Source organism: Armatimonadota bacterium (genome assembly GCA_022563855.1).
In the GTDB taxonomy this organism is placed as follows: Bacteria; Armatimonadota; Fimbriimonadia; order Fimbriimonadales; family Fimbriimonadaceae; genus JADFMN01.
Map to the genome: position 1 here is coordinate 114,917 of JADFMN010000005.1, position 57,671 is coordinate 172,587.

At 60.5% G+C, this 57,671-nt stretch carries 48 protein-coding genes, 2 tRNA genes and 1 pseudogene (2 of these 51 running past the window's edge); 26 read left to right on the forward strand and 25 right to left on the reverse strand.

The features are described 5' to 3' along the window. Positions 1–946: the 5' portion of an FHA domain-containing protein gene (locus IH944_08135; GenBank protein ID MCH7904521.1), read on the reverse strand. 410 nt of this gene lie to the left of the window's left edge; the window shows 946 of its 1,356 coding nt (coding positions 1–946); the start codon lies at positions 944–946; its stop codon lies beyond the left edge, outside the window. 234 nt (positions 947–1,180) lie between these two features. Between IH944_08135 and IH944_08140 the strand changes: the two genes are divergently transcribed. Genes IH944_08140 through IH944_08150 form a run of 3 tightly spaced genes read left to right on the forward strand, consistent with a single transcriptional unit; the run spans position 1,181 to position 3,138 of the window. After that, positions 1,181–2,338 carry an exo-alpha-sialidase gene (locus IH944_08140; protein ID MCH7904522.1) on the forward strand — a complete coding sequence of 386 codons (1,158 nt, stop codon included), beginning with the start codon at positions 1,181–1,183 and terminating at the stop codon, positions 2,336–2,338. Further along, a complete protein-coding gene (locus IH944_08145; GenBank protein ID MCH7904523.1) occupies positions 2,339–2,803 on the forward strand; it encodes a four helix bundle protein in 465 nt (154 codons plus the stop codon). It begins immediately after the preceding gene. Then, the gene (locus IH944_08150; protein MCH7904524.1) at positions 2,803–3,138 is read left to right on the forward strand and encodes a MoaD/ThiS family protein; all 336 of its coding nucleotides are present in this window, start codon (positions 2,803–2,805) and stop codon (positions 3,136–3,138) included. The genes IH944_08145 and IH944_08150 overlap by 1 nt, the downstream gene beginning before the upstream one ends. A gap of 150 nt (positions 3,139–3,288) precedes the next feature. Here the strand turns inward: IH944_08150 and IH944_08155 are convergent, their stop codons facing one another. Both IH944_08155 and IH944_08160 read right to left on the reverse strand, forming a co-directional pair. Beyond that, positions 3,289–3,951, reverse strand: a complete 663-nt coding sequence (locus IH944_08155; protein MCH7904525.1) for a PEP-CTERM sorting domain-containing protein — start codon at positions 3,949–3,951, stop codon at positions 3,289–3,291. Positions 3,952–4,046: 95 nt separating this feature from the next. Further along, positions 4,047–4,724, reverse strand: a complete 678-nt coding sequence (locus IH944_08160; protein MCH7904526.1) for a PEP-CTERM sorting domain-containing protein — start codon at positions 4,722–4,724, stop codon at positions 4,047–4,049. Between the two features lie 277 nt (positions 4,725–5,001). Between IH944_08160 and IH944_08165 the strand changes: the two genes are divergently transcribed. Then, positions 5,002–7,209, forward strand: a complete 2,208-nt coding sequence (locus tag IH944_08165; protein MCH7904527.1) for a PD40 domain-containing protein — start codon at positions 5,002–5,004, stop codon at positions 7,207–7,209. A 211-nt stretch (positions 7,210–7,420) separates the two neighbouring features. Then, positions 7,421–9,649, forward strand: coding sequence for a PD40 domain-containing protein (locus IH944_08170; protein MCH7904528.1), 2,229 nt, complete (start codon positions 7,421–7,423; stop codon positions 9,647–9,649). 353 nt (positions 9,650–10,002) lie between these two features. Here the strand turns inward: IH944_08170 and moeB are convergent, their stop codons facing one another. Continuing rightward, entirely contained in the window at positions 10,003–11,097 is a 1,095-nt protein-coding gene (gene moeB, locus IH944_08175) for a molybdopterin-synthase adenylyltransferase MoeB (GenBank protein ID MCH7904529.1), read from the reverse strand. Between the two features lie 221 nt (positions 11,098–11,318). On the opposite strand from moeB, the gene IH944_08180 reads away from it, so the two are divergent. Continuing rightward, positions 11,319–12,578: a hypothetical protein gene (locus IH944_08180; protein MCH7904530.1), complete on the forward strand. Its 1,260-nt coding sequence runs from the start codon at positions 11,319–11,321 to the stop codon at positions 12,576–12,578. A gap of 600 nt (positions 12,579–13,178) precedes the next feature. On the opposite strand, the pseudogene IH944_08185 reads toward IH944_08180, so the two are convergent. Next, positions 13,179–14,183 (reverse strand): annotated as a pseudogene (locus tag IH944_08185) (excinuclease ABC subunit UvrA). Positions 14,184–14,262: 79 nt separating this feature from the next. Here IH944_08185 and IH944_08190 point away from each other — a divergent pair. Then, positions 14,263–14,790 carry a hypothetical protein gene (locus IH944_08190; protein MCH7904531.1) on the forward strand — a complete coding sequence of 176 codons (528 nt, stop codon included), beginning with the start codon at positions 14,263–14,265 and terminating at the stop codon, positions 14,788–14,790. 112 nt (positions 14,791–14,902) lie between these two features. Here the strand turns inward: IH944_08190 and uvrA are convergent, their stop codons facing one another. Then, positions 14,903–16,915, reverse strand: coding sequence for an excinuclease ABC subunit UvrA (gene uvrA / locus IH944_08195; protein MCH7904532.1), 2,013 nt, complete (start codon positions 16,913–16,915; stop codon positions 14,903–14,905). A 103-nt stretch (positions 16,916–17,018) separates the two neighbouring features. Here uvrA and IH944_08200 point away from each other — a divergent pair, with 103 nt between their 5' ends. Continuing rightward, on the forward strand, positions 17,019–17,300 hold the full coding sequence (locus tag IH944_08200; GenBank protein ID MCH7904533.1) for a hypothetical protein: 282 nt from the start codon (positions 17,019–17,021) through the stop codon (positions 17,298–17,300). Positions 17,301–17,356: 56 nt separating this feature from the next. Here the strand turns inward: IH944_08200 and IH944_08205 are convergent. Next, positions 17,357–17,433, reverse strand: a tRNA-His gene (locus IH944_08205). A gap of 73 nt (positions 17,434–17,506) precedes the next feature. Between IH944_08205 and IH944_08210 the strand changes: the two genes are divergently transcribed. The 3 genes from IH944_08210 to IH944_08220 all read left to right on the forward strand — a co-directional run bounded on the left by IH944_08210 (position 17,507) and on the right by IH944_08220 (position 20,204). Next, positions 17,507–18,112 (forward strand): ribonuclease HII, encoded by a 606-nt coding sequence (locus IH944_08210; GenBank protein ID MCH7904534.1) that lies wholly within the window; start codon positions 17,507–17,509, stop codon positions 18,110–18,112. Then, the gene (locus IH944_08215) at positions 18,091–18,435 is read left to right on the forward strand and encodes a YraN family protein (GenBank protein MCH7904535.1); all 345 of its coding nucleotides are present in this window, start codon (positions 18,091–18,093) and stop codon (positions 18,433–18,435) included. Before IH944_08210 ends, IH944_08215 begins: the two co-directional genes overlap by 22 nt. Before the next feature lie 299 nt (positions 18,436–18,734). Then, complete coding sequence (locus IH944_08220) at positions 18,735–20,204, forward strand: glycosyltransferase family 39 protein (protein ID MCH7904536.1); 1,470 nt, start codon at positions 18,735–18,737, stop codon at positions 20,202–20,204. Positions 20,205–20,206: 2 nt separating this feature from the next. On the opposite strand, the gene IH944_08225 is transcribed toward IH944_08220, so the two are convergent. The 5 genes from IH944_08225 to IH944_08245 form a co-directional block, all read right to left on the reverse strand. Further along, a complete protein-coding gene (locus IH944_08225) occupies positions 20,207–20,803 on the reverse strand; it encodes a hypothetical protein (GenBank protein MCH7904537.1) in 597 nt (198 codons plus the stop codon). 179 nt (positions 20,804–20,982) lie between these two features. Then, positions 20,983–21,651, reverse strand: coding sequence for a hypothetical protein (locus IH944_08230; protein MCH7904538.1), 669 nt, complete (start codon positions 21,649–21,651; stop codon positions 20,983–20,985). Positions 21,652–21,720: 69 nt separating this feature from the next. Beyond that, complete coding sequence (locus IH944_08235; protein MCH7904539.1) at positions 21,721–22,359, reverse strand: helix-hairpin-helix domain-containing protein; 639 nt, start codon at positions 22,357–22,359, stop codon at positions 21,721–21,723. Between the two features lie 132 nt (positions 22,360–22,491). Beyond that, on the reverse strand, positions 22,492–23,412 hold the full coding sequence (locus IH944_08240) for a PD40 domain-containing protein (protein ID MCH7904540.1): 921 nt from the start codon (positions 23,410–23,412) through the stop codon (positions 22,492–22,494). Positions 23,413–23,539: 127 nt separating this feature from the next. After that, on the reverse strand, positions 23,540–24,622 hold the full coding sequence (locus tag IH944_08245) for a PD40 domain-containing protein (GenBank protein ID MCH7904541.1): 1,083 nt from the start codon (positions 24,620–24,622) through the stop codon (positions 23,540–23,542). A gap of 292 nt (positions 24,623–24,914) precedes the next feature. Between IH944_08245 and IH944_08250 the strand changes: the two genes are divergently transcribed. Continuing rightward, positions 24,915–25,238: a hypothetical protein gene (locus IH944_08250; GenBank protein MCH7904542.1), complete on the forward strand. Its 324-nt coding sequence runs from the start codon at positions 24,915–24,917 to the stop codon at positions 25,236–25,238. A 33-nt stretch (positions 25,239–25,271) separates the two neighbouring features. Here IH944_08250 and IH944_08255 read toward each other — a convergent pair whose 3' ends face one another. Beyond that, on the reverse strand, positions 25,272–25,679 hold the full coding sequence (locus IH944_08255) for a hypothetical protein (protein MCH7904543.1): 408 nt from the start codon (positions 25,677–25,679) through the stop codon (positions 25,272–25,274). A gap of 57 nt (positions 25,680–25,736) precedes the next feature. On the opposite strand from IH944_08255, the gene IH944_08260 reads away from it, so the two are divergent. Beyond that, complete coding sequence (locus tag IH944_08260) at positions 25,737–26,135, forward strand: hypothetical protein (GenBank protein ID MCH7904544.1); 399 nt, start codon at positions 25,737–25,739, stop codon at positions 26,133–26,135. On the opposite strand, the gene IH944_08265 is transcribed toward IH944_08260, so the two are convergent. Beyond that, complete coding sequence (locus tag IH944_08265; GenBank protein ID MCH7904545.1) at positions 26,132–27,076, reverse strand: hypothetical protein; 945 nt, start codon at positions 27,074–27,076, stop codon at positions 26,132–26,134. The genes IH944_08260 and IH944_08265 overlap by 4 nt on opposite strands. Before the next feature lie 40 nt (positions 27,077–27,116). Here IH944_08265 and xylB point away from each other — a divergent pair, with 40 nt between their 5' ends. From xylB to IH944_08305, 8 genes are all read left to right on the forward strand, one after another. After that, the gene (xylB, locus tag IH944_08270; GenBank protein ID MCH7904546.1) at positions 27,117–28,577 is read left to right on the forward strand and encodes a xylulokinase; all 1,461 of its coding nucleotides are present in this window, start codon (positions 27,117–27,119) and stop codon (positions 28,575–28,577) included. A gap of 62 nt (positions 28,578–28,639) precedes the next feature. Next, positions 28,640–30,460 carry a S1 RNA-binding domain-containing protein gene (locus tag IH944_08275; GenBank protein ID MCH7904547.1) on the forward strand — a complete coding sequence of 607 codons (1,821 nt, stop codon included), beginning with the start codon at positions 28,640–28,642 and terminating at the stop codon, positions 30,458–30,460. Positions 30,461–30,505: 45 nt separating this feature from the next. Then, positions 30,506–31,066 (forward strand): dephospho-CoA kinase, encoded by a 561-nt coding sequence (gene coaE / locus IH944_08280; protein ID MCH7904548.1) that lies wholly within the window; start codon positions 30,506–30,508, stop codon positions 31,064–31,066. Positions 31,067–31,296: 230 nt separating this feature from the next. Further along, the gene (locus IH944_08285) at positions 31,297–33,210 is read left to right on the forward strand and encodes a hypothetical protein (protein ID MCH7904549.1); all 1,914 of its coding nucleotides are present in this window, start codon (positions 31,297–31,299) and stop codon (positions 33,208–33,210) included. A 97-nt stretch (positions 33,211–33,307) separates the two neighbouring features. Then, positions 33,308–36,151, forward strand: a complete 2,844-nt coding sequence (locus IH944_08290) for a hypothetical protein (protein MCH7904550.1) — start codon at positions 33,308–33,310, stop codon at positions 36,149–36,151. Between the two features lie 85 nt (positions 36,152–36,236). Further along, complete coding sequence (locus IH944_08295) at positions 36,237–38,240, forward strand: hypothetical protein (protein ID MCH7904551.1); 2,004 nt, start codon at positions 36,237–36,239, stop codon at positions 38,238–38,240. Further along, positions 38,206–39,996 (forward strand): hypothetical protein, encoded by a 1,791-nt coding sequence (locus tag IH944_08300; GenBank protein MCH7904552.1) that lies wholly within the window; start codon positions 38,206–38,208, stop codon positions 39,994–39,996. Before IH944_08295 ends, IH944_08300 begins: the two co-directional genes overlap by 35 nt. A 52-nt stretch (positions 39,997–40,048) precedes the next feature. Next, positions 40,049–40,972, forward strand: a complete 924-nt coding sequence (locus tag IH944_08305) for an aldo/keto reductase (GenBank protein ID MCH7904553.1) — start codon at positions 40,049–40,051, stop codon at positions 40,970–40,972. On the opposite strand, the gene IH944_08310 is transcribed toward IH944_08305, so the two are convergent. Next, positions 40,973–41,413, reverse strand: coding sequence for a hypothetical protein (locus IH944_08310; protein MCH7904554.1), 441 nt, complete (start codon positions 41,411–41,413; stop codon positions 40,973–40,975). It abuts the gene before it with no gap. A gap of 102 nt (positions 41,414–41,515) precedes the next feature. Here IH944_08310 and IH944_08315 point away from each other — a divergent pair. The 3 genes from IH944_08315 to lon all read left to right on the forward strand — a co-directional run bounded on the left by IH944_08315 (position 41,516) and on the right by lon (position 44,518). Next, positions 41,516–41,590, forward strand: a tRNA-Val gene (locus IH944_08315). A 46-nt stretch (positions 41,591–41,636) separates the two neighbouring features. After that, a complete protein-coding gene (locus tag IH944_08320) occupies positions 41,637–42,101 on the forward strand; it encodes an Hsp20/alpha crystallin family protein (GenBank protein ID MCH7904555.1) in 465 nt (154 codons plus the stop codon). Further along, complete coding sequence (lon, locus tag IH944_08325) at positions 42,101–44,518, forward strand: endopeptidase La (GenBank protein MCH7904556.1); 2,418 nt, start codon at positions 42,101–42,103, stop codon at positions 44,516–44,518. The genes IH944_08320 and lon overlap by 1 nt, the downstream gene beginning before the upstream one ends. A gap of 5 nt (positions 44,519–44,523) precedes the next feature. Here the strand turns inward: lon and IH944_08330 are convergent, their stop codons facing one another. The 6 genes from IH944_08330 to tilS all read right to left on the reverse strand — a co-directional run bounded on the left by IH944_08330 (position 44,524) and on the right by tilS (position 51,318). Further along, a complete protein-coding gene (locus IH944_08330) occupies positions 44,524–44,865 on the reverse strand; it encodes an ATP-dependent Clp protease adaptor ClpS (protein MCH7904557.1) in 342 nt (113 codons plus the stop codon). Beyond that, on the reverse strand, positions 44,853–45,155 hold the full coding sequence (locus tag IH944_08335; protein ID MCH7904558.1) for an ATP-dependent Clp protease adaptor ClpS: 303 nt from the start codon (positions 45,153–45,155) through the stop codon (positions 44,853–44,855). The genes IH944_08330 and IH944_08335 overlap by 13 nt, the downstream gene beginning before the upstream one ends. Before the next feature lie 76 nt (positions 45,156–45,231). Further along, entirely contained in the window at positions 45,232–47,478 is a 2,247-nt protein-coding gene (locus IH944_08340) for a hypothetical protein (GenBank protein ID MCH7904559.1), read from the reverse strand. A gap of 15 nt (positions 47,479–47,493) precedes the next feature. Next, entirely contained in the window at positions 47,494–47,841 is a 348-nt protein-coding gene (locus tag IH944_08345; GenBank protein MCH7904560.1) for a tetratricopeptide repeat protein, read from the reverse strand. Positions 47,842–47,904: 63 nt separating this feature from the next. Continuing rightward, on the reverse strand, positions 47,905–49,815 hold the full coding sequence (ftsH, locus tag IH944_08350) for an ATP-dependent zinc metalloprotease FtsH (GenBank protein MCH7904561.1): 1,911 nt from the start codon (positions 49,813–49,815) through the stop codon (positions 47,905–47,907). Between the two features lie 123 nt (positions 49,816–49,938). Further along, a complete protein-coding gene (gene tilS, locus IH944_08355) occupies positions 49,939–51,318 on the reverse strand; it encodes a tRNA lysidine(34) synthetase TilS (GenBank protein ID MCH7904562.1) in 1,380 nt (459 codons plus the stop codon). An 89-nt stretch (positions 51,319–51,407) separates the two neighbouring features. On the opposite strand from tilS, the gene mgtE reads away from it, so the two are divergent. Both mgtE and IH944_08365 read left to right on the forward strand, forming a co-directional pair. Continuing rightward, entirely contained in the window at positions 51,408–52,766 is a 1,359-nt protein-coding gene (mgtE, locus tag IH944_08360; GenBank protein MCH7904563.1) for a magnesium transporter, read from the forward strand. Between the two features lie 128 nt (positions 52,767–52,894). Next, positions 52,895–54,157, forward strand: coding sequence for a PDZ domain-containing protein (locus IH944_08365; GenBank protein MCH7904564.1), 1,263 nt, complete (start codon positions 52,895–52,897; stop codon positions 54,155–54,157). Here IH944_08365 and IH944_08370 read toward each other — a convergent pair. The 4 genes in view from IH944_08370 to IH944_08385 are tightly spaced (at most 3 nt apart) and all read right to left on the reverse strand, a layout consistent with a single transcriptional unit that may run on beyond the window. After that, on the reverse strand, positions 54,154–55,425 hold the full coding sequence (locus IH944_08370; GenBank protein ID MCH7904565.1) for a hypothetical protein: 1,272 nt from the start codon (positions 55,423–55,425) through the stop codon (positions 54,154–54,156). The two genes, IH944_08365 and IH944_08370, sit on opposite strands and share 4 nt — an antisense overlap. 3 nt (positions 55,426–55,428) lie before the next feature. Then, positions 55,429–56,280 carry an ABC transporter permease gene (locus IH944_08375; protein ID MCH7904566.1) on the reverse strand — a complete coding sequence of 284 codons (852 nt, stop codon included), beginning with the start codon at positions 56,278–56,280 and terminating at the stop codon, positions 55,429–55,431. Further along, entirely contained in the window at positions 56,273–57,280 is a 1,008-nt protein-coding gene (locus tag IH944_08380) for an ABC transporter permease (protein MCH7904567.1), read from the reverse strand. The genes IH944_08375 and IH944_08380 overlap by 8 nt, the downstream gene beginning before the upstream one ends. Then, positions 57,277–57,671, reverse strand: partial view of an ABC transporter ATP-binding protein gene (locus IH944_08385; GenBank protein MCH7904568.1) — the 3' end only. It continues 1,099 nt past the right edge of the window; the window shows 395 of its 1,494 coding nt (coding positions 1,100–1,494); its start codon lies beyond the right edge, outside the window; it ends in the stop codon at positions 57,277–57,279. Before IH944_08385 ends, IH944_08380 begins: the two co-directional genes overlap by 4 nt.

Genomic DNA, 57,671 nt, shown 5'->3' on the forward strand with positions numbered 1-57,671 from the left:
TCAGCCACTGCGTCTGCACCGGCTGTCCGTTGACCTTCAGATCGCCGGCCAGATCGACGATGTAGTGCGCGTCCTCTCCGGCCTGTATCTGCGCGTGCACGGGTGCGATCGTTCCGTCGGCTGGCAGCAGCACCTCGATCCCCTCTTGACTTCCGATCCTGCTGATCGCACCTTGCAACGCCCACGTTCGACCCTCGGTCTGACCGCGGAACGACTTGAGCCAAACGGGTTTGTACACTGCCTCTGCGACCGCGAATGCGATGCCGGCGCCTAGGCCGAGGTTGAACAGGTACAGCACGTCCACGAACCGCAAGTAGCCGCTCGCATCCCCGCTAGGAGTGGTGCCGCCGAACATCATGCCGACGATCAGGATCACGACCAACAGTGCGACAACAACGCCTATGATCTGGCCAAAGACGATCACGAAGACGGAGCCCAGCAGGCCCCGCAGCAGCGTGAATCTGCTCAGCCCGATGGCCAGCACGACAGGCATGGTCAGTCCGAGCGCGACCCCGACCTGCCAAACAAGGCCAGGGAAGAACGTCACGCTCGTCAATTCGAGGAGGGAAATCTCCCGGGTTCCGTACCGCGCGTCGGCGATGCTGTAGATCATCTGGTCCATCAGCCAACGAGAGCCCCAACAGCCGAGTGCGCCAAGCGGGGCCGCGACCGCAACCGCCTGTAACATGCGCCGAGCCCCCTTTCGCGAGACGTAGGCCACAGCGATGCTTCCACAGACGAGAGCGCCAAGCAGAATGAAGGCCGTTATCGCCCAGGGCTCGTCGGACAGCGTGACGTCGTCTACGCTGATCTTCAGGTCCAGATCGCCGAAGGTATCCCCTATGTTCACCGGCCCGCGGACCTCATAGGCGATCCACGCCGCCAACGCTCCAGAGCACGCGCCAAGAAGCGCGAAGAGCAGGACACGCTTGATCCACGGGCGCATACGGTTTATTTTAGCCCGGCCCAATTCTGCGAATCGGATCCTCATCCTGGGCGCTATCCCTCAACCCGCTCCACGGGTTGAGGGTCTCGACGCCTTCGCTTCACGCCCATTGTTGTTCTCCCACCGTTTAAAAGCCGTTTCAAGTACGTTCCAGTAAACGAAGCCTTTACTTTCGCAACGTACCCCTGCGTACCCAGGTACGATCTTGCGGACACAGTACAGTTTAAGGCGATCATGAGCAGCGTCAGAGTCCTCGTTGGAACCAAGAAAGGTGCGTTCATTTGCACGTCCGACGGCAAGCGCCGAGACTGGAAGATCGAAGGTCCCCACTTCGGCGGCTGGGAGATGTACCACCTGAAGGGCTCGCCTGTGAACCCCGACCGCATCTACGCTTCACAGACGAACGCTTGGTTCGGACAGATCATCCAACGCTCCGACGACGGAGGCAAGACCTGGGACACGCCAGGGAGCACTGAGGCCGAGCGGGAGAGCATGTCGGGCGGAGAGAGCAACAAGTTCGTTTACGAAGGGGTCGCCGGCACCCACAAGACGTTCGACGGTTCGGACGTGCCCTGGGTCTTCAAGCGCGTGTGGCACCTAGAGCCATCGCTGACCGATCCTGACACCGTGTACGCGGGGGTTGAAGACGCCGCACTGTTCAAGTCCACCGACGCGGGCAAGACGTGGCAAGAGATCAGCGGGCTGCGCAAGCACACGACCGGCAAGGACTGGCAGCCAGGTGCGGGCGGCATGTGCCTCCACACCATCCTCGTCGACCCTTCCAAATCTGACCGCCTTTTTGTCGCCATCTCGGCAGCTGGCACGTTCCGAACCGACGACGGCGGCGAGACATGGAAGCCGATCAACAAGGGACTGCATTCGGACATGATGCCGGAGCCGGAGGCCGAGGTCGGCCACTGCGTTCACCGCATCGCGTTCCACCCTTCTCGCCCCGACACGCTCTTCATGCAGAAGCACTGGGACATCATGCGCAGCGACGACGCGGGCGAGCAATGGCACGAGGTGAGCGGCAACCTTCCGAGCGACTTCGGGTTCCCGATCGAAGTCCACTCCCACGAGCCGGAGACCATTTACGTCGTTCCGATCAAGAGCGATTCGGAGCACTTCGTGCCGGACGCAAAGCTCCGCGTGTACCGCAGCCGGACCGGCGGCAACGAGTGGGAGGCGCTCACGAACGGCCTGCCGCAAAAGGACTGCTACGTCAACGTCCTGCGCGAGGCGATGGCCGTGGACACTCTTGATGACTGTGGCATTTACTTCGGAACCACAGGCGGTCAGCTGTACGTCTCACCGGATTCGGGCGACCACTGGACGGCGATCAACGAGCACTTCCCAAGTGTGCTCTCCGTCGAGGTGCAGACGCTGGGGTAGTTGGCAGTTGGCAGAGGGCAGTTAGCAATGGAGGAAAAGCTAGTGTTCGGATATGAGAAGCTTCAGATTTGGCAGCGTGGCATGAATCTATGGGAGCGTCTCCATCGCATTACGTCAACGTTTCCGGACGACGAGAGGTTCGGGCTTGTCTCCCAGATCCGCCGAGCGGCTTGCTCCGTTCCTACAAACATAGCAGAAGGTTATGGCAAGAGCACGAACCGGGCGTTCGCGGCCATGGTCGTTCATGCAAGGGGTTCAGCGTTCGAACTGAGGACTCTTATTGACGGAGCACTGCGGTTTGGGTACATCGAATCGGACACGGCGAAGGAATTACTTGAAGAGATCGTAGAGATAAGCAAGATGATCAACGGATTCTTGAAGAAACTTGAACAGAGTCAGGTGAAGGAAACTCGGACTGACTACGGTGTCGAAGCAGACGCCGAGGATCTGAAATCAACAGTCTGATGCCACTGCAAACTGCAAACTGCGATCAGCCAACTAAACAGGTCCGCGTCGTTCTGCCGCACCACCTGCGCAACCTGGCGAAAGTCGGAGCGGAAGTGTCGCTTGATTTATCGGGTGCTGTGACTATCGATTTGATACTCGATGCTCTCGAGTCGCAGTACCCGATGCTGAAAGGGACGATCCGCGACCACACGACAAAGAAACGCCGCCCGTTCCTCCGCTTCTTCGCATGCGGCGAAGACCTCTCGCTCGATCCCACGGACACGCCTTTGCCCGACGCGATCGCAACAGGCGGAGAGCCGTTCTTAATCATCGGCGCAATCGCTGGCGGCTAGTCAGAAGGCTCGTTTCGTTGCCGAATCATGCTATGCACAGGGGACATTGGCTGCCAGGTCGCCCACGCCGTCGCTGGCGAGTGGCGAGGGATGAGAACCGGTGCCCTGCCTCTCGTCGAGGCCGGGCACCGGATCACTTGCGGGCTTGCGCTAGCCTTGCTTTCGGCGTCGCCGCGCGGCGAGCGCCGCGAGGCCGATGCCGAGCGCGATCATCGTGGCGGGCTCCGGAACGAGCAGGAGCGACGCGCCGTCCACGAACCCGGAGTCAGCTCCGATCGTGGTGTTGACAAAACTAACCTGGAAGCCAACCCAGTTGGCAGCCCCAGGGATATCCGAACGGTAGTACAGCCCTTGCCAGGTTGACGTGTCATTGTCTAAAACCATTGCCCGGCTGTCAACGCTTATCTCGTTGAACCAGTCGAGGTTGGTCCTATAATAAGACACTATGAGATTGACCCTAGCAGCGTCCGCGTCCGAGTTATACCAGGCTTCCACTTCGAGCTCGTTTAGGGTGCCACGGTTCGAAATGTCAACGAATTGAAACGCCTGCGTAACGACCCCGCCAGGGTCGTCCATTTTGAGCATCCAGTTGCCCTTATAAGGAATAACGCCGCCGGTCGGACCCGTGTCACGAACGGCTCGCTCGACTCCCCAGAGTCCAGGCTGGAGCGGGTTCACAATGCCCGCAAGGGGTACGACGTTATCAGTCTCAAACCCTCCGTATACTAGAAGGTTTTGCGCGTGCCCGAGCGTTGGAAGCGCAAGGACCGCCAGGCCGACCAAAGCAAGTTTGGTCCTACGTGTCATATTCATTCTTTGCTCCTCATTGCCAATCCCCACCTCAACTGTGGGATGCTTGCCCTGCCTCCACATCACGCTGCGCGGGGATGTGGAGGCAGGGCAGCGGATCACTTGCGGGCTCGCGCGAGCCTTACTTTACTGCGTCGCCGCGCGGCGAGCGCTGCGAGGCCGATGCCGAGCGCGAACATCGAGGCGGGCTCCGGAACGACCCCGAGCGACGCGCTGTCCACGAACCCGGAGAAGTTAGGGCCGAGGGGGTTGTTGAGGGAGTTGTTGTCAAACATAACCTGGAAGTGGACCCAGGTGGCATCCTGAGGGATCGTCGAAAGGAAGTACAGCCCTTCCCAGGTTGTCGGGTCATCGTCTAAAGTGATACTCCGGCTGTCACCGCTCAGAAAGCTCTGGGCAAAGTGGAACTTATAATAACCCACGTTGAGTCTGGCCACAGCAGCGTCCGCGTCCGAGTTATACCAGGCTTCCACTTCCAACTTGTGAAGTGGCTCCAGGCCGGTAATGTCATTGAATTGCCACCCCTGCGTAACGACGCCGCCAAGCCTGTTCATATCGAGCATCCAGTTGCCCGCCTTGGGAATAATGCCGCCGGGCCCAGTCGTGACACGAGCGGCATACTCTACTCCCCAGATTCCAGGCACGAACGGGGGGCCTAAAGGGAACCCAAAGGATTGGAGGGGATTAAGCTCAAACCCTCCATCTGTTATAAGGTTTGCGCGCCCAAGCGTTGGAAGCGCAAGGACCGCCAGACCGACCAAAACAAGTTTGTTCATATGTTTCATTTTATTTTTCTCATTCACGAATTCACGCCAACCACGAACGTCCTCCTTCCTCTGATTTGAGCCCGCCAATGCAGGCCCGCTTCGACGCCGCGGTTGCCGCTACACCCAAGATGCGCGACCCCGGAGAAATGCGCAACGGGCATCTGCGGACATGGCCTCCGATGCCCGTTTTTGACCGCCATAGTCCGCCAAGAGAGGCCGTACCATGCAACCTGTGATACAATCTAACCCAGCGCTCGAAGTTCCGTCCACGAGGTTGTCGGCCACCATGCCAGACTCAGAGTCACCACTCGAACCTCGCGACTCAGCAGCGGGCGGCCGCCTTGATTCATGGAAGGAGATCGCGGCCTATCTGGATCGCGAAGACCGCACAGTCCGTCGGTGGGAGAAGACCGAGGGGCTGCCGGTGCATCGTCACGTTCACAGCAAGAGGGCCACGGTCTATGCCTTCAAGGCGGAGCTCGACGCCTGGTTGAAGGGCCGCGATGAGCTGAACGACCACGGGGACACGGCTACAGCGGCCAGGCGCCGCCGGTTTGCCTACGTACTGGCGATCGCCGCTGCGGCGGCCCTCATCGCGATCGCCTATCTCTTCTCGATGGGCTCGGCGGGTTTCGGTTCGGGCAAGAGCGTAGCTGGCGCCTTGATCAACGGCGCGTCTGAAGGTGCCAATCACGATCCCAAGTACACGATCCTCTTCGGCGACGTTCCTCAAGGCCCCTCTGTCCGCCAGCCGTCGTTCGACATCTCCCCGAGCGGCGATCGCGGCGTGTTCTATGAAGTAAGAGACGGGGCGCCGGGCCAGCTCTACCTTTATGAGCAGTCCGGCTCTGTGGTCCGGCCGCTCTTAAACGACCTTGGACCATGGCAGGGTTTCCGCTATCCGAGCTGGTCCCCCAGAGGACGCCTCATCGCGTACGTAGCGGACAGGCTTGCGGGGTCGGGAACAGAAACAGCAGCACGAGAGCGAAACCGGGTTGCTGCAATATTCGTCGTCAGCCCGGACGGCGGCACGCCCCGCCAGATCGGTCCGACCATGCGGGAGATCCACGGTCTTTGCTGGACGCCCGACGGGCAGGGCCTCTCGTACTTGGATTCAGACAGGGGCGGCGTACACACGGTTTCGTTGGACGGCAGCGGAGTCAAGACGATGCCATTAGACACATCCATGCCTGTTTCCTTCGGCGGTTACTCTCCGGACGGCCGATGGTTGGCCATCAAGGTCCGAACCGATACCCATCTGGTCGGGATGCACTCCGAGATACGGCTTCTTTCCACAACAGGCGGCCAGGCCGTTAGCCTCACGACCGTTCCCGGGCTTCTCGTCAGCCTCACGTGGGCACCGGACGGCAGCAGCCTTTACTATTCTTCGGACGCGAGTGGCGGACGGAACATCTGGAAACTGAGTATCGACCCGAAGACGGGCGCTCCGCACGGCGATCCCGTGCAGGTGACGTTCTTTAGCGGTGCATCGGCCCTCTATCCGAAGTTCATCGGGGGTGGACGGCGAATCGCCTTCCTTCTTACAAGAATGGATAGGACGATCCATGTGGCGGACGCGTCCCGTCCAACGGAGAGCAGAAGTGTGGCGAGCGGTCGGGAGCCAAAACTCTCTCCGGACGGACAGGTCCTATACTTTCTGAAATCCGACCCGGGTGGCCCAGGAATATACGCGGTGCCGAGCGACGGCGGTACGCCGCTGCGCCTGGCCGAAAGGATCGGTCGCGATTTCGATCTGTCGCCCGACGGCGCAACCCTCGCCTACTTCCGGCACATAGGCAGCGAGGCCGCGCTCTTCACCGTGACCACACGCGGGGGCGAGCCCCGGCTGCTGCTTGAATTTGAAGGGAGTACAGAGTGGGCGCATTGGCCGCGTTGGTCGCCGGACGGCTCTCTCCTTGCATATGCGCACGGGACCGGCCTTTACGTGATACCTTCCGGCGGCGGCACGCCCAAGAAACTTGCGGAGCTGCCCCGCTGGCAAGAGCAGTCCCTGCGGTGGTCGCCCGACGGCGAGTTCATCGCCGCGTTCGGCTACCCCGACGGGTACGAGGGCAACAACAATGTGGTTGTCGTGGTGCCCGCGTCGGGAGGTGAGCCGCGACAACTCACATCTGCCGGCGCATCGAAGGAGGGCCTTGAGTGGCACCCTGACGGTCAGAGGCTGACGTACCACGTCACCATGGGGTATACGCGGCAGGTCTTTCTCGACGGCAGGCCTCCGAGCCGGCTGGTCAACCAGCCCGAGCGTTGGGACCATCTGGGAAAGTGGGCGCCGGACGGCCGCCGGTTCTTTTTCTTGAGTTATGCAGACGACAATTCCACCGTCGTCTATGTGTTCGATGAATCGACCGGTGACATATCGCCCTTCCCTTCCGGTGAAAGCCTTCCCACCTGGAGCCGCGACGGAAGGACGATGGCCTGGGTCAGTATGAAATTTACCCGTCAGATCTGGATCATGTCGGACTTCCGTTAGTTCCTCAGACGATAGGCCGTAAGCCGCAACTTGAACCTGCCAGTCAAGTTGCGGCAAGTCATGTCGGACGAGCCCATAGGGGACATTGGTGGCCACCGCTCCCCGTGGCCCACTTTGACCTCTATACAAGCCCAAAAATGGCCATATCATTGTGCCTGTGATACACTCGAACCCAGCACTCGAAATTCAGTCATCGAGGTCGTTAGCGCACATGGCAGACTCAGAGTCACAGCTCGAATCCCACGACTCAGCTGCTAGCGACCGCCTCGACTCATGGAAGGAGATCGCGACCTACCTGGGGCGCGAAGTCCGCACAGTCCGTCGGTGGGAGAAAGCCGAAGGGCTGCCGGTTCATCGACACTTCCACGGCGCCGCTGCGACCGTTTACGCTTACGAAGCGGAGCTCGACGGATGGCTGAAGGGCCGCGACGAGCGGAAGCAGAACGGGGCTAACACTTCTTTCCCAGCCGTAGCAGAAACGCGCCGCCCGATCGCTTATGCACTAGCGATCGCCGGAGCGGCGATTCTCATCGCGACCGGCTATTTCTTCTCGATGGGCCCTGCGGGTTTCGGTTCGGGCAAGAGCGCAGCTGGTGCCTTGATCGACGGCAGGTCTGAAGGCGCGAATCACGATCCCCAGTACACAGTGCTCTTCGCCGAGTCTCCAACTGGCCGCTCTGGCCGCCAACCGTCGTTCGACATCGCCCCGAGCGGCGATCGCGGCGTGTTCCGTACAATGAGAGACGGAGAGCCGCGCCAGCTCTACATTTATGAACAGGGCGGCTCAGCGGTCCGGCCTCTCGTGAACGACCTTGGGCCGTGGCAAGGTTTCCGCTATCCGAGCTGGTCCCCCAGCGGGCACCTCATCGCGTACGTGGCGGACAGGCTTGCAGAGCCGGGAACAGAAACAGTCGATGGAGAACCGGACCTGGTCTCAGCTATGTTCGTCGTCAGCCCGGACGGCGGCAAGCCCCGGCAGATCGGTTCGACCATGAGCAATGTCAGTGGCGTTTGCTGGACGCCAGACGGACAAAGCCTCACGTACTTGGACGCAACCAGGGACGGCATACACACGGTTTCGTTGGACGGTAGCGGAGTCAAGACGATATCAGCAGACACCGACACATTTATCTCCTTCGGCGGCTATTCTCCGGACGGCCGATGGTTGGCAATCGTTGTTTACCCCGAGACCGAGCTGCGAGGGGCATACCGCGAGATACGGATTCTTCCCGCAACTGGCGGCCAGGCTGTTTCCCTCCCGACTGTTGTGACATTGTTTGTCAGTCTCACCTGGGCGCCGGACAGCAACAGCATTTACTTTACTCCTGCCGTGAATGATAATAATATCTGGAAACAGAGGATCGACCCGAAGACGGGTGCTCTGCAAGGCGACCCCGTGCAGGTGACGTTCTTTAGCGGAGCGCTACCAGACCATCCCAAGTTCGTCGACGGTGGACAGCGAATCGCCTTCGTTCTCTCAACAGTTGGTGCGTGGATCAATGTGGCGGACGCGTCTAGTCCAACGAAGAGCAAAAGTGCGGCGAGCGGCATGTACCCAAAACTCTCTCCGGACGGACGGACACTTTACTATCGGCAATGGGGCTCATCTGATTCCGCGATATATTCTGTGCAGAGAGACGGCGGTACGCCGCTGCGACTAGCCACCGGGGACGGGTGGGACACCGATTTCGAGCTGTCGCCCGACGGCGCAACCATCGCCTACGTCACAAGCGAATCAATGGCGCCCGCGCTCTTCACCGTGTCCACACACGGGGGCGAGCCCCGGCTGCTAGTTGACTTCGACAAGCCGACAAGAGCCGTGCCCCGTTGGTCGCCCGACAGCTCTCTCTTGGCCTATGCGCACGAGAGCGAGCTTTACGTCATGCCTGCCGACGGCGGCACGCCTAAGAAACTTGCGGAGCTACCTCGTTGGAACGCGTGGAGCCTGCAGTGGTCGCCTGACGGCGAATCCATCGCCGTGCTCGGTTACCCCGATGGAACCGTAGGAGAAGGAAGCGCGGTCTACACGGTGCCCGCGACAGGAGGCGAGTTGCGCCAACTTACGCCCGCCGTTGATTACATATGGACGCTCCAGTGGCAACCTGACGGTCAGAGCCTGCGGTACCAGGTCCGCATGGGTGACAGCATAGATGATAGCGAAACGCGGCAAGTGTTTCTCGACGGCAGACCGGTGATCTCCCTAGGCGACCAGCCGTTGAACCGGTATCTAGCGGGCAGGTGGGCGCCGGACGGCCGCCTCTTCTACTATGTTAGATTTGGAGGTGGAATGAGCCTGTATGTGTACGACAAAGCGACCGGCGAAAGATCACTCTTTGCTAAAGGCGGCAAACTTCCCAACTGGAGCCGCGACGGAAAGACGATGGCCTGGGTCACTATGAAACGAACCAGTCAGATCTGGCTCATGTCGGACTTTGAGTAGTTCTTCAGACGACCGGCCGTAAGGCACAATCTGAACCCTCCATACGACGCGTATGGAGGGACTGCCTCATTCGATCACCGCAACACCATTCTGAAGAGTGGAGCCACCCGACGCGACCTTAAAGCACCACCGACAGTCCCCTCTCCCTGAGCCTGGGGAGAGGGCTAGGGTGAGGGGGTAGACAATAGAAGTCCTTTCCGATTTTCATTCCCCGGATGCCTCAGAGGAAAAGGCCGGAGCAAGGCTGAAAGGACTTTGTCTGTTCGCTCCCCCTCCTCAATCTTTACGCGGGTCGATGTCTCCACTGGAGACAGTCGACGCGGCAAATCCCTAGGCTCAGGGGGAGGAGGCGATCAGTACTGCGCCATCGACGGATCGACGTCGTCGATCCATGCGCGGATGCCGCCGCGGAGGTTTTTGACTTTGCCGAACCCCGACGTGCGGAGGAAGTCGCACGCTTCCGCGCTCCGACCGCCCGTCAGGCAGTGCACGACGATCTCGTCCGCCGTGTCCAGCTCGTTGACGCGGGCGGGGAGGTCGCGCAGGGGGATGAGGCGCGCGCCGGGGATCCGGTTGATCTCGTGCTCGTGCGGCTCGCGCACGTCGATGAGAACGAACCGCTCGCTTCGGTCCATCAAGGCCTTAACTTCGACAGCCGAGATCTCGTCGTCGAACCCGACCTGGTTCGAGCCGTGGCCCGGCACGCCGCAGAACTCGTAGTAGTCGATCAGCTCCGTGACGGTCGGATTGTCGCCACAAACAGGGCACGACGGGTCGCGCTTGATCTTGACCTCGCGGATGCGCATGTTCAGCGCATCGTAGAGTAGCAACCGCCCCACCAAAGTTTCGCCAACACCGAGGATGAGCTTGACCGTCTCGGTGGCCTGGATCATGCCGATCATCCCGGGAAGGATCCCCAGGACTCCGCCTTCCGCGCAGCTAGGAACCGTTCCGGGAGGAGGGGGCTCGGGGTACAGGCACCGGTAGCACGGTCCGTCCGGGTGCGCGAAGATCGTCGCCTGTCCGTCGAAGCGGAAGATCGAACCGTAGACGTTCGGCTTGCCGAGGATCACGCACGCGTCGTTGACCAGAAACCGCGTCGGGAAGTTGTCGGTGCCGTCCACCACGATGTCGTACTCCTTTAATATGCCCAATGCGTTTTCGCTGGAGAGCAGCACTTCGTGCAGCACGACCTCGACTTCCGGGTTGATCGCCCGCACCGTCTCCGCCGCAGATTCCAGCTTGCTGCGCCCAACATCGTCGGTCCCGTGGATCACCTGCCGCTGCAAGTTCGTAAAGTCGACGACATCGAAGTCAACGATCCCCAATCGACCGATCCCCGCCGCCGCCAAATACATCGCAACAGGCGACCCCAGCCCACCGGCGCCAACAACAAGCACCGAAGCCCCCTTGAGCTTGACCTGCCCTTCCAGCCCGACCTCGGGCATGATGAGGTGCCGGCTGTACCGCAGCGTCTCCTCGTGCGAGAGGCCGGTCGTCGGAGACTGAGTTCTATCGCCGTCCACTACGACATCTTAGCTCGCAAGGTGGCCCGCCCGACCGCAGCGACGCCAATTGATGCCGTTGCGCGCTCTGCGGACACACGCTCAACTACACGGACGGAAACTGCTGTATCATTCTTACTGTGGTCGTCAACAGAGGACGAACGATGAGGAGCAAGATCGCTTTCACCCTGGCTTCTGTAGGCGCGACCGCTTTGGTAGGTGCCCAGGGCGTCGTATTCGATGCCGAGGAGATGGCGAAGCTGATGCCCGGATACCGCCTCGGCTCCTACACCCAGATCTCGGACGGTGTGGCGCACATCCTGCTGCTCAAAGAGGTGATCGATCTTCCGGAACAGCCCGGCAGGCAAGGGGGTGGACAAGTAGGATCCCGGACCGCCGCGAAGGAGATATACCCGCCGTTGCCGACGCGGCCCGTCGCCGTAGAGCTGTTCGCCGTTGATCCCTCTTTAGATATCACAGTCGAAGATCTTCCGTGGGGCAACGACCCGCGGCCGTACTGGCACACCGAACTCGTCGACATGGGCACGTGGCGCGGACACAGGTGGTTCGCCGATGCGTTGATCCCCATACAAGAGTACATAAGAGGGAAGCTAGGGTTCGAGGGTGGCGACGATAGGATTGCGCTGCTCATTAAGGGCCTCGGAGTCGAAGACAGCGGAACGATGACGCGAAACTCAAGCGAGAGGCAACTTGCAGCGTTCGGCGAAGAGGCGGTCCCGTACCTTGAGCAGGCGATCCACGCATCGCAAGAGCAGGTGTCCCGCAGTGCCCTCAGGACCCTCGGAAAAATCCAAGGCGACCGTTCGACGAAGATCCTCCTTGATCACTTCTTTGGCGAGAGCCCCAAGCTGTCCGCTTCCGCCGCGTACGGATTGATTAACAAGCCGTACCGTCCGCAGGCTAAAGAAGCGTATCGACGGATGGCTGCGGAGCAGTACTACTTGCAGCATGTTGCGGCGGCGGTCTTGGAGTTCCAGTGGAAGGACTTCGCCCCACAATTCTCTGCCGTTCTTGAAAGCGCGGAAAACTCAAGCGGCTACTGGATCGCGTTCAAAGCGCTGCGGGCGCTTGGGGGCAGACCAGTGCCTGAGTCGCTCATAGAAGCAAAGGAGAAAGTGAGAACGAGTTTGTTCATGCGGGATCGAGACGAGATCAGTTTCGAGGATCAGCGCCGCGTCTTTCTTGAGTCGCCTGACGTCGAAGCGGCTACCCTGCTCGCCATCATGCTTTCCCGTTACTCCACAAAAGGCGTCACATCACGGATCAACGCGTTCGGCCTTTCGGTGCTCGACGATCTTCCGAGGGAGAAGGTGCTCGAGGTTATGCGCCGGCTTGAAAGTTCGCTCAGAGACGAGCGTGGCAAAGAGGCGGTCCGGTCATTGCTCTCCCGCTGGAAGGACTGAGCCGCAGAATTGGTGTCCAGAGCTCACTTGGCACTGGCAGTCATCTTCGCGCCGTTTAGCACACGCTTCAGGTAGTCGCCAGTCGCTGACGCCTTCGTATTATCTTGTCCTCAATGTGAGTTGGTATCAGGCGACCAGACGCTGTTTGTGCAGTTGACAAACTAATTTGTAGCGGCCATTACTTCAGATGGCCTTGTTCCACGAAATCTTCCTAACTTCAGACGACCCGTTCGTATGTCCAATTTGCTCACCATTTCATGGCCAAGTCTATCGGACAGACGAGGGGCCATATCCACCCTTGCACCCGAACTGCAGGTGCGTTCGTGTCTTTATCGATGTCGAACAGCACGACTGGATCAAGGCAAGAGATCGCATGCTCGATTGGAACAGAGCCCGAAGGAAGTAGGAGAGCGATGTGTCGGCTCAAACGCGCCACGTTCATCGTCAGGCGACCACAAAACCCCGGATCGTGGATGTTGGGCGTAATAGGAGTTTGGATCACGCGGGATTTAGGCGGACAGGCGCACAACACGGCGATTCCAAATTGAGGTTCGGAGGTTTACGTTTGAGCGACAGGCTATCTCCAAGTGAGCTCAGCAATCAGCTGGTCTTCTGAATGGCCAGCACGCGCTTCAGGTACCCGCCAGTCGCTGACGCCTTCACCTTAGCGACGTGCTCGGGCGTGCCTTGCGCGATGACCTCGCCGCCGGCGTCGCCGCCCTCGGGGCCGAGGTCGATGATCCAGTCGGCGGTCTTGATCACGTCGAGGTTGTGCTCGATCACGATCACCGTGTTCCCCTTGTCCACCAGGTCGTGCAACACGCCGAGCAGCCGCCGAACATCCTCGAAGTGCAGCCCCGTCGTCGGCTCGTCCAGTATATATAGAGTCGATCCGGTCGCGCGCTTCGACAGCTCGGTCGATAGCTTTACGCGCTGTGCCTCGCCGCCGGAGAGCGTCGTCGCGGGCTGTCCCATGTGCAGATACCCGAGCCCGACCTGCTCCATGGTCACGAGCTTGCGGTAGATCTTCGGGATCGGTTGGAAGAACGCGCACGCCTCTTCGATCGTCATTTTCAGAACGTCGGAGATCGACTTGCCCTTGTACTTCACCTCGAGCGTTTCGCGGTTGTACCGCTTCTCTTTGCACACCTCGCACGGCACGTAAACGTCCGGCAGGAAGTGCATCTCGATCTTGATGATCCCGTCGCCGCGACACGCCTCGCACCGCCCGCCCTTTACATTGAAACTGAACCGCCCCGGCTTGTAGCCGCGCAGCTTCGCGTCGGGCGTCATCGCGAACAGCGTGCGGATCATGTCGAACGTGCCGGTGTAAGTCGCGGGATTCGAGCGCGGAGTGCGGCCGATCGGCGACTGGTCGATGTCGATCACCTTGTCGAACTCCTCGTGCCCCTCGAGCGAGTCGTGGTCCTGCCACACCCCGCGCGTGCCGTAAACCTCGTACATCAAACGCGGGAACAGCGTGTCCTGCACGAGCGTCGACTTCCCGCTCCCGCTCACGCCCGTGACGCACACGAACAGCCCCAAGGGGATCGCGACGTCGATGTCCTTGAGGTTGTGCCCCCGCGCTCCGCGGACGACGAGCCAGTCGGCAGCCATGTGGACAAGATTCTACACTATTCAATTCTGAGATGCCAGGATCAGGTTCGAATGTCATAATAGAACGGTGGCGCATCGCAAAGATTGGACGGTCGAATCTGGTACGCCAGAAGAGATTGAGAAGCGTCGGATCGGAAAGTGGAGGGCGATGACCCCCACTAAGTTTTGGTGGACTACATTGTTAGGACTTCTTGTCCTAGCCGGCTTGCTATCCTGCGCCGCTGGCAGAAACGATGCGGAGGACATTACTAGTAGTGTTCCGATCGGCAGCCGACTCGCAGACCTTGATCAGTATCTCGAAAGGTGGGATTTAGATTCCGGTGACGTGATGCAATGGATACCAACGAGCGAGCCCCCCGATAGTGACGACTTGCAATTACGAACAGATGGGGTCCGAATAAGTACCGACTACGGGACATTCCTCCAGAAGAATGTGGGCACATACTATAGTTGGAATGCGTCCGCCGAGGAGCGCAACAAATTTACAGGTGAGATCGTCTTCTTTCATCATCCTCATTGGAATGCGGAACTAATAGCATTCATTTACGTCAACGGGAAGCTCGTACAGACGGACTGGGGTTACCTTCCCGGTTGAGTTTGTGACGACGCGCCCGACGGGCGATGAGTCCATCATTCGCTCGCCGCTTCGCACATCGTCGCAATGTAGGTGATCTGTCCTTAGTGGTAGCAAAGGTGGCACCGCGCGTTCACATCTTCACCCTCCTTCGCACGGTCACCTTGATCTTGCCGGCCTTGCCGTTTGTCGTTGTCACGACCGATTCCAGTGGGTTTGGCGAGCGCGGCTCGCGGCGCGACATCGGCACGGCGATCTCGTCCTTCCCGTTCAGAAAGATCGAGGTCGGCGAGTTCTTCTTCAAGAACTGATCCAGCGTCCCTTGATTGACAACTCGGCCGCCGTGCTCGCCTGCTCCGGGGCCCATGTCGATCAGCCAGTCCGCCGCGCGCATCGTCTCTTCGTCGTGCTCAACCACGATCACGGTGTTGCCGAGGTCTCGCAGGCGCTTCAGCGTCTCGATCAGCTTTCTGTTGTCGCGCTGGTGCAGCCCGATCGACGGCTCGTCCAAAATATAGAGGCATCCCATCAGGCCCGACCCGATCTGTGTCGCGAGCCGAATCCTCTGCGCCTCCCCGCCCGCGAGGGTCCTCGCGGACCTGTCCAGGGTCAGATAAGAAAGCCCCACGTTGTTCAAGAACCGCAGCCGCTCGACGATCTCTTTGATCGCGCGCTCGCCGATCGTGCGCTGTCGCTTGCTCAGCTTCTTCGGGAGCTTCTTGAAGAACTCCAACGCGACCGAAACGCTCATTGCAGTTAGTTCCGAAGCGTTCCGATCTGCGATCTTCACCGCCAGCGACTCCGGTTTCAGGCGCTTCCCGTCGCACGCCGGGCACGGCTTCGTGCGCATGTAACGCTGCAAATCGCCGCGCACCCATTCGCTCTCGGTCTGCTCGTACTTCTTGCGCAGAACCCTGATCACGCCGTCCCAGCGCGACTGGAACTTCCGCTCGCGCGAGCCGTACTTCATGATCACGGTTACCGGCTCCTTCAGACCGTTCCAAACCGCGTCGAGCTGCTCTTCGTTCAGGTCTTGAAATGGAATCGAGGCGTCGAAGCCGACAGCCCGTCCGACGCCGTCGAGCACCTCCGGCCACCACTCCTTCACCTCGCCGGACTTGTAGACGAACGGAACGATGGCTCCCTCACGCAACGGCAGCGAAGGGTCGGTCACGATCAGATCCGGCTCGAACTCGGTCTTCGTGCCAAGCCCTGTACACTCTGGGCAAGCGCCGTATGGCGAGTTGAACGAGAACATGCGGGGCTCTAGCTCCGGCATCGAGAACCCGCATGTCGCGCACGAGTAATGCTCGCTGAACAGCAGGTCGATCCAGCCTCTAGCTCCCCCTCCTCCATTCTTGACGTCAGACGAAATGGAGGAGGGGGTTGGGGGGTGGAGGCTTTTCGACTTATTTGAACGGCGCGCTCCCTCGTAGCTCACGGTCGCAAGCCCCTTGCCCATCTTCAGCGAGGTCTCAATCGAGTCCGCGAGCCGCCGCTGGATTCCGTCTTTCATCACGAGCCGGTCGACGACGACCTCGATCGTGTGCTGCTTGTACCGGTCCATCGGGATGTCGTCGGTGACCTCGTACATCTCGCCGTCGACGCGAACGCGCACGTACCCTGCCTCCTGGATCTCCTGCAGCTCTTTCTGATACGTCCCCTTGCGCCCGCGCACGATCGGCGCGAGGATCTGCATCTTCGTCCCCAAGGGCAGCTCCATCGCCTTATCGACGATCTGGTCGGTGGACTGCCGCTCGATCGGCTCGTCGCAGTTCGGGCAGTAAGGCGTCCCGGCGCGCGCGAACAGGATGCGCATGTAGTCGTAAAGCTCCGTGACAGTGCCGACCGTGGAGCGCGGGTTGCGGCTCGCGCTCTTTTGATCGATGGAGACGGCCGGGGAGAGTCCTTCGATGTGATCGACGTCCGGCTTTCTCATTTGCCCCAAGAACTGCCGAGCGTAAGCGCTCAAAGATTCAACGTACCGCCTCTGCCCCTCCGCGTAGATCGTGTCGAAAGCGAGGCTGGACTTGCCGCTGCCGGACAGCCCCGTGATCACGACCAGCTTGTCCCGCGGAATCTCCACGGTGATGTTCTTTAGGTTGTTCTCGCGCGCGCCGACGACGACGATCTTGTCCTGCGACATTGGCCTGCGATTCTACCCTGTGAAATAGTAGACATTTGTGTTTTCAGGACGCCAGTTATCCCAGTCGTGCGCGATTCTTCGCAAGTTGCGATACTATGGAATCATGCGAGTTTTACTCTTCGCGCTTCTAACTTTGTTCGTCGTTGGCTGCGGCAAGCCGGTCGAGCCGATGGCCGAACCTCCAGACGATGAGCAGGCGTCGCAGCAGCCTGCCAAGAGCGAAGAGAGCGTTGGGATCTTGCCAACTGCCGGAGCAGGTCTTGCGCCGGTGACGGGCTCGGACAGCGTCACAGGCTCTGGCGGAGGCGGCACTCACCAGGCCGCGAAAAACATGGCGAAGAAGGTCGGCGGCTCCAGCAGTATCGACGACTACGACTTCGACTAGCCGCAAGGCGGCAGCTGCCAACTGCCAACTGCCAACTGCCAACTGCCAACTGAATCTGGGGCGGATGACGGGACTTGAACCCGCGGCCTCCTGAGTCACAGTCAGGCGCTCTAACCAGCTGAGCTACACCCGCCGCGCAACAGTAGATTATGGTGTCAGTTCCGGCATACTGTCAAACGATGGCCTCCGAATGGCCCGCTTGACAGATGCCTATTCTGATACACGAGCCCGACGTCGCAGGCGCCGATGAGGCCGGACGCGGCCCGCTCGCCGGGCCGGTCGTCGTAGCAGCTGTCATCTTGCCTCGCGAGTTCGACGCATCCGGTCTCGACGACTCAAAGAAGCTGTCTCGCAGCCGCCGCTCGAGTGAGGCGCGGCGAATCATAGAGCATGCGGATTGGGCGGTGATCGTCGTCGAGCCTGCCGTGATCGATCGCAAGAACATTTTGCGGGCGTCGCTGGACGGAATGGCGGACGCGCTTTGCGCGCTCAAGATCAAACCCGCGAAGGCGCTAATCGACGGGAACAGATTGCCTCCGTACAATGATGCCCCCGTAGAGGCGGTTGTGAAGGGCGACGGGAAATACGCGTGCATTGCCGCAGCCTCGATCTTGGCGAAGACAGAGCGCGACCGCATCATGTGCGAATACGCTCTGGAGTATCCGGAGTACGGCTTCGACCTGCACTTCGGATACGGGACTCCGGAGCACCTCGACGCGCTGCGCGAGCACGGCCCGTGCCCGATCCACCGCCGCACTTTTCACCCGGTCTCCGATATGGTGAACCAACCATGCCTGATCTTCGACGAGTAGGCGCCGAGGCCGAAGATCGCGCGGTCGATCACCTTCTGAAGCTCGGCTACACGATCGTCACCAGACGGTTCAAATCCCGCCGAGGCGAGATCGACGTCATCGCGTTTGACGGAGAAGTGCTCGTGTTCGTCGAGGTCAAGTCGACCGGCAAGGACGACGTTGAACCGGAGCTGGCTGTTGACGAAAAGAAGCTTGAGCTGATCTATGACGCCGCCGAAGAGTATCTGCGCAAGTCGTCGCACGAACCGAGGGTTACGCGATTCGACCTGATCGCCGTGACGCCGAGCGCGCTCCGCCATCACAAGGACGCGTTCCGAATCTGAAGGTTGGGAGGGCGAGCGTCCTCGCAAGCCGATTCGGAGCGCGGACCTTTTGTCCGCACCCCGGCCCCTGGACTCTTAGTCCTGGGCTAGCAACGGTCTTGCTTACTGATTTCCAATGGTTCATGCAGCGCCGCACCGAATGCTCACGGGCTGTCGCGCCGTTCGCAGAGCAGGTCTTGAGACCTGCGCCACAATGGGGTGCGGGCCAAACGCCCGCGCTCCGACTCCCGAACTTCCGGACCAACCCGAACAACCCCGAACTCCCGAACCCCAAAACCGCAACCCGCTAAACTAGGCCGATGCAGGCACGGCGGGACTGGCGGACATGGGCGCTTGTGCTTGCTTGCGTCTTGCCGTTCGTCGGATTCTGGTCGACCGGCCTGACCGATCTCGACGAAGGGTTCTACAGCGCGGTCGTCAACGACATGATGCTCCGGGGGGACTGGATCACGCCGACGATCAACGGCGCGGCGTGGTTCGAGAAGCCGATTCTTCTCTACTGGCTGACGATCCCCGCTATCACCTTTTTCGGCGACACGGTCGGGCCCCGTTTGCCCTCGGTGCTCTGCACTCTGGCGACGGCGTTCGTTCTGTTCCGTTTCTTGCGGCGGTACTTTTCGCTGGACGTCGCGCGGCTGGCTGCTGCTGCGTACTGCGGTTCGCTTCTGGTGGTGGGGCTCGGGCGGCTGTTGATGACCGACGCGCCGTTCGTGCTCGCGCTGGTGATTGCGTTCACGACGTTCTGGGACTCGTTGAACGGGAACCCGAAGATGCGGACGTGGACTGCGGTCGCGCTGGGGTTTGCAGTGCTCGCGAAGGGGCCGGTCGCGGGGCTTCTGTTCCTGATCGTGGCGGGTTTCGTCTATTGGCGGATGCGGGAATTGAGGCCGAACTTCAAGGGGCACTGGCTCGCCGGATCTGCGCTGTTCGTGCTCGTCGTGGGCGCGTGGTACGTGCCGTGCTATCTGGTGAACGGCGACGTGTTCGTCCAGCAGTTCCTGATCGAGCAGAACATCGGTCGGTTCCAAGGAACTGACCTCGCGCACCAAGTCCCGTGGTGGTCGCACCCGATCTACTTCCCGGTGATCTTGTTCCTCGCGCTGATGCCGTGGTCGCTGTGGGCGATGCGCGCGAAGTGGTTTCAGCGGCCCGAGGATCCACTGCGCCGCTATCTATGGATATGGGCGCTCGTGCCGCTCGGGTTCTTCACCGTCAGCCTGACGAAGCTGCCGCACTACATCCTCCCGTCCGTCGCACCTCTGTTGATCATCACGCTGCTCGCGGTCTCGGAAAGAAGGGCGGAGAAGGGGCAGTACGACATGTGGCTGAGATGCGCGTTGATCTGGTCAGTGCTGGTCGGCGTATTTGCGACGACGGTGTTCCATCTCGACTACCAGATGCGGTTTGCCGAAGTGCACGTCATCGCACAGTACGTCCGCGATCAAGAGGGCAGCGTCGCCATCTTCCGCACAGGCAGAACGGACAGCGACGTCGCGATCTCGCTCGATATAGACGAGTCGCCGCCGTACTCCGTCTACCACTACCTCAAGAGGCCGGCCGAGATGACGGACGACCTCGGCGACGTGCTGCAGATGGAGTACCCGGTCTGGGTGATCACGCGGCGCGGGCGGATTTCAGACGACGACATCATCCTTGCCATAGAGATGGGTTACGCTCTGAGCCGCCCGGAGACGCCGTTCGAGCAGAACCAGTTTCAGCTGTGGAAGGTCGAACCCCTAGATCGGTTCACAGACTTCGAACCGCGCTAGCCTTACGAATCGTCTTCGACGAGTTTCAGAGAGATATTCCCGACACCTTCCATGTCCCACTCGCTGCTGACAAGGAGACCCCGGGTGATATTGAAGACCGATTGTTGCTTGAGTTCGGAAGCACCTACGAACGGGATTGTCAGGGCACCCTCAAAGGTAAAGTGAGCCACCTTTCCTTTGCGTTCATCGATCTTTTCGAGCTTTCCGCGCAGATCGATTCTAGCGTCGCTGAATGCATAGGCGACCTTGAACTCCTCGCCTACTTTCACCGCTTCTTCGGGCAGGTGCATTTGTGCCAGAAACAGGTTGACCGCGCCTGTCGATTTGCCGATCAACCGTCCTCGTTTGCTGATCGAGGACGACCCTGCCGGAAGGGGGCTTGTGTCGCCACTGAACGCGACCTCAGCCCAAGTTACGGTGAAGGCCTTCTCGTCCGCCTTTGTGACAGTGATCGTCATGAGACCGTCGCCGTCGTAGGAGCGCGTCTTCATGCCCACGATGTAAGTGAACTTGTCGCCCAGCTTCCACCCAAGCTGGAAGTCGATCTTGTCCTGAACCGAGGAGCCCAGGATTGCGACACAGGCTAATGCAGTGATCATCGTCTTGCTCCCTCTGTCGTCAGTCTATCACCACGGCAAACCGCCGTTCGAGCGGAACTGTTTTCAACTGTACAAAGTAGAGCTGATAGATCGGTTAACGGACTTTGAACCGCGTTGACTACAGCCGAACGTACGGTCGGATTCTCGTCGCCCGGCGAAGCCTGTGCGGGCAGTTGCTGCTACGTCGCCGTTTCGTCAGGGTCAGTCGTTGGATAGAGCGTGTGGAGCGTGATTTCTCCCTTGTACCGGTCGCCTTCGTCCTCGCATTCCTCGAACTGCAGGTCGATCGGCTCTTCGTCGGTTATCGAGTAGATCTCGGTCGCGCAACGAACGAGGAGATCCGTCAGGTGGTCCGCGTCGATTGTGACGGGCCACTCTAACATCTGGCTCCCTTCGCCTGCGCTGATGCCTTCGATTTCGTAGTCGAGAGACGGCTCGATCCCCATCTCTTCGAAGAAGGCCCGGGCGTGCACTTCTCGTCCTGGCTCTGCGGATCGACTGATGCACAGAGTGATGGAAACGTTGTCTTCTTTCTTTTGGATCAGGAGCCCCTTCTCCCCATCTGTCGAAGAGATTGACACACTCGAATACCAGTTCTCCGATTCGAGCAGCCGCTTCACATACGGCCCGAGATTCCGAAGCCCGTTGCGCTCGTAGCGGTCGGGGGGCGGATTGTGTTTCCAGCCACTTGCCAGCACCTTTCCTCTCGAATCCGTTACGACCTCGAACTCCCAGTTGGGCCCAGGACACTGGGCCAGCTCCTCGGCGAACCTCTCGTGCAAGTCGTCTGTCTCTTGGACCAATCGCTTCATGCGAGCGGCCTTGCCGAACATGCCGAATAGACCCATAACTCAGTGATAGTATGGGTCAGAGCGAGCGATCAGTGCTCATCCTGCGAAGACTGCCACCATCGTTAACTACAGCCGAATATACGGCCGAATCTTGGCCAGCGTCTTCGGGCCGATGCCCTTGACCTTCACCAGCTCGTCGATGGATTTGAACTTCCCGACGCGCTCGCGGTACGCGATAATCCTGCCCGCATACGCCGGGCCGATTCCTGGGAGCAGATCCAGCTCCGCCGCCGACGCTTCGTTGATAGAGATCGAGGCGAGCGGGATGTCCGGCTTCTTGGCAGCACCCGCAGTCGAGCCACCACCCGAAAGCCCGTACCAGCCGAGGTCGACCGGCACGTCGATCGTCGGCACGATCAGCTTGCTGTCGGCGACCAGAACCGCCGCGCGATTGAGCAGCGTCAGATCAGCGTCTTCCGTCGTGCCGCCCGCCGCTTTCAGGGCGTCCACGACGCGCAGCCCGGGGTCGAACTGGTAGACGCCGGGGTTCTTTACTTCGCCGGAGATGTCGATGACGAGCTGTCCGCTCTCCAAGCTCGAGGGGTCGATCGTCTGCGCGCTGAAGCTCCCGCCGTCAGACGTATAAAGCTGGAACGGCTTCGGTTTCTGGAGGTAGTTGTAGCCGATCGAGCCGACCGTGATAGAAGCGATGACGGCTGCGACGCCGATACCGATATTTCTGCGCTTGTCCTGCGACCGGAACATCTAGTGGCCTCTCGATGAGCGGGTATTTCATCGCCAGTATGCCCGTATACGCTCGAACTGTCAAACGCCGCTACCCCCGGGGAGTGCTATCGCAGACCTCCAGACGAGTTTCCCGTCGGCCAGCCGCTGGACTCAATTCTTCTTCTGCCGGAGTGGGAAGCAGGGGTCTTGATCGTCATCTTCGTTATCCGTAAGCCGCGTAACTCCTGTGCCGTCCGCGTTCATCACGTAGATCTCTTTCCTGAAGAACTCGTTCTCGGCGTCACGCTTGGAAACAAACGTGATCTTCGAGCCGTCCGGGCTGAAGGCAGGGCTGTGATCCTCAGCGACGTTGTTCGTCAGTCGCGTCTGGCCCGTGCCGTCCGCATTCATGACGTATATCTCGTCGTTGCCGTCGCGGTCAGACCGAAACACGATCTTCGACCCGTCAGGGCTGAACGCGGGGCTTCGATCCTCGGCGGCGTTGTTCGTCAGATTCGTCCTTCCCGAGCCGTCTGCGTTCATGACGTAAATGTCAGTGGTGCGGTCTTGGATGGACCAATACGTGATCTTCGACCCGTCTGGGCTGAACGCAGGGCCAAAATCGAATGCCGCGTCGTTCGTCAGGTTCGTCTGCCCTGTGCCGTCGGCGCTCATGACGTATATATCAAAGACAGACTCGCTGGAGGACACATACGCGATCTTCGAGCCGTCCGGGCTGAACGCAGGCTCGTGCTCGTCAGCCTCAGTGTTCGTCAGCCGCGTCACTCCGGAACCGTCCGCGTTCATGACGTAGATATCAAAGATAAATTGGCCGACTCTGTTAGACGTAAACGCGATCCTCGACCCGTCAGGGCTGAACGCAGGAGTGCTGTCCCACGCCGAGTCATTTGTCAGCCGCGTCTGTTCGGAGCCGTCCACGTTCATGACGTAGATTTCCCAGTTGCGGTCGCGGTGGGACTGAAACACGATCTTGGTTTCTGCCTCAACACCTCCGCCGACGTCGCCACGGCCGCCCCCTTGCAGCGAGGGGACCGCCAGGACAACCACGGCCAAAGCACAGAGCCTCTTCATCGGTCAATCCTCTCTCGCCCAGCCTCCGTTGCCTGAGCCCTGGAGGCATGGCGTCCTCAAACTTTACCCGGCAACACTCGTGCGTCACCACGAAGTCAGGTTCCAACAGCCCGGCCAGCCGCCTTACTCACTTCTTCTTCTGACGGAGCGGGAAGGAGGGCGAGCCATCGAAAGCCGCGTCGTTCGTCAGCCGCATCACTCCTGTTCCGTCCGTGTTCATGATGTAGATCTCATAGTTGCCGTCCCGTTCGGACACGAACGCGATTTTCGACCCATCGGGACTGAACACTGGTCCCGTATCGCCGGCCAGGTTGTTCGTCAGATTTGTCTGCTGTGAGCCATCAGCGTTCATGATGTAGATCTCGTGGTTGCCATCGCGCATGGAGTGGAACGCGATCTTCGACCCGTCCGGGCTGAACTCTGTGCGCACGTCATTGCCCGGGCTGTTCGTCAACCGCGTCAGTTCAGTGCCGTCCGTGTTGACGGTGTAAAGGTCGTAGCTTCCCCAGTCCCCGGCCACAAATCCGATCTTCGACCCGTCCGGGCTGAACGTTGGATAGACGGCGTGAGCGTCGATGTCGGTCATTTGCTCGACACCTGTACCATCCGTGTTCATGATGTAAATCTCCCGGTTCCCGCCGCGTTTCGATGTGAAAGTGATCTTCGACCCGTCCGGGCTGAAGTCATAGGGGTAATCCCCGTCCACGATGTCTGTCAGCCGCGCGAGTCCCGTACCGTCTGTGTTCACGATATAGATCTCCGGGTTGCCATCGCGGCGGGATCCAAAGGCGATCTTTGATCCGTCGGGACTGAAGATTGGGAGATAGTCGAAGGCCCTGCTGATCGTCACCCGCTCCAGTTCGGTGCCGTCCACGTCCATGATGTAGATACCACCGCCGCGTTCAGAGAGGAACGCGATCTTCGATCCGTCAGGGCTGAACGCAATCTGGGACTCGCGGGACCGACTGTTCGACACGTTTGTCTGCCCTGTGCCGTCGGCGTTCATGACGTAGATCTCGCCGTCTCTCACCCACACGATCTCGGTTCCTGCCTCCTCACCGCCGTCGACGTCGCGGCCGGGCACAGACGCTGTCTTGGTTTTCGCCTCCCTGCCACCTTGGGCGTCGTCACTGCCGCTGAACGCGAAAAAGAGCAGCAAGGTCACGATCGCGGTCAGGACGACCACGAGCAGACCAGATTGCTTGTTCATCGTTCACTCCTCTCTTGCCCAGCCTCCGCAGACTGAGGCCGGGAGACACAGCGTTCTCTCAGTGTACCAGCGAGCAATCGCGCGGCGGCGTTCCGCAAGAGGTATGTTGCGTAGTTGATCTGGCACGTGTCGAACGCAGCATCAGAGTGACAAACATAGTCTGCCATTTGATTCTCTCCATCCCCTGAGGCCTCCCGATTCCCCTAGATTTGAACCTGAAGTGGTCGCTGCTGGCACTCTGTTGCAGGTTTCTTCGGTACTTGCTGTCGTGCCTTAGGGCTAAACTGTTCTCATGAGCATGGACGATTCACCGCCGATTGTCGATCAACTCAGTGGTACCCGGACCCTCTCCCTCGTTGCCGAAGGAGAGTCGGTGACGATGACGCTCATGGACGGCGACCAGACCATCGCGAAGATCGGCAGGGCAGACCGCCACGAACTAAGGTCTGTGTTCGTTGCCGGCGCCACGATCGTGCCGTTCGTCGAAGGCGCCGTGGTCGGCTTCCGCATGCAGTCGGACAGCGCTACGGTCAGGTTCAGCAAAGATGCCGGCGTGCTGGCGGCGTTCGACGCATCCGAGGTCCGGGCCGCTATATTCCCCGAGGACTCGTACTAGCTCGAGCGTCATCGCAGCCTGAGCAGAAAACCGCTAGTCTGTAACTAGCTGGCCTCGGTCGTTCTGAATCTGCACGACCAGCCAATGGCCTACGTAGCCCAGGACGTACCCTGCAACCACCGACGCGAGAACGACCGCCCAATACTGGAGCGTGAACGCCTCAGCTTCGAGCAGCCTGGGGAAGAGCGCCACGGCGAAGACCGCTGACAGCACGCCCGCGCAGTTGCGGTCGGCGAACCGCCACCAGTGCGTCGCGAGCGCCCACATCGCGCCGCCGTCGATGATGCCGACCCCCATGACGAGCAGGCGCACCCACATCTCCGCGTGAGCAAGTTGGTCGAACGCTAGCCACGCGTAGAAGAAGATCACCGGCACGACGCACGTCACGCAGGCCACCGTGGACCGCAGCAAGTACTCGCCGTCGAGCCAGCTCTTAGCCATACAACTATTATCCGTCGGTTTTGCCGAGTTCGCGGCCTGTTGCTGTAAGCTGGTCGTATGGGAAGGATCAACATGGGGCCGCTTGCTACTGTAGTCTGCCTAACGATCGCAGGGTGTGGCGACCGAGCTGATCCACCGATCGCCGGGGTTGAGCAGGGGAAGACAGAGGTGTCCGAAAGGGGTACACCGTTCGCCCCAGCGGAGCTCGATTGGGAGTTCGCCGTTTGGATATGTTGGGTCGACGGTCGAGAAGCCTGGCAAGTCTATGATCTGCTCAATGAGAGCGGCATCTCAGTCCGCGCAGGTGATCCACATCTCGGCATGGAAGGAATTGGTGTTTTCGAAAGGGATGTGGACAGAGCCTTCGAGATCGTAAAAAAGGACAGCGCGGAGAAGGGGTACGCAGTGGTAATGCACGGGTCAGTACTGCAGGCTGACAGGGACTCGTCGCATTAGCTTGTTCGTCCTGGTGAACGACTGTCAAACGCGACCTGCTCGAGGAGCGCATGCCGCCAACCGCGCGTTGAGACGAAACACCCTTCCACGCGGAGCAGGTACAGGCAGCGCTCCAGGATCAGTGCGCCGGCGTGGATCGTGAGTTCGCGGCCCTTCTCTAGCCCAGGCAAACCCGCTCGTTCAGCTGCGGTCAGGTCGCACAATGTGCCGACCGCGCTGCCGACGTCCGAATAACTGAGGTACGCGCCGTGAACGAGCGCAGCATCCCACGTAGTCATCCTCTCACGCATGGTCACCAGGTTCGTCCCCGTCGCGCCGAGAGTCACAGCGACGTTTGGTTCGCTGGCCGGGGGCTGCGCCGACAAGGCCGAGTCGATCTGCGACGTGGCCGCGAGCCGCTGGCCGCCGTTGGGGCTGTCGTAACCCAGCACTTCGTCGCAAAGTCCGAGCGCGCCGATCCTGTAGCTCGTCGATGACAAGGTACTCCACGAGTCGCCGTCTCGCTGGGCGATAACGATCTCCGTCGAGTGGCCTCCCGGATCGACGATGGAGATGCACTCGTGTGAGGCAAACACAGGGTCCTCGAGCACACAGAGAAGCCCCAGTTCGGCTTCTCGCTCGCCTGAAATGACCTCGACCGGCGTGCCCTGCGCTGCCGCCTTTTCACGAAACTCGTCACAGTTGGATGCGATTCGCAGCGCCATCGTCCCGACCGCGGTCACCTTGGCAGCGCCGAACCCGGCCGCTCTCTTATTCGCCTCCGCAATCGCGTCCAAGGTGCGAGACATAGACTCCGGCTGAAGCTCACCGCCCGAGCCAAGCCCGGTGCCGAGACCGGTCACCTCGCTCGATTCAAACACCGTGCGCCAACCTGAACCGTCGAACTCCGCCACCAAGAGCAGGATCGAATTCGAACCGACATCGATGACCGCAGCACGCACGGGCGGAGTCTACTTGCCTGCGGCCAGTACAATTGGCGCGATGGCAAGGTTGCTCGGTATCGACGTCGGCACATCTGGCGCAAAGGCGGTTCTGATCGACGAATCGGGCGCGGTGCTGCGGCAGGCGTCCAGCCCGTACGAGTTATCCACACCCCAGCCGCGATGGGCGGAGCAGGATCCGGCCGACTGGGTGAGAGGCGTTCTCGAGTGCATCGCGCAGATCGGAGAGAGCAGCCCCGACGCGATCGGATTGACAGGGCAGATGCACGGATCGGTCTTTCTCGACAAGGACGGAGAAGTGCTCGCGCCGGCGATACTGTGGTGCGATCAGAGGACCGGGGCCGATTGCCGAGAGATCGAAGAAGCGGTCGGCGCTGAACGACTGGTGGAGATCACCGGCAACCCCGCGATGACCGGCTTTCAACTGCCCAAAATTCTGTGGCTTCGCAACAACCGGCGGGAGCTGTTCGACAGGCTCGACAAGGTCTTGCTGCCGAAGGATTACGTGCGCCTCGTCCTGACCGGCGCAACGGCGAGCGACGTGAGCGATGCCTCTGGCACGGGGCTCCTTGACGTCCAAAAACGCGATTGGTCAGAGGAGATTCTGAAGAAGCTGTCGCTGCCGCCGAGTTGGTTCCCCGAGGTGTTCGAATCGGATGAAATCGTAGGTGAGACCAGGGAAGTCGAGGGCCTGAAAAGTGGCGTCCCGGTCGTCGCGGGCGCAGGCGACCAAGCCGCAGGCGCGGTCGGATCTGGTGCAGTCTCGCCGGGGATCACGAGCGTCAGCCTGGGTACGAGCGGCGTCGCGTTCGCACCTCTTGCGGCACCCGCCGACCGGCCTGGCCGAACGGTCCATTCGTTCTGCCACGCCAATCGGGCTTGGCACGCGATGGGTGTGATGCTGAGCTGCGGCGGTGCGGTCGCCTGGGCTCGCGACCTCCTTTATCCGGACGGCGGATTCGACCAGATGAATCAGGAAGCGGCCGCTGCACCGGTCGGTTGCGACGGGCTGACGTTCTTGCCGTATCTGGCGGGCGAAAGGTGTCCGCACGACGACCCGAGCGCGACCGGCGCGTTCGTCGGCTTGACACTGCGGCACGGCCGAGAGCACCTCGCGCGGGCAGTGTTCGAGGGAGCGACGTTCGGAGTTCTGGACTGCTTGGATCAGCTCAAGAGCTGCGGCGCGGACCCTGCCGAACTCCGAGTCGTCGGCGGCGGAGCTTCGAGCGATTTCTGGATGCAGGTTCTGGCGGATGCGAGCGGGCTTAAATGCTGGAGGCTGTCGGTCGATGAAGGGCCCGCCTCCGGCGCTGCGATACTGGCCGGGGTTGGGCTGGGAATTTGGCCGGACACCGCCCAGGCGTGCCAGAGTTTGGTGAGCCTAGACATGTCGTTTGAACCGAAGCGAGCCGATTATTCAGAGAGCAGAGACCGTTACCGAACGCTCTACCCAGCGCTCAAGACCTGGATTCCGCCAAAGACTTCGGCTACAATAGGGTAACCGATTGCGGCTTCCATTTTGAAGCTGGCGCATTTGAATTTTGTACAGGATCAGCATTGAGCATGATTGACGACCAGACGACCACGACTGACCATGGCGCGAGCGCGCCAGATGCCGAGGCAACCGACAAGGTTCAGACGGCCAGTGGTGCAACACCCGATTCTGGGGAGGCTACCGAGACGGCGGGCCCCCTCGACGCATCGACGACCTCCGACGACCATCCAGAGGCAGGCTTGAATGGGCCAGACGTTTCTGGTGCTCCGACTGACGATCTGACGGAGACCGTTTCCAGCGGGGCGGAGGAAACTACTCCCCCCTCTGCAGACCAAGAAGCGGCTAGCGCAGAACCCACAGCGCCGACCGACGATAAAGCGGCTGTCGATATGCCTGCGGCAGAGGTCGAGAAACCGCCCGTCACTCCGCAGGAATCGGCGCCGACCGAGGAGCGCGCAGCCGACGCCGACCTCTTCGAGGCTGCGATGGCGACTCTGCAAGGGGATGATGCGAGCGAAGCCCGCGGGCCGATCAAGCGAGGAGATCGCGTGGAAGCGACCGTCATCCAGGTGGAGCAGGATCGCGTGTTCGTCGATCTGGGCACCAAGAACGAGGCCGTTCTCCCGCTCTCCGAGCTTAGCGATCAGTCGGTCGACTCCGCCCAGGCGATCGTCAAGACAGGCGACAAGTTCGACGTCATCGTCCTCAAGACGGGCAGCGCAGAGGGCGCCCCGGTCGTTTCAAAGCGCAAGGCGGACTTCGACAACCAGTGGAAGCGCATTCTGCAGTCGTTCGAGGACGGCAAGATGTTCGACGCTCAAGTCGTGGACAGGGTGAAGGGCGGGCTCGTCGTCGATATCGGGGTCAGAGGGTTCGTTCCTGCGACTCACGTCGGCAGCGGCAAGCTGCGGAATATCGAGCGGTTCGTCGGAGGGACTTTGCCGGTCAAGATCATCGAGATTGACCGCGATCGCCGCAAGGTAGTCCTATCAAATCGGATGGCCGAGGACGAGCGCAGGTCCGAGGTCAAGCAGAACCTGTTCTCAAATACGAAACCCGGCGACGTTCTAAGCGGGGAGGTTCGCCGGATTACCGACTACGGCGCGTTCGTGGACCTGGGCGGTATCGACGGCCTTCTTCACATCAGCGAGATGAGCTGGGTGCGAATCGATCATCCGAGGGAGGTGCTCAAGGAGGGACAGGAGATCAACGTGATGGTGCTGCGCCTCGACGAAGCGAACGGTCGAGTCAGCCTCGGACTCAGGCAGGTGCTTCCGGATCCGTGGATCGATATCAAGAAGAACTATCGCCGCGGCCAAAAGATCAAGGTGCAGATCAGCCGCATCGTACAGAGCGGGGCGTTCGTCAGGCTTCCGGAGGGTGCCGAGGCCTTCTTGCCCATCAGCGAGATGTCGAACCGGCGAATCAAGAAGCCCAGCGAGGTCATCGAGGTTGGGCAAGAAGTCGAGCCTGCAATCTTGGATCTCCGACCTGATGAGCGGCGGATGGTCTTGACGCTCCGAGAGGGTTCTGGCTCACAGCGTTCAGGCGGCGGATACGACAGTTACGAGTCTGGAGCGCGCAAAGGCGGCAAGCGCGGGCGAAAGGGCGGCCACCATGAACAGACCGGCGAGGCCGGTGGAGGCGGTGGAAGAACGCCGACCGGAGGTGCGACGATTGGTGAACGGCTCGGCATGCTCAAGGGCATTCTGGAAGGAGAGGGTGACGCGGCGCCTGAGGCGGCCGCAGAGACCGACGAATCCTCACAGTCGGCCAAAGCCGAAACAGACGCTGATCCGGCGGAGGCAAAGCCCAGCGATCCGAGTGAAAAGCCTGCGAAGAGCACTCCAGAGCCGGAGGCGAAGAGCGAAGCCGACTCTGACTCTTAGAGGAGACGTCTGCACCGTTGGTTTCTCGCTGAGCGTCTTTGTGACGTGGCCATAATCGCAGGGATAGCCCTGACGGGCGGTATCGCGGAGGGGAAGACGACCGTGTTGGACATAGCCCGCGAGCAGGGCTGGAACGTGTGTTCGGCGGACGAATTGGCCAAGGAAGTTCTTGAGGACGAGGTCACCCAATCCGAGATCGGACTCATGTTGGGCATGCCGGTGCCGCTAGATCGAGCCGCGCTGCGGAACAGGGTCGTGCACGATTCCGAGGCGCGCCGCAAGCTGAACAGCGCGGTGCACGGCCTCGTCTGGGAGCGGATAGTGCTGGAACAAGCCGATCTTGTCGAGATCCCTCTGCTGGTCGAGAGCTGTCTGCAGGGGAAATTCCGCCGGACGTGGGTCGTCACCTGTGGCCGCGAGCAGCAGCTATCACGGCTTGAAGCGAGGCTCGGGAACCGAGAGGCTGCGGTCCGAATGTTGGCCACTCAGCTTCCGACGAGCGTCAAATGCGCATTTGCAGACCGAGTAATACGAACGGACTTGGCGATTGCAGACGTCCAAAATCACGTAGTGGAGCTCTTGCATTCCTACCGAGCATCCAACTGACGGATACCATTAGAGATGCTATACTCCCGACACCAAGAATCATAGCAACGAAGGCTCGAAATAGACACAGTTCGGCGCATTTTCCATAATGCGGTTCCCGCAATTGCGTTTGCAACAAGTTTTCAGCTATGATTTGGAGCGGTGTGCCAAGCGGATCGGAGCTTGGTGGCCGGCTATTCGGACGTGATAATGCGACACATGAAGATTTGGACTGTGGAGGACGCGAGGTAGTGAGAAGCTGTATTTTGGGTTCGAGCGGGCGTTCGCCCGCCCTCGTTTTGGGCGCTGCTTTTGCCGCCATCTTGACGTTCGGCGGGGTGCAGACGGCCTCCGCCCAAATTCTTGCCGACAACGCGGTTGCGATCGTTGACTTTAGAGTTACCAAAGATGGCGACACCGCAGACTTGGGCACGGCGGCTGCCGAGTCCATTCGAAGCGAATGGGCTGCTACTGCTGCGACCGGTGAGGAGATCATCCCAGGTGAGACGGTCGCTCGCGCTATGGCCAGGCTCGGATTCCGAGATCCGCCCATCGAGAGAACTCAACTGATGCGCTTGGGCATGGAGTTAGGCGCACGGACGATCGTGCGGGGCGAAGTCACCGATTGGCGGATAACGGAGGAAGACGGCGGCAAGAAAGCAACCGTGGCCATGAGGGTGTTCGTGCACGACGTAGCGTCTGGCCTTACGGTAAACGGAGCGGGCCTGTCGGCCCAAACCGGCGTGCGCTCCGATGACACTCCCGACGCCACGATGTTTCGGGACGCAATGAAGCAGGCCGCGTTCGACGCCGTCAACCAAATCCGCCAGAGGAATCTACCTTCAGCCACGGTTCTCAACACGATCACCGATCGCGCTTTGATCAACAAAGGCAGCCGCTCAGGGTTCGTGGAAGGCATGCGAATCATCGTTTTGCGCGGTAGTGACCAGGTTGCGGAGGCCGTCGTCAGCGACGTCTCGCCGGGGTCTGCGTTCATCAACATCACGCGGACGTACAAGGGCGTACAGCCGGGCGATAAGGTGCGCGTCCTGTACACCGTGCCAGATATAGGCACGATCGATGCGAGTGGAGGTATGCGGACGAAACGCGGAGGCGGGCGCGTCGGCGGCAGCAACAGCGGTCTCGTTTCGCTGTTGGTCGTTCTCGTGCTGCTGGCGTTCTTGCTGGGGCAAGGTCGCGCCGGCAACGCAGCGCTCATCTCATCGGTCAACACAGAGGCGATCGTGCTAGCGAACGACGTCCCGGGTGTGAAGGTCTCATGGAAGCGCGACGCGTTCTTGCGCGGCAACCAGGAAGGCCCGTGGCAGTGGCAGGTGTTCCGCGACGACCCGATAACCCCGGTCGCGGTCGCGGACGGCGTTCAAGGGAGCATCATAGACGATGCTCTAGGCAGTGCGGCAGGAACCTGGTACACCATGGATCCGCCTGACTTTGGCGTGTGTCAATCGTTTGAAGATCTCAATGGGACGGCCCCCGTGCCTAACGGCATCGTTCCTGGCACTCCGTACCAGTACTCTGTTCTGGTCATCTATCGCGTCGACGCCAGCACCCTTCCGGGCGGCGGCGGCACCACAGGCGGCGGTGGCACCACAGGCGGCGGCACGGGCGGCGGCACGGGCGGCGGCACCACTGGCGGCGGCACGGGCGGCGGCACCACTGGCGGCGGCGGCACCACAGGCGGCGGTACGCAAGAAGGCTGGTGCTACTTCGCATCGACGAAGGTGTTCGCAAAAGGGGTGGCAACACCTCTGGTGCGTGCGGAACTGCGCTCGCCCGACAACGACCAGATCGTCACGACGCCGATCACGTTCCAGTTCACGTCCGTTCGCGGATCTGTGCCGAGCGTAGTCCTTGAGTACGTCGTGCAACTGTCCGATAGTCCAGGGTTCCCGACGGGTCGAACTATTACGCTCGATCCTTTCGTCGAATTAGTGGAGCCGGGTGGTCAGACGGTCAGTTCGCCGACGATCGATACGTCGACGTTCCTGCCAGGCGCGACCGACATCTACTGGCGAGTCGGAGCAAAGAACACTCAAGACTTCCCAGGGCCAGTTCGGGACGCAAGTGGAATACGGTACGTGTTCAGCGGCGTACGGCGCTTCAAGCGCGTCACAGAGCCGCCGGATCCACCGCTCGGCGAGTGAATGGATGCACATGGGAGTTGAATGGACTGAAGTAAGAACGACTTGCCGGTGAACCGAGAGTTCCCGGCAAGTCATCAGGAATCTCAGGAAAATGGAAATGAGCAAGTTCAAATATGTGGCAGGGTTGACGGTGTTGCTGGTCGGCATGGTCTCAACGGCGCACGCGCAACTCCCGCCCGGCTGGTTTCTGGAGTGCTGGATTGAAGAGGAGTCTCCCTACTCCGCCGATTACGGCATCCACGCGATCTGGACCGATCTGATAGGAGCATCGGCTGGCGTCTCTGGGACCGTTCAGTACTCCGTCCCCTGCTACCCTTCCGTCATCACATACGATGCGCCCGGACGCATGTCGTTTTGGGTCGGCCTGGGCGGTTCGATACAGACCCCGTTCGACGACGGCCTCGCGCTAACGATGGGCGCGCCCTTCGATCCTGCAGGCGACTTCTCCTACATGATCATGCTCAAGGACGACAACGACCCGGCGAACGGGGAGTTGTTCGGCGACGAAGGCCTGCACACAGCGTGGGTAGGCGCCAGCAAGCGGTACATGGTTCATGGCTGGTCGGACGGCGAGATCGACGTGATCCGCACGATCCGTCTGATAGGCGATGCTGCGCGCATACAGTGGGACATTCGGAATCTCGGAGAAGAGCCGCGGCCGCTGGGCATGTTCTTCGCGACTGCTGTGGCCATGAAGACGGGCTTTGGGCAGTTCGACCCGGAGACGAGCAATAGCGCGAACCAGGCGCACTCGCTCCTGACGACCGTCACGGGACGCGCGAAGCTAACGCCAGACAACTTCATTGGCTACAGCCTATTTCCGAACGGCAAGCCGTTCCGCCTAGAGCACCGATACGCAACCAGCAGCCCTCGGTTCCCCGACTTCGTCCAATTCCTGTTCGGTCAGACAGTGAATTCTGGCTTGCGAATCGACAACGTCCCAAGCGAGGATTACGGGAGGGACACTATGGCAGCGGCCGTCGATCTGTTCCTCGTCGGCAACTACGGCCCCTTCACGCGCCCAGGACTCATCTGGGACAACGTTATCCGTGACCACGTCTTCACGGACCCGCCGGGAGGAACGTCAGAGACGGGGGACATCTTTATCTCGGCCACGGCGTTCGTGCAGCGGTTCCCAGTTAGGACCGTGCAGCCCGGCGCTATACTTCAGATGTCCCATTACATTAGGAGCGCCTGGAGCGTGTCGAGTTACTTCGACCCCTACACTGCGATGATCGACGCGCCCAAGGTTCTCAATTCTGATCCTACCGGTCAGGACGGTCTGGCGCCGAATCCGTTCCAAGTCCGAGCGTACATCGACAACCAGTACGCCGACGTCGACAAAGAGGTCGCCATGCGCAACGTGACGTTCACGATCACGCTCGGAGACGGGTTCAGCCTGGTCGCTGGCGAGCAGCGGCTGCAAACTCTTGACAGAATCGACCCGAACGAAATAGCGTTCGTCGATTGGTTGGTCGAGAGCGACGGAGTGACCTTCGGCTCCATACCGGTGACCGTAACGTTCCAACCGCTGCCAGGGCCTGCCAAACAGCTCACGGCCAACGTTGTCGTAGCGGCTACGCCGAGAATTCGACTCCCGGAGAAGGCGAGCATGATCACCTTCCCATACGAATTTCCGGACAACTCGTTCGAGAGCATCCTGGGGTTGCAACCGGTCGTCGACTTCGTCGCATTCCGCTGGGACACCGCTCAGGCTCAATACTTGCCGGCGTCGTCCGCGCAGCGCGGCGAAGGGTACTGGATCATTCCGACCGCAGACTTCGGCTTCATCGACATGCAAAACGCAAGCCGGGCTGGGGATACGAACACCGGCGGGCTGCTGTACAGCCTCAGTCAGGGTTGGAACATGATCGGCAACCCGTACAACTATCCGATTCCGCTGTCGCACCTGATCGCGGTGGCTGAGGACAACCCGGCACAGGTGTTCACCTGGTCGGAGCTCGTCAACAACGGGTTCGTCAGCTCAGCCTTGGCGCATTGGGATCGCGGCATAAGCGGCGACGGAACCGGTTCGTATCGGTGGACGGTCAGTCAAACGGACGTCCTTGAAGCTCACAAGGCTTACTGGATTTTCGTGACCGTATTCAAGCCGCTCCGCCTGTCGTGGCCTGCTGTACTCCTGCAGGGCCTGTCGGGCGCGGGTCGCGCAGAGTACGAGAAGCCGTGGAACAGGAGCGACAAGCAGTGGAGACTGCAGCTGACGGCCAGAACGCAAGACGGCGTGGACACAGAGAACTGGGTCGGCGTGGTCACCGATCCTAGGTTGCGCGACATTCTGCAGCTTCCGAAGCCGCCAGTCGTCCAGAACGCAAATTCCGGCGTCGATCTCGCGATCTCAGGCGAATACCACGGCAACGAGATTCGGCTTGCGCAAGCGCTCTCTTCGAGCGCCGGCAAGGTCACGTGGGAGATTTACGTGACGACCCAGAGCGCTGGCGACGTCACGATAACTTGGCCGAATCTTCCGTCGATTCCGAGGGGTATTCGAGCCAAGCTGACGGATCTCGCGACCAATGAGCGGCGCGATCTCCGCGCAGTGTCCGGATACACGTTCCACATGAGCGAGCCTGGGACGCGGGCGTTCACGCTGACGCTGGAGCCGGGCGGCTCGAGTCGGCCGGTGATCGGCAACGTCATCGTTAGCCAGCCTCCTGGTTTGAGAAGCGGTGTGATGACGATCAGCTATGCGCTGTCGGCGGACGCGCTGGTCTCCATTAGGATTCTGTCCGCCACGGGCAAGGAGATCTATACGGTGACCCGCGGTCGAGCGGACGATGCAGGCGAGAACACGGTGACGTGGGCGCTGCGAGACAACGCAAATCGCGCGGTCGCTCCCGGCACGTACAGAGTAGAGATACTGGCCGAGACACCGAACGGCGAGCGAGTCAGAAAGATCGTTCCGGTTAACGTGATCCGCTAACCGTTGGCGAATGCGGTCGGGTTGTGGGAGTCCCACAGCCCGACCGGACGTCAGCACATTGCGTGTGCGGGCGGTGCGGATGCAGATGGCGAACAGACTGTTACTTAGGTTAATCGCGGTTTCCGTGCTAGCTGTCGTGCCGTTGCTGGCTCTAGCGGCCAACGGTACGATCAAACTCACGGCGTTCCCCACCATCACCGTCTCGGATGGTCGAACTACGATCACCGTAACAGCAGAAGTTCGGGACGGCTCCGGTCGCCCGGTGCCGGACGGAACGAGAGTCGTCTTTGAGACGACTCTCGGCACGTTCCGAACCGGCCTTGTCGCCACTCAAAACGGACTCGCCCAGGCAACCCTGGTCGCAAGCAGCATCCCCGGCACGGCGAAGGTGCGAGCAGCCGTCTTGCAATACGGCGCGAACGCGCTACTGAGAATCCAATTCGTCTCGGATCCATCGCTGCTGTCGAGCAGGAAGGACTACATCGAGGTCGTCAGTTCGAACACGATGACGTACAGCTACGACGACAGGATTCTGGAGGCAAGCGCAACAGACAAGGGCGTCCACATTCGGTACCGAGATATAACGATCGATGCAGACGACGTGCAAATCCAGGTGCCGAACTATGAGGTAAGGGCGAGACGGGCGACGCTGAAAATCGGCGACACTGTCAGGGAGTACGAGGAGCTGTACATCCGGCTGAACCAGCGCAGAGGGTTGGGTACCACCGTGTACGAGGCAGAATCGTACCAGATAGATCGCGCGTGGTTGCTGGTCAATGTCCGGTCTGTCGTTCGCGATCGCCTGGGCCTCGTCGACATCGATGGCGAAGAAATTTCACCGCACGTCGGAGCAATAAGCTCAGCTCTGTTGGGGTTTAAGGACATCTCGCAGTCGATCACGATCATCCGCAGCAAGAAGGCCATTGCGTATCCGACGAAGGAGGTTCACTTTTACCGAGCCGAGGTGATCGTTGGTGGCGAGACGATCATGAGATTGCCGCTCTACAAAGCGAGCACGCATCCGCAGTCGCCCATCATCACAGATTCTATTCTGACCATCTCAAACAACAGGCTGGCCATAGATTATCCGTACTATCTCGATCTGGCCCCAGGGCGCACCAGTCTGCTCAGATTCCGGTACGGCAACCGCTACAGCACGGGAGTCGGGGTGTCCGGCGGCACGTATCTGGATTACGAGTACAAGTGGAACCAAGGCCACTCGATGGACGGCGGACTAGTTGTGAGCGGTTTGCTGCGAGACGATTGGGGCGCTGCCATCCGGCAGTACTGGCGGACTGACGCAGGAACTTCGATCTCGGCGCAGCTCAACTTTCCGGCACATCGCAGCGTATTCGCCACGGCGAACATCAATCACGATTTTGAAGGATTTCACGCGACGGTCAGTGCCTCGCGCGCCCAGAGCCTGCGTGGTGCCCAGTATCAAAACGACCAGTATCTGTTTGTGCTGGAGAAGGATCCGATCAAACTCGGTAGCTTGCCTGTAAGGGTTTATCTTGGCTTGACGGCCAGCGAGAGCAACATCCGATCGGAGTTTTTTAACGGGGGGCAGAGCCGCGTTGGGCTTCGGGCCCGCTTCATCAGCAAGCCGTGGACGATCAACCGCCGCAACTCTGTGAGCGCGTCGTACACGTTCAGCCGCTTTGAGGGGTCTCAGGTCACGTCGAACATGAGTCATTTGGCGACTGTATCGATGGTGTCGAACTTCGGAAACGGACTGTTCTTGCAGACTACGTACGATTACGTGGCCGACGGCTTTACCGAGCAGGCCCTTGGCCGACACCGATTGACGGCCGATGCGTACTACAGCAGAGGTGCGTGGACGATGAGAACCTTTGCCTCGCGAAGCTTGGACGTCGACAGATTGAGCGCGAGCGTGAGCCTGGACGTAGCGTTCAGCTCGCAATGGCGCACCTATTACAACTACTTCTTAGACCAGTACGCAGGCGACTCTTATTTTGACCAGACTATCGTGTTGGCGTACCGAATCGGTCTTCGTGAAGTCGGACTGAGCTATTCAAATCGGACGAAGAGAATTGGGATTGAAATCCTGGGCGCGCGCTTCAATTAGCGCCGCCGCCGTCTGTTTCGCAGCGCTCGCCGTTGCTCAGTCGTTCGGACGGTTCGGATACTCGTCGATCCCGCAGGTGCCTGGCTTCCGGCTGTTTCAGGAGGGGTTCAGAGCGCAGAATCCGTCATCTGGCCTCATTCGCTTTGCGAGCCCTTGGTCGGGCACCCCGGTCGAAGTCAGTGAACGCAGGGCTACTTACGTTGGTGAGCGCCGGGAAGGCAGCCCACAGAAAATTCGCGTCGATCTGCGCCGGCCTGGATTTGAGCTGTACTTTCCGCTGGGATTTCGATTCACCGTTTCGTCGCCTCAGTCGCCGTACCTGACGTGGCCGGAGGGCAGCGCCGGCGCCGACGTGCCGATTCCGGCATCGAAGTGGTTCATGCTCTCTTTCCGAACCCGGCAGCCACCGGTTCTATTCGTGTTCGATGAGTTCCCCGTTGGCGTAAGGATCACGGGGCAGTCCGGTCAGTGGACTATTGAAAGCACCGAGCACTTCGAGGGATGGATACGTGTCTGCCTCCCGCTTGGTGCGCGCGAAACCGAGCTACTGACCGCGGCGCAGCTGGGCCAGGCCGTCAAAGCCATAGAGCGAGACGAGTCGTTTTGGACGCAGAAGAACCCAAGTCTCTTGGACTTCCGGATTCGCTCCGACGAAGACGGCGTGACGGCCGTTTGGACTTTCGATCGCCCGGGCGCGGTTGTCCCGGCTGCGGCCCTTCTGAGCCGAGCCGGAGGGTATCCGATCCAGATTCTCTCTGGGATTCGGGAGACCTCCGCCGAACTTTGGGACGGCGTGATCGCCTACACGACAGAACCGAAGCTAGCCATCACGTTTCCAATGCGCAGAGTCCCGACCGGTCGCGCGCTGACCATCGCTGCGAAAGATCCGCTGGTGATCGAGGGCGACGACATCTCTGCGCTCGTCGAGCTGGCGCTTTCAAATCTGGTTGCGTCGAGCCGCGCCGGACTTGCGAAAGACATCGACGAGCGGCTGAACAGGTACCGAGACGCCGCCGTGTACACACGAGAGGCGAACACCGGGCAACGGCACCCGTTCGCCGCAGACGGCACCGGCTTCGACGACTTTGCAGCGCGCGTGCTGCTCTGGCAATCTCAATTGCACGCAAGAGGCGAGCCGTCGGGTGAGAACGAGTGGCTCAGGAGCGCGAGTTCACGGATCGACTGGTCTACTTGGATGCCTTGGATGTCCGACCAGGTCGTATCTCGCCGGGCTGCGGCGCTGCTCGCGATCGCCGGCGCGCTCTGCCAAGAGCCGGAGCGAAGGCTCATGGGAGCGATGCTGCAGGCGGGTCTGTGTTCGCAGCGGGGTCTGCGGCTGTACCGGCAGCGTCGTGGCTACCCCGCCCTACCGTTCGACCTGGTCGAGCCGATGTACTCTTTCCGATCAGGCCTCTATCTGATGGGCCCAAACGCGTTCGTGCGATCGCTTGCGAGCGAAGTCAGGGTGATTTCAGATGTGCCGATCAGGGCGGTGCAGGAGGACGGCAGGATTTCGATCCGGTGGCTGCCCAGTTCGTTGCAGCAGCATAACGTTCGGTTTCTCATCGGTCGCCCCGTAACCGCCCAGCCCATGGACAATCTGCTGACGCTGCTGGCGACGGAGTCGCTCGGCGAACTCACGCTGACTTACCGCGCTGCCACGCTGAGCGAGTGTAGCGCTACGTTGCTCAGTCCCGGTTGGGTGACCCCTTTGCCCGCTGCGCAGAGCGTCCCCAGATACAGCGAATCGCGGTAGCAAACCTCACGTCCCAAGCACAACAAATTGATTTCCGGGCTAGACTTAGGTCGTGGGCATATCTCGCCGAGATTTCTTGAAGGGATCAAGCGCGGTCGGTGCGGCCAGCCTCACCGGACTGCTGGGCGACTTCCTGAAGTCCGCCCCAAAGATGCCGACGCGCCCGCTGGGCAAGATGGGCTGGGACGCTTCGATCTACGCCGTCGGTACCGCCGAGATGCCCGCCGGCGAACGGTCTGTGCGGACCTTGCGCGAGCTGATGGACGCCGGGGTCAACTACATCGACACGGCGCCGAGCTATCAGAGCACGCGGAGTGAGACCCTGATCGGACAGGCGGTAGCGGGAAGAAGAGATCAGGTGTGGATCTCCACGAAGACCTTGGAGCGCACCGCCGACGGGGCGTACAAGGAGATCAACGAGAGCCTCAAGAGGCTTGGCACAGAGACGATCGATCTACTCCAGGTTCATGCGGTAAACGACAACGGTTCGCTCAATGCCGTGCTGCGCAAGGGAGGAGCCATCGAGGGCATTGAGCGGGCGAAATCAGAGGGGCTTGTGCGCCACATCGGCATCACCGGCCACACGCGCCCCGAGGTCATTCTGAGGGCGATCAAGGAGTACCCGTTCGAGTCCATTCTCGTGCCGACGAGCGCGCTTGATCGCCACGTCAACGACTTTGCGGAGGAAGTGATACCGACTGCTAGGCAAAAGGGTCTTGCAGTAGTCGGAATGAAGTCGGTGAAAGGCATCGAAAGAGCGACGAAAGGAGAGTTCGAGCCGGCAGAGTTCATCCGCTACTCGCTGTCGCTGCCGATCTCGACGCTGACGATCGGGTTGCGCAAGATCCCTGAAGCCGCTGAGAATCTGAAGCTTGCGCTGGCGTTCAAAGAGATGACGCGCACCGAGATGACTGCGCTGGAGCAAGAGGTAGAGCGTCACGCGAACATGACCACACTCTGGTGGAAGAAGCAGTAGTTACGCCGTCAGCCTTGCGTATTCCCGCTCGATGGCGTCCTGCAACAGCGTCGGGCACGCGAGGCTGATCACAAGCTCAAGGCCGTGGGTGGCTTCCATCGCTTCGGCCAGCGTGTAGTCCATCGGATCGGAGACTACGCAGTGCAAAAGTTGCCCCTCGATTCGCACCGGAAGGATCGACCTAGAGGCGGCAAACGACTCCGAGAAGATCCGCAGCGCGCTTGGCTGGCAATCGACCTGTTCGAGGTCTACAAGCGCCAGCCCGTACTGATCGGCCAGGCAGTCGATGATATCCTGTTCGGCGACGTAGCCCTGTTCTATCAGGGACTCGCCGAACCGCTGGTAGGCGCCGCCGCGCCCTTCGAGCGCGGTGTCCATCTGCTCTTGGGTCAGCAGGCCCTTGTCGATTAGCATCTGTCCAATCCGAACGTAATCAGGCATGATCGCTCCGCTAACGTTCTCATTCCACAGATCGACGCCTGACTCGCTGGTTTTCGGCGAGATCGAGCGTGATTTGAAGCGGGTATGATCGTGCTCACCGTTGGGCGGTTGGCTCAGGGGTAGAGCGCTTCGTTCACACCGAAGAGGTCACAGGTTCAAATCCTGTACCGCCCACCAAGTCTCTCGCCTGCCCGCCCCTCCGTACAAATAGTAGAATGAGTGAATGGATCAGCGCGATCCTGAAGAGTGGCTCGAACAGATTGCGAAGGAAATGGAGCGCCTGACGGGAGAAATCTCAGGCGCGGCCCCTAAACTCGCCCGCTCTAAGGGCTGGAGCCCTCGCATCGACATCCTCGAGACGGAAGAAAACGTCGTGCTGAAGGCGGAGCTTGCAGGAGTCCAGCCTGAGAAAGTCACCCTGCACTTCAGTTCCCAGCGGCAGACCCTGACCGTCAAAGGCGTCCGGCACGATGAGTCGCTCTTCCCACACGACAGACAGGTCCCGTTGCAACTAGAGATCGAGTACGGCGAGTTCTGGCGCGAAATAGCGCTGCCGGATGTGTCGCTCGATCTCGAAGGCGTCAGAGCGCGGTTCGACAATGGAATCATGTTCGTCGTCATCCCGAAATGCGCTGAAGCCTCGCCGACCGTGGTCATAAAGAAAACGATTACGATCAAGAAGTTCTAATGTCAGACGCCAAGTCACCTGTTGAAGAAGCTGTCGAAGTCGAGCTGAAAGGGCCGACTCTCGAAGTCGGACCTGATGAGGAGGACGTCGTTGACCTGCCTGAAACGCTCAACATTCTACCGTTGCGCGACTCGGTGATCTACCCGATGCTGATCGCGCCGTTGAGCGTTGCAAGGGCGTCATCGGTGCAGCTGATCGATGAGAGCGTGCAGGGACAAGATCGAATCATCGGCGTCGTCGTCCAGCGGGACCCGGCGACGGACGAGCCCGGCTTTGACGACATCTACGGCGTCGGCTGCGCAGTCATCATCCGCACATTGATGAAGGCTGGCAACAACGTTCGCCTGATCGTTCAGGGCATGGCTCGCTTCAAGATCGTCGAGCCGATCCAGGTGAAGCCGTTCATGGTGTGTCGGGTCGAGCCGCTCGAAGAGGAGGTAGTCACGCCAGAGATCGCGGAGGAGGTCGAGGCTCTGCGGCGATCGGTGTCCGCGCTGTTCGAGCAAGCGGTGCGGCTCTCGCCGATGTTGCCGGACGAACTGCGCTCGCTGACTACGGCGGTCCAGGAGCCGGGCATCCTGTGCGACCTGGTCGCCGCGCACGTGCCCCTCCAGGTCGCCGAAAAGCAAGAGTTGCTCGACACGGCGGACTTGCGAGTCCGCATGAGGCGCCTTCTCGAGCTGTTGGGCAAGGAGGTCCGAGTGCTTGAGCTGACGAGCAAGGTGCAGAGCGAGGTCAGCACCGAGCTGAGCAAGGCCCAGCGCGACTACTACCTGCGAGAGCAGCTCAAAGCGATCCAGAAGGAGCTTGGCGAGGACTTCGGTGGCGCGGACGACCTGGAGGAGCTGCGACAGCTCATCGACGCCGCAGGCATGTCGGAGGCCGCGCTGAAGGAGGTGAACCGGGAGTTCGATCGACTGAAGCGCATCAACGCCGGGTCCCCCGAGTATTCAGTGGCGCGAACCTACGTCGAGACGATGGCGGCGCTGCCGTGGAACGTATCGACGACGGACAACCTCGACCTCGAGCACGTGCGAAAGGTGCTCGACGAGGATCACTACGGACTGGACAAGATCAAGCGGCGGATCGTGGAGTTTTTGGCCGTGCGCAAGGTGAAGAAGGACGGCCTGGTCAAGCAGCCGATTCTGTGCTTCTACGGGCCGCCCGGAGTCGGCAAAACCTCGCTGGGTCGGTCGATCGCCAGGGCGATGGACAGGAAATTCGTGAGACTCTCGCTCGGCGGAATGCGCGATGAAGCAGAAATCCGAGGTCATCGGCGCACGTACATCGGTGCGATGCCCGGCCAGGTGATCCAGAGCATTCGCAGAGCGGAGTGCAACAACCCAGTCTTCGTCTTCGACGAGATCGACAAGCTCGGAAACGACTTTCGGGGAGACCCGGCTTCGGCGATGCTCGAAGTGCTCGACCCGGAGCAGAACAGTTCGTTCCGCGACCACTACGTCGATGCCCCGTTCGACCTCTCTCGCGTCTTCTTCATCACGACCGCCAACAGGTTGGACACGATTCCGCCGGCTCTGCGAGATCGGATGGAGATCATCGAGATTACCGGCTACACCGAGCACGAGAAGAGCGAGATCGCCGCGAGGCATCTCGTTCCGCGACAGATCGAGGATCACGGACTTACTGAAAAGCAGGTGAGCGTGGAAGAGGGCGCGATTCTGCACATCATCCAGCGGTACACGAGAGAAGCCGGAGTTCGCAACCTCAACCGCGAGCTTGGCGCGGTCGTCAGGCGAGCGACTCTGATGTTCGCGGAGGGGCGAAAGCGGAAGCTCGCAATCACCAAGAAGTTCGTTGAGTCCACCCTCGGGGCGCCGCGGTATTCGATGGACGAGCTAGCTGAAAGATCGCTCATCGCCGGAGTTGCGCTAGGCCTCGCCTGGACGCCGGTAGGGGGCGAGGTGCTCTTTGTCGAGTCGACGTCAATGACTGGAAAAAAGGGTCTGACAATCACCGGCCAGGTCGGAGACGTGATGAAAGAGTCGGTGGAAGCCGCACTGAGCTACGTCCGATCTAACGCCAAAAAGTTAAAGATTGACCCAGAATTCTTTAACAAATCCGACATTCATATCCACGTTCCGGCTGGGGCGGTGCCGAAAGATGGGCCTAGCGCGGGAATCACGATGCTGACGGCGCTCGTGTCGTTGCTGACCGGTCGAAAGGTGCGACCGCGCCTCGCGATGACCGGCGAAATCACGCTGACCGGGCAAGTTCTGCCGGTCGGCGGGATCAAGGAGAAAGTTCTGGCAGCGCACCGCGCAGGCGTCAAGACGCTGTTGCTGCCGGCCCAGAACAGGAAGGAGTATCAGGAAGACGTTCCGCAGGAGATCCAGGATCAGATCGAGGTGCATTTCATCAGGCGCGTGTCCCACGCCTTGCTCTTGGCCCTTGAGTAGCGGCTTCAGTCGCTTGGCGTCGCCTCGACGCGTATACCGATCTTAGCGATGACTTCAGCGGTCTTCTTGCACTCGTCTTCTGACGCGCGGTGGACGACGCACTTGCCGTAGTGATCGATCTCCCACGCCTCGATATACGCTTCCTCGCCGTCGCATCCCGTCGATAGCATCAGCACGAGCATTACCTCTTCGTAAGTGTTGACTTCGTTGTCGTAGACAGTGACCACCCATCCTTCGCCGAGCTTTGTCTCGTCGGCAGTGTGAAGATCGGGCAGCTCAATCGTAGAGCCAGAGCTGCCCGCCGCAAGAATCCTCGTTCTTTCATCGATCGAGGTCAATCTTCCCACTCCTTCTTCACCTCTGTCGCCACGCCGATAGACTCGATCATTTCGGCTACAGACACACATCGCTGCTTCTCTGCAAAGTGTACGTGCGCGCTGCCGAATGCATCTGCTTCCCAAGTCTCCATAAACGCTTCCTGAGCGTCGCAGTCCGTCGATCGGATCAAGATTTCTATGACCTCTTCAAACGTGTTCGTATCGTTGTTGAACATGATGACCGTCCACCGCTGGCTGGAAGCCTCTTGTTGTGTGGACTCGGGCTCAACTAGCGGTGATTGACTGGCACGATCAGGCATAGACGCGGATTCCCTCTCGATCCATTGTACGAAAATTATCAGCGATATGCGTCTAAAGTCCGGGAATTCCCGCCATTTATTGAGGCGGTCGTGACTGGTCTTGCGGGCATCGGGCCCTCCAAATCACCATAAAGAGGAGCGCCAGGAGTGCGAATCCGGCCAGGGCCAATCCGCGCTTGAGCCCCGGCGGCACGTACGAGAACACGACTGTGTGCTCGCCTGGGCCGATCTCGACCTCACGCCACAGCCCCGGAGGTAGGTCGACCGATTCGCCGTCTACCTTGGCGCTCCAACCTGGCATATACCGGTCGCGGACGATAAGCGTGCCAGGGCCTAGCGCACCTACGACCTGGCCGCTAGCCGTATCGATGTCGATCGACGCCGCCCTCTCGCCGACGTTCGCGCGCCCAGGCCCGTCAAGCAGCTCTTTCTCGACCGTCGCACCTGAGTTGAACTGGAAACTGCTCAAGCTCCAAATCTCCGTCACGCCGCTGAGCGCTAGCAAGCCTCTGTCGTAGTCGGGCTTGATGAACATGATGTTCCCGTTCGCTTGTGGCGCCGGATCTTGTCCGTTGATTTCCCTGAGATGGGCAACCGTGTCGCGGTGCAGGAGCGAATCGTAGCCACCCATGTCGTAGAGGCGAAGACCGGCCGCGACGTTCGGCGGCATCGTCACGGGCCACCCGGTGTTGAGACCCCAGTTTTGATTGATGAACGCGATTCGCGTGTTCGGATCGGGCTCGCCCGCCTCCCAAGGGTTTGGGCTCGTCGGGATGAGCCGCCACCCGCCGATCACCAACTGCGACAAAACGAGGCATCCTAGCGCAACGTACCGGTATCGGTTGGAAGCGCCCAACGCAGCAATGGCGAACATCAGACCCAGCGCGATCACGATCTTCGGCGCGGCGGCGAGCAACGCCTGCGACTGAGCGAGTGCGGCCAAGCCCTCGTACTCCGGCGCCCACGCTGGCAATGACGACAGCCCGACTGCCGAGACGACTACTGCCAGCACCGCGAGCAGTGCGACGATGCCCGCCCGGCGATAATCCACTTTGCGGTTGGCGGCTTCGTCTGGCCATCCGAGCGCGGCGAGCGCGCACATCGCGACGATCAGCAGAACGCCTGCGCGGCCTGGGCTTCCCGTTGCGGACCATCCGGGGAAGTAGAAGTAGAGAAGCCGGTTCAACGGCGTGCCAAACGCGAGAAGAGCGCCGACGAAGCCGACGAGCGCGATCCCGCCCGGCAATCGGCCCTTGAATCGCGCTACGGCACCGAGCACGAGCAACAGAAGCACCGGTCCGAAGTAGATCGAAGAGGTCTCGGCGTAGTTCGCGCCTCGCTTCACGTAGGCTGGCCAGTAGGTGCCGATCGGGGCGACTGAATCTACGCCGTCCAGCGCCTGCCCTGGCTCGCCGAGCAGCATGGGCGTGACCGACCCGACCAGTTCAAACGGCTTGATCGAGGTGCTGACGTAGCCTTGATACCCGTCTCGCGTGGCAACGCCCTTGCGGTGGCTGAACTTGCCGTATTCGAGGACCGGCAGAAGCTGCGGCGCAGCGAGCATGCCTCCGAGCGCGATAGCGAGAACTGCTACACCTGCCGAGCGTACGGTCTTCCGGTCGCGCCGGAGCGACACCGCGCTCCAACCGATAACGCACGCAACGCCGATCACGCCGTACGCGGCAAATTGGAGGTGCCCTCCCAGGATCATCATAGCTACGCAGCCCGCCAGGCAGGCACAGTCCCTAGCCCGGTTTTTCGCTCGCATCAGCGCGATCGCAAAGTACAGCGCCCAAGGCAGCCAGGCGACGGTCGTCAGGACGCTCGCCAGTCCGACCCAGGACAGGAGGAATGGCGAGAGTACGAGCAGGCATCCGCCGGCGACCGCGCCCGTCTCGCTCGCGCCGAGCGCGAGGCTGAGCTTGCGGGATCCGAGCCCAGCGAACGCCAGATGAAACCACGCCAGCAGCGTGATGCCGAAAGCGGTGGGGATGTGCAGCAGGCCGATCAAGATGTGCAGAGGGTAGAAGCCGCCGGACTGGCTGTTGGCGAGCAGCGGCGTGCCCATCAGTTGATACTGGTTCCAGAACGGCGGCTCAAGGTTGCGCCACGCTTCGAACACGAGATCGCGCCACACATAGAACTGTAGAGCGGCGTCGGCTTGTAGAACGTCCCAAGCCTCCGGCGTCGGCATGCCCGCCATCATCGCGCGAATGTTGTCGAACGGTCCGATCGCTTCGCCAAGCAGGATCGATCGCCAAAGAGGAAGAACCGGAAGTAAGACTAGAAGTACACAGGGCCAGCGCTTTCGGAAAAACTCCATGCCAGCGACCGTCTCCTACGGGCAGAACACGGTCTGTTGCTTCGCCTTCTCGTGGTCAGGATCTTGGCGGAGGACTTCGCGAAACTGCTCGCAGGCCTGCGCCTCCTGTCCAATCATCATGAGCGACATCGCATAATCGAATCGCGCGCCAACGTGATTCGGGTTCGCCTCGACCACTGCTTTCAGCGCTTCGATCGAACCGTCGAAATCGCCCTCGAACCCTTTGATCAGGCCGAGTTGCCACAGAGTGTCGGCGTGATCCTGATCCGATTCCAGCACTTGGCCAAAAACGTTCTTGGCCTCGCCGTACGCTCCCTCACAGCGAAGCTGGAAGCCCTTCTCGTAGAGTTCCTTTGCGTCCATAAATGTCGCCGATGCCGAGAAGATCATGATACCGGAAAAAGCACCAAAAACCAGCGACCAAGTCTACGCCGTACCAGGTTCTAGCTGGTTTGGCTTGACGGTCTGGGAGCCCACTTCAGCCTGTTGCTCGGGTTCTGACTCCGATTCGTCCTTGGAATTGGTCGATTCCTCGGCAACCGGGAGCGGCGGAAGCGGTTCGCCGTTCAGCACCGCGAGGAACTCTTCGCGATCCAGCGTTTCACGCTCTAGAAGCGCCTCGGCCACGGCGTGCAAGGTGTCAAGTTTGCCGTCCAAAAGCTCTGTCGCCCGCGTGTGGCATTCGTCAACGATCCTTCTAACCTCTTCGTCAACGATGCGCGCGACCTGCTCCGAGTATTCGCGGCCCTCGGAGTAAGTCCGACCGAGGAACGGGTTTCGGCTACCGTGGCCAACCGCCAGCAGGCCGACGCGGTCGCTCATCCCGTACTCCGTGACCATGGCTCGCGAAATCGCCGACACTCGCTGCAGATCGTTGGCAGCGCCCGTGGTGATGTCGTCAAAGATCAGCTCTTCAGCGACGCGACCTCCGAGAAGCGCCGTGATGTCGTCGGTCAGCTCCTGTTTGCCAACGAGGTAACTGTCGGCTTCTGGAATTTGCCAGGTCGAGCCCAAAGACATTCCGCGAGGAAGAATCGTCACTTTGTGCACGGGGTCGCACTCCTCCAGCAGCTCTCCGACGATCGCGTGTCCGGCCTCGTGATACGCGATCACCTTTCGCTCTTCGTCGTCGATCAGCCGACTCTTTCTCTCAGGGCCCGCCATGACTCTGTCGAGCGCCTCTTCTATGTCGGCCATATGGATGACCTCGTGATTTCGGCGCGCAGCGAGCAGCGCAGCTTCGTTGAGAGCGTTAGCAAGGTCCGCACCTGTGAAGCCAGGAGTTCGCTTCGCCATCGTGGCGAGGTTCACGTCGTCCGCCAGCGGTTTGCCAGCGGCGTGTATCTTCAAAATCGCTTCGCGGCCCACGACGTCAGGCGGGTCGACGACGACCGTCCGGTCGAACCTACCCGGCCTGAGAAGAGCTGGGTCGAGCACGTCGGGCCTGTTGGTGGCCGCCAGCATGATGACGCCGGCGTTCGCGTCAAATCCGTCCATCTCGACTAGCAGTTGGTTGAGCGTCTGCTCCCGCTCGTCGTGGCCGCCGCCCATTCCCGCGCCGCGCTGTCGTCCAACCGCGTCGATCTCATCGACGAAGATCAGACAAGGGCGATGCGCCTTGGCCGTCTCGAACAGATCGCGAACCCTTGCCGCGCCCACACCGACGAACATCTCGACGAAGTCCGATCCGCTGATATGGAAGAACGGCACGCCAGCCTCGCCGGCGATCGCCCGGGCAAGATGGGTTTTCCCAACTCCGGGAGGGCCCGTGAGAAGGATGCCTTTCGGGATTTTCGCGCCGAGCGCAACGTACTTCTTCGTGTTCTTCAGAAAGTCTACGATCTCAGCCAGCTCCGAGGTCGCCTCGTCGATGCCAGCTACGTCGTCGAACGTCACCTTCGGATGCTGTTCGCCGACCCTTCTAGCCTTGCTCCTGCCAAAGCTCATGGCTTGGTTGCCACCCTGCTGCGCCGGGCGGATCAGGAAAAAGTAGAAGAACCCGATGATCAGGATCATAGGAATGAGGAACACCAGGAACTGCGATATTGAGTGGATGAACGGCGGATCCTTGATATTGACTTTGACGCCGTTGGCGCTGAGCTTCTGGAACAGATCGCGGCCAATCTGGGTGTCGGATTGTACTGCCTGAACGACGTACTTCTTGCCGTTCTGCAGCTCGCCGCTGATCTTCTTGACCTGCCAGTCTGCGGTCTTGACGTTCTTGTTCTCGACCTCTGTCGTAAACTCGGACAGCGCAAGTTCCTGCGGTCTTGCACCGGTAAGATTCAGCGATCCTCCACGTCCTGATAGGCTGATCACGACGAATACGCCGATCATGATCAATACTGCTATGAAAAGAGTCCGAGCACCTTTGTTCAAATGCGTTTCCTTACAGTTCTGGCGAACCTACTGTCTTGCCTACGTTGCATTAGGGGTTGCCGTTCCGTTATTATGACCGTTTCAGCCTCTCGCCGATTCGAGTCTGAGGCTGATGCACTGGTCAGATTCCGGTCGAACCTTACAGCGCTCGGCCAAACATCCGCCCGGCACCCAAATTGGGCCGTCCGAATCGCAGACGATCGGCAGCCGCTCTCGAGCCGCGAGGGTGAGATGCATCTCACCAAAAACCTCGCTCACTCTCTTGCTGCCGCCCAAACCCAGCGGCTCGATGCGGTCGCCCTCTTCATATGATCGGGCGGACAGGCCTCCATTTACACTGCTGGCATCGATGACTGCGTCGAGGCTCGCCCTCGGACGCAAGAAGTCCTGGCAGTCTCCAGGCTCAGAAACCACCCGCCAGCCGAAACGATCACTAGTCGCCTCGCCCGACTCGGCCAAGGGGAGGTTGAACGACGCCCCAAGGGGCAGCTGCCGGATGTGCACCAGCGAATCGTCCCACTCGGCTACGACCTCGCCCCCTTTGGCGGTGACGGCTCCGCTAGTTCCGTTGAATACGCCGTCGACGATCGCGTTCGTCTGTTGCCGATCGTACTCTGCGCCCAGACTGCCCGCCGCGAGGCGCAGCGCGCGCGTGAGCAGCGCACGAGGAACAGTCATGAGCTTCTGCGTATCGAACGCCACTTCGGCGTCGACCGTGAGGAATCGCAAGTCGCCGTTCAGCAGATGTTCGCTCTGTTCAAGCGCGGCGACGGCCAATCCGTTGAGCAGGCGATCCTCTTCGCCCGCCTGTTTGGCGAGTTCGACGATGTGCCTCTTTGTCGCGGGGTTAACCCCTTCAAGCAGCGGAATCACCTGGTGGCGCACGACCGTTCTGCTGTTGGCGGGGTCAACGTTGGCCGGGTCATCGTGAAACCAGAACTTGTGCTTCTCGCAATGCTCGCGCGCTTCGCTTCGTGAAAACTCGATGAGCGGTCGCACGATGTTCTCCCTTTGGCGCGGAATCCCCGACAGGCCGGCCAGCCCGGTACCGCGGACGAGGTTGAGGATGACGGTTTCGACCAAGTCGTCAGCCGTATGGGCCGTCGCGATCAAGTCTGCGCCGGTTCTGGCGAGAACTTCGTCGAAAAACCGGTACCTTGCGATCCGTCCTGCCTCTTCGAGCCCGATCTTCAAGTCCTTCGCGAGCGCGGGCACGTCTGCGTCGCCACCGGCAAAGCTGACGCCGAGATCGTCGGCGAAACCCCTGCATCGCGCCGCTTCGTCCTGCGCGGCCTCACGCATCCCGTGGTTGAGATGCGCTGCGATGCAGTCGATTCCAGCAAGCGTCATCAGATGTAGCAGACAGGTTGAATCTGCACCACCGCTGTACCCCACGACGACCCTCGCTCCCTCTGGAACGAGACCGCTGTCAGAAAGGGCTTTCTGAAATCGCTCAAGCATCCCCGAGATTCTACCGGCGGATTCTCGAAGAGGCGGAATCAAACGCCTTCGGCGGATGTGCCAATGTGACCTATCGAGGTCGGTCGAACATGAAAAAGACAGCCAGTCCATTTGAGCGGATTTTAGATCTGCTTGACGAAGAGAACGATTCCCAGTTGCGCACGGAGCTGGCGGGAATGCGATCTGAAGACATCGCGGACGCCGTCGAACGGATCAGCCCGGAGCAGGGCGGGCAACTGCTCGGCCTGATGAGCGACGACCTTGCAGGGCAGGTGCTCGTCGACGCATCGGACGAAAGCATGCGCGTACTTCTGCCAGCGATCTCGGACGACACCCTGGCGCGCATTCTCGATGTTCTGCCGATGGATGACGCAGCTGACCTGCTTGAAGAGATCGGCGAAGATCGCTTCGAGCAACTGCTGGGAATGATCCCGGCTGAAGACGCGGGGGAGATAGAGCGACTGCTTGCTTACCCGGACGCCAGCGTCGCTCGCGAGATGACCGAGCACTTTTTTCGCGTCCGTGTGGACAACACGATGGCGGAGGTCCTTGAGGACTTGAGGCAGGCGCCGGAGGAGAAATACGAAACCGTCAACGACATTTACGTGCTGGACGACGACAGCAGGCTCGAGGGCATTTTCAGCCTGCGCAAGGGTCTGCGGGCCGCACAGGACATCCCTGTAGCGGAGCTCATGAATCGCGACGTCGTGAGCGTGTCGGTGCTCGAGAGCGCAGAGGACGCGGCGAGGCGGATGGCGCGGTACGGGTACTACTCGCTGCCGGTACTCGAAGAAGACGGCCGCATGGTCGGCCTATTCACGGGAGACGACGCCCAGGAGGTGATCGAGGAAGCGGACACCGAGGACCACCTGCGCTTGGGCGCCGTCGGCGGACCTGCAGATTCGTACATGTCGCTCAACGTTTGGCAGCTCGCCAAACGCAGGCTGCCTTGGCTCGGCGCACTGTTCGTCGCGGAGACGTTCACCGGAGCCGTCATGCGGCATTACGGTCACGACGAGAGAATGGGCTTGGTGCCGTTGACGTTTTTCATCCCGCTCCTTCTTGGGGCTGGCGGAAACGCCGGTGCGCAGGTCACAACGACCCTCACGCGCTCTCTGGCGCTCGGCGACGTACAGTTCAAGGACTGGTTCACGATCCTGCGCAAGGAGGCTCTCACTGCCATCCTGATCGGTGGCACGCTCGGGGCAATCGGCTACCTGAGGGCGCGTTTCGGCTGGCACACGTCGCTCGACCTCTCGCTGGTTATCGCCCTAGCGCTCCCAGCGATCGTGTTCTGGGCGGCCGTCGTCGGCTCCTTGCTGCCGATAGGCGCGAAGCGGCTCGGGATCGATCCGGCTGTCATGAGCGCTCCGGTCATCACGACCTTCGTGGATGCGACGGGCCTCGTGATCTACTTCGAGATCGCCCGACAAATTGTGAGCGCATGACTCGTAGCCAATAGTCCATTAACGGAAAAAACTAGCTTGAAACCTGAACCCCGGCGGTTCGTGGCACCATTATAGTTAGTAGCGACGTACTTTGTAGTAAGGGCACGGCGCACGGAAAGGACACATATATGAGGTTCAGCACACTCTTTCGCATGACGCTGGCGACGGTGGTCGCTTCGTTGATCGCAACCCTGGCGTTCGCGCAGTCCGAAGGCGAAGCCCAGCAGGACAAGGTTTCTGAACGCGAAAAGGAGCGTGTGCTCACGGCGATGGAGAGAGTGATCACGCGAATGGCGTACGTGCCAGGAGTGGACTTCGGCGAATGGCCCACGATGATCGAGGAGTACCGCGAGCAGATAGACGAAGCGACTACGCGCGGCGAATTTGTCACGGAGGTGAATCGGGCGTTGCAGAACTTCGGGTTCAGCCACATCGTCCTGTTCTCTCCACAGTCGGCGCAGCGGCGATTCCAGCAGGAGATGGTCGGAATCGGCGTGCGGATTCAGCAGGAGGAGAACGGAATTCGCGTCGTGCGCGTGTTCGAAGACGGCGCAGCGGCGAAGGAGGGCGTCCGTGTTGGCGACCTGCTGTTCGAAGCGGACGGAAAACCAATCCGGGGGCCGCTAGACTTGGCTGGAGAGGAAGGCGAGCCAGTTACGGTGAAGATCAACAGGGACGGCGAGATATTGGAGAAGACCCTCGTGCGAAAGAAGTTCTCGCTGATCATCCCGGAAGAGCTGAAGTGGGTGGAAGATAACGTCGCCCATCTGATCGTTCCGTCTTTCGATGTGAGCTATGATCGTAAGCGTCTGCAAGGGTTCATCGCGGAGGCCAACGACGCGGAAATGATTATCCTCGACCTGCGTGGCAACGGTGGTGGGCGCGTCGCAAACCTCTTGCACCTAGCGAGCTTCTTCCTTCATCGCGAAGAGCCGCTCGGCACTTTCATCGACCGGACGATGGAAGCAAAGTATCTGGAGGACACCGGCGAAGAGGCGAAGGATATTTTTGCCATCGCTGAGTGGAGCACACAAAAGGTGCGACCGCTCAAACGGAACATCGAACCGTTCGACGGGGAAATCGTCGTGCTGGTCGACGGCGCATCCGCCAGCGCGTCCGAGATGATGGCCGCAGCGCTCCGAGATCATCGCGGGGCTCAAATCATCGGGTCTCGCACCGCTGGAGCCGTACTGGCATCGATGATGCAAAGGCTGGTGAACGGATACTTGCTGCAGTTCCCCTTGACTGATTACGTGACGCTCTCTGGGCTGCGAATCGAGGGGAACGGCCTTGAGCCGTCTATCGCAGCGCCGCCTCACCGTTTCGGCGAGCCAGACAACGGCGTCGAACAGGCTCTAAAGTGGTTCAACAACAGGCGCGTGGCCGCTTAGCGGGTCCGTGAGAGCAGAACCGTCGCGTCGGACCATTTCGTTCCGGCCGGGATCGGAATAGTCGTTTTGGAAGCGCTATTCGGTGCTGGCAGATATCGAAAACGTTGCTCGCCGAGCACACGAGGTCGGTCTGACTCCACGTCGATCGTTTGGCTGCTGATCACCATGCCCGTGTCGTTCCTATAAATCAGATTGATCTCCCGACCTTGCCCCTCGGCGGTCAGCATCGTACACTCGTTGCCGTCGATCTTGATCGAGCCGGACACGCGTACTTTCTGGCCGTCGCCGAGCCACTTTCTGTACGGATTTGCGTTCGTCACTATCAACTTTGCGGATGGATCTACCCTCGTTCCCATATTTCCGATCACGTCGATCACTTCGCGGAAGTTGAGCTTTGCACTGAGGTATCTGCCGGACTGGAGTACGTGGATGCGCAACGTCGTCCCGTCGTAGCTCCAGTCGAGAGTTTCATCCTGCTGGCGAATGTCGTTGCCGTTGATCCAAACAGAAACCATTGCGCCGTCGGAGACGACTTCGTATGCGATCTTAGTCAGCTCGTCATATGCGGCGAAGAGCTTCACCGTCTTCTCTTCGGCGTCCTTGTTCGCGTATGTCGGCGGTCTGACGCCCGGATCAAACGTTGGAATGCGATACGCGCCTTCTGGCGGCACGAACTCCAGCCGCCCAGCCGGGGTCGTGAAATCGAACGACCAGTCAAGATCGCTCCCGTCCGTCCTGAACTCCATCTTCGACAGCAGGAAGGTCTTGCGATCTGCGTGCACGGAGATCCTGCCGCCCTGTCCTTCGTGGTTGAGCACGATCTCTCCACGGACGTTCGATCGAGTCCAATCGTTGAACTGGAACTTTCCCTGGAACCACTCGGAGACGCCGTCTGGATCCAGAATTGCATAGACGATCCCCTCAAGGGTGTCATCGACCGTCTTCAAACGCGCGCCGAGCGTCCCTCCTGTCGGCAAATCAGCGACGACGTACTGCATAAGATCGGCGAGGAAGAACGTGCTGTGCCTAGAATCCACAGCGATCTGTCGAACGCCGGTTCCGGGATTCTGATCAACGACGACGCGCGCCCGATCCGGTCTCGAGTAATGAATCTCGAATTTTGACGAGTAGATCTCGCCCTGCTGGCTGTGACTCATTACCGCGCTTACCGTCGCCGAGTCCAGCAGCGCGTGACTCCGGCCAACGCGTCCGAGAGCCAGGCTGCCGGGCGAGGAGACTGCTAGGACGATTGAGGCGGCGGCGAACATGCGTTAAGGCTTTCCTAGACCAGCGGGGGCCTTGTTCCTTCCCAAAAATCCGGCAAGGGCGACCACCGTTACTAGATAGGGTAGCGCGTTCCAGAACTCGGCGGGTAGGTTTGCGCCAAAAATCGCCTCTCCTTGAAGCAAGATTTGCAGGGCCGCGAACGCTCCGAAGAGCACGCACGCTCCCAAAGTCCGCCACGGCTTCCAACCGCCGAGGATCAGGGCGGCGAGCGCGATATACCCTTTCCCAGCCGTCATGTGGTCTGTGAAGCTCCCGGCGTTGCTGACGAGCAGGGCTCCGCCAAGGCCCGCCAAGACCCCCGTCGCGATCAAGGCGAGGTATCGAATCTTGACCGGGTCAAGACCCATCTGGCGCGATTTATTCGGATCGTTTCCGACCGCGGTGAGGTGGTTGCCGCCGCGCGTCTTCCTCAAATAGGCGGCGATCAGCGGTACTGCAAGAATCGCTATCCACCAGTATACGTTGACGCTGAAGGCCGTGGTCTTCTCCGATAGCTCCGGCAAGGTCTTCGAGAGAAAGCTGGTGCCGCCGAGCGCAAGCGCGTTGATGCCCATGCCGCTGACGATGTGATCGATGTTGTACGCCTGAGTTAGCAGCGCGTGCAGCAGACTCATGAGGACCGCCGATCCGACTCCGGCCCCCAAACCAAGCGCCGCGCTCCCCGTCTGGACGCCGACGAGCGCAGTGATGCACGCAGAGGTGAGCATCGTGCCCTCAAGCGCAATGTTGATGACGCCAGATCGTTCGCTGAACAATCCGCCCAGCGCGGCAAGCACGAGGGGCGCGCTGAGAGTGATCGTGCTGACCAAGAGCACAACGATCCAAGGGTCACTCATGCGACGGCCTCCTTCTGTACCGGAAAACGGCGAACACGATGATGATCAGGCCCAGGAGGATGCCCGCCAGCCCCTTGGGAACGCCGATGAGTTGAATCGCCGCCGTCCCCTTGCTGAGGGCTCCGAACAGCAGCGCAGCCGGTATTACGCCGACCGGCGATCGACCTGCGAGCAGAGCGACCCCCAGCGCGTCGAATCCGCGCCCGGCGGCGAAGTCTGAGAAGAACCTGTGGTCATAGGCCAGCACTTGGAACGCGCCTGCCAGTCCGGCGAGCGCCCCGCTCGCAACCATCGCCCGCACCGTGACGCGCTTGACGTTGACACCGGCGACCGCCGCCGCAGTCCTGTTCGCCCCAGTCGCCCGCAACTCGTATCCGGAGACTGTGCGTTTGAGCCAGTATGCGGCGAGAATAACGATCAGAAGCGCGAGCGGGAACGCTAAGTTCATCAAGAACGGAGGCGAGTCGATGACGGCAGGGATGTTCGTGGCTTGATCGAGAACCTCTGTCGTGGCGCTTTCTTGCCCAAGGTCTCTAAGAGGCTCTCGCACCAAGTAAAGCGTCAAGAACAGCGCGACGCTGTTCATCATGATCGTCGTGATCACTTCGTGACCGTCGCGATACGCCTTGATTGCGCCGGCGGGCCAGGCCCACAGGCCGCCTGCAACACACCCGGCCAAGACCGCGAGGCCGATGCCGAGCGCGTTCGGCACGAGCAGGGCGACGTACGCAGCGGCGATGCCGCCGACCAGCAGCTGCCCCTCGGCCCCGATGTTGAACAGTCCAGCCCGTAGCGCAATGTAGACCGCCAAGCCCGCCAGCAGCAACGGCGTGGTTTCCTTGAGGGTCCCAGAAATCGCGCGCCAACTGCCGAGGCTGCCCATGAAGAGCTTGACGCCGACGTCCCCGGGGGCGACGCCGGTTAGTTGCAGAACGAGCACGACGAAGATGAACGCACCGAGCACGAGGGCGATCTGCTTCCAGCCGAGCAATTTCGTCATGCGCCCACCATCAGCCGCCCGATCGCCTGTCTATCGTGCTCGTGGCCAGGACTCGGCTGTAAGATCTCGCCGCCGTTGATGACGAGTACGCGGTCGCAGTTTTCTAGCAGCTCGTCGAGGTCGAAGCTGACGACGAGCGCGCCCGCGCCGCTTCTGCAGAGCTTGCGAATCTGCGCGTAAACCTGCGCGGCTCCGTCGATATCAAGCCCGCGCGTCGGCTGGAATGCGAGAACGATCGACGGGTCGAGTTCGAACGCCCGAGCAGCCACGAACCGCTGCTGGTTTCCGCCGCTGAGCGAGCTGATCAGTTTGGTCAAGCCTGCGTGTTTGGTCTTGAACCGCCTTGTAACCCGCTCGGCAAGCGCTTGGCCTTCAGCACGATTGATGAGCC

Coding starts and splice junctions, on each gene's coding strand:
- IH944_08310 (MCH7904554.1), bottom strand. CDS start 41,413: ATGCCTGATTACGTTCGGATTGGACAGATGCTAATCGACAAGGGCCTG.
- IH944_08295 (MCH7904551.1), top strand. CDS start 36,237: ATGGCGAACAGACTGTTACTTAGGTTAATCGCGGTTTCCGTGCTAGCT.
- IH944_08275 (MCH7904547.1), top strand. CDS start 28,640: ATGATTGACGACCAGACGACCACGACTGACCATGGCGCGAGCGCGCCA.
- tilS (MCH7904562.1), bottom strand. CDS start 51,318: ATGCTTGAGCGATTTCAGAAAGCCCTTTCTGACAGCGGTCTCGTTCCA.
- IH944_08365 (MCH7904564.1), top strand. CDS start 52,895: ATGAGGTTCAGCACACTCTTTCGCATGACGCTGGCGACGGTGGTCGCT.
- IH944_08250 (MCH7904542.1), top strand. CDS start 24,915: ATGAGCATGGACGATTCACCGCCGATTGTCGATCAACTCAGTGGTACC.
- mgtE (MCH7904563.1), top strand. CDS start 51,408: ATGAAAAAGACAGCCAGTCCATTTGAGCGGATTTTAGATCTGCTTGAC.
- IH944_08340 (MCH7904559.1), bottom strand. CDS start 47,478: ATGGAGTTTTTCCGAAAGCGCTGGCCCTGTGTACTTCTAGTCTTACTT.
- IH944_08210 (MCH7904534.1), top strand. CDS start 17,507: ATGCCTATTCTGATACACGAGCCCGACGTCGCAGGCGCCGATGAGGCC.
- ftsH (MCH7904561.1), bottom strand. CDS start 49,815: ATGATCGGCGTATTCGTCGTGATCAGCCTATCAGGACGTGGAGGATCG.
- IH944_08335 (MCH7904558.1), bottom strand. CDS start 45,155: ATGCCTGATCGTGCCAGTCAATCACCGCTAGTTGAGCCCGAGTCCACA.
- IH944_08230 (MCH7904538.1), bottom strand. CDS start 21,651: ATGGGTCTATTCGGCATGTTCGGCAAGGCCGCTCGCATGAAGCGATTG.
- IH944_08245 (MCH7904541.1), bottom strand. CDS start 24,622: ATGAACAAGCAATCTGGTCTGCTCGTGGTCGTCCTGACCGCGATCGTG.
- moeB (MCH7904529.1), bottom strand. CDS start 11,097: ATGCCCGAGGTCGGGCTGGAAGGGCAGGTCAAGCTCAAGGGGGCTTCG.
- IH944_08225 (MCH7904537.1), bottom strand. CDS start 20,803: ATGATCACTGCATTAGCCTGTGTCGCAATCCTGGGCTCCTCGGTTCAG.
- IH944_08370 (MCH7904565.1), bottom strand. CDS start 55,425: ATGTTCGCCGCCGCCTCAATCGTCCTAGCAGTCTCCTCGCCCGGCAGC.
- uvrA (MCH7904532.1), bottom strand. CDS start 16,915: ATGTCGCAGGACAAGATCGTCGTCGTCGGCGCGCGCGAGAACAACCTA.
- IH944_08150 (MCH7904524.1), top strand. CDS start 2,803: ATGCCACTGCAAACTGCAAACTGCGATCAGCCAACTAAACAGGTCCGC.
- IH944_08255 (MCH7904543.1), bottom strand. CDS start 25,679: ATGGCTAAGAGCTGGCTCGACGGCGAGTACTTGCTGCGGTCCACGGTG.
- IH944_08260 (MCH7904544.1), top strand. CDS start 25,737: ATGGGAAGGATCAACATGGGGCCGCTTGCTACTGTAGTCTGCCTAACG.
- lon (MCH7904556.1), top strand. CDS start 42,101: ATGTCAGACGCCAAGTCACCTGTTGAAGAAGCTGTCGAAGTCGAGCTG.
- IH944_08215 (MCH7904535.1), top strand. CDS start 18,091: ATGCCTGATCTTCGACGAGTAGGCGCCGAGGCCGAAGATCGCGCGGTC.
- IH944_08375 (MCH7904566.1), bottom strand. CDS start 56,280: ATGAGTGACCCTTGGATCGTTGTGCTCTTGGTCAGCACGATCACTCTC.
- IH944_08170 (MCH7904528.1), top strand. CDS start 7,421: ATGGCAGACTCAGAGTCACAGCTCGAATCCCACGACTCAGCTGCTAGC.
- IH944_08165 (MCH7904527.1), top strand. CDS start 5,002: ATGCCAGACTCAGAGTCACCACTCGAACCTCGCGACTCAGCAGCGGGC.
- xylB (MCH7904546.1), top strand. CDS start 27,117: ATGGCAAGGTTGCTCGGTATCGACGTCGGCACATCTGGCGCAAAGGCG.
- IH944_08380 (MCH7904567.1), bottom strand. CDS start 57,280: ATGACGAAATTGCTCGGCTGGAAGCAGATCGCCCTCGTGCTCGGTGCG.
- IH944_08345 (MCH7904560.1), bottom strand. CDS start 47,841: ATGGACGCAAAGGAACTCTACGAGAAGGGCTTCCAGCTTCGCTGTGAG.
- IH944_08155 (MCH7904525.1), bottom strand. CDS start 3,951: ATGAATATGACACGTAGGACCAAACTTGCTTTGGTCGGCCTGGCGGTC.
- IH944_08220 (MCH7904536.1), top strand. CDS start 18,735: ATGCAGGCACGGCGGGACTGGCGGACATGGGCGCTTGTGCTTGCTTGC.
- IH944_08160 (MCH7904526.1), bottom strand. CDS start 4,724: ATGAACAAACTTGTTTTGGTCGGTCTGGCGGTCCTTGCGCTTCCAACG.
- IH944_08320 (MCH7904555.1), top strand. CDS start 41,637: ATGGATCAGCGCGATCCTGAAGAGTGGCTCGAACAGATTGCGAAGGAA.
- IH944_08200 (MCH7904533.1), top strand. CDS start 17,019: ATGCGAGTTTTACTCTTCGCGCTTCTAACTTTGTTCGTCGTTGGCTGC.
- IH944_08140 (MCH7904522.1), top strand. CDS start 1,181: ATGAGCAGCGTCAGAGTCCTCGTTGGAACCAAGAAAGGTGCGTTCATT.
- IH944_08290 (MCH7904550.1), top strand. CDS start 33,308: ATGAGCAAGTTCAAATATGTGGCAGGGTTGACGGTGTTGCTGGTCGGC.
- IH944_08180 (MCH7904530.1), top strand. CDS start 11,319: ATGAGGAGCAAGATCGCTTTCACCCTGGCTTCTGTAGGCGCGACCGCT.
- IH944_08235 (MCH7904539.1), bottom strand. CDS start 22,359: ATGTTCCGGTCGCAGGACAAGCGCAGAAATATCGGTATCGGCGTCGCA.
- IH944_08240 (MCH7904540.1), bottom strand. CDS start 23,412: ATGAAGAGGCTCTGTGCTTTGGCCGTGGTTGTCCTGGCGGTCCCCTCG.